Here is a 57671-nt window from a genome sequence, read left to right as displayed (position 1 = left end):
TTGGCGAGTTGCGCATTAGCGCATTGGTTGGTTGGCATATTGGCAGAGCATCTTGTTGGCAGGCAGGTGCTGTTCACCGCGGAGCCGCGGAGGACGGGGAGGGATCGCGGAGGGTTGAACGGATCGCGTTGCTGCGGAAAGCTATGGCCTGACGACTCAACGAAACAGGAAGGCTGTTCCAATCACGGAAATAATTCTATGATAATGACTTATATAGCAAGGATACCTTGCCGAAATGCATTAAATAAATATAAAATACTTATAAGTAGAAGATAATCAAAAGATTACAAGCCTTTCTTTTATATTCCTTCTCTATTGCTTCGTTATTCCTTCGTCCTCTCTATACCATTTTACTACCCTTTTTCCACCTGTTCTTCGCCCTTTCTTCGCTTTTTACGCTGATTTACTGGCCGCAGAGCGAAGAAAAGGCGAAGCGGAGGCGAAGAAAGTATGAATTGAGTAAAAGGAAAGAACAAACAAAAGGCGAGAAACTGGATGTTGGATGCTGGATACTGGATGCTGGATACTGGATGCTGGATGCTGGATACTGGATACTGGATACTGGATGCTGGATGCTGGATGCTGGATACTGGATGCTGGATACTGGATGCTGGATACTGGATACTGGATGCTGGATACTGGATGCTGGATACTGGATGCTCGCAGCTCAAGGCTCATAGCTCATAACTCAAAACACCCCTCTGATCAAAGAAATCTAAACAAACCCCCTACTGCACAAATTTTCTCACAAACCCGATCGCGGCAACCATGTCATCGTGGAGGAGACGGTCGGCTTCGTTGAAGGGGATTATCTGGCGGAAGGAGGACATGAGCTGTTCCAGTTTGAGTGAGGAACGTTGGGGGCGTCTGAATTCCAATGCTTGCGCGGCGCTTAATAATTCTATGGCCAATACCTTTTCTACGTTCTGCATGACCCGGTAACACTTGGTGGCGGCATTGGCGCCCATGCTCACATGGTCTTCCTGGTTATTGGAAGAGGAGATGCTGTCAACAGAAGCTGGCGTACAGAGTTGTTTGTTCTCGCTCACGATACCCGCCGCCGTGTATTGGGGGATCATGAATCCTGAGTTCAGTCCCGCATCTTTCACCAGGAACAGGGGCAGGCCACGCTGGCCGCTGATGAGCTGGTAGGTCCTTCTTTCGGAGATATTGGCGATCTCGCTCATGGCAATGGCCAGGTAATCCAGCGATAATGCCAGGGGCTGTCCATGAAAATTACCGCCGCTCACGATCAGGTCCTCCTCGGGGAACACATTGGGGTTATCGGTCACTGAATTGATCTCGCGCACAAAGACATCGAGGATATGGTCGAATGCATCCTTACTGGCACCGTGTACCTGGGGTATGCAACGGAAAGAATAAGGATCCTGTACCTGGGCCTTTGCCTGGCTGGTTATGGCACTGCCCTGCAGATGCTCCAGCAGCACCCTGGCCGTGGTCACCTGCCCTTTATGGGCCCGCAGGGCATGGATATGGGGGTTCAGCGGCTCTGTAATGCAGTCAAACGCATCGAACGACAGGGCACTGATCAGATCGGCCATCTGCAGCAGGTGTTCGGCCTGTTTCAGGCAGTACATTCCGTAGGCGCTCATGAACTGGGTTCCGTTGATCAGGGCCAGTCCCTCTTTGCTCTGCAGTTGAATGGGCTGCCAGCCGAATAACTGCATGGCTTCGGCTGCGGGCATTTTACGGCCCTGGTGGTATACTTCGCCCAGGCCCAGCAAGGGCAGGCTCAGGTGACTGAGCGGCGCCAGGTCGCCGGAAGCACCCAGCGAGCCCTGGGTATAGATCACGGGCAATACATCGTTGTTGTACATGTCCATCAGCCGGATCACCGTATCGATCTGCACACCGCTGTTACCATAACTGAGTGATTTGATCTTGAGCATCAGCATCAGTTTCACAATATCGCGGGGAACCTCCTCTCCCAGTCCGCAGGCATGCGAGACCACCAGGTTGTATTGCAGCTGTTCTATCTGGCTTCCGTCTATCTTCACATTCTGTAAAAAACCAAAGCCGGTGTTGATGCCATAATACAGGCGATCCTTATCTTCCATTTTGGCATCCAGATAGTTGCGGCAGGCCAGTATGCGTTCGTGGGCATCGAAAGTGATGGAGACCTTCTGGTCAAAATCCAGCAGGTGTTTGACCTGCGAAAAATGCAGCCATTTCCGGTCAAGCGGAAGATAGTTATAACTCATTCGGCAATCGTTTCAACAAAGTAAAGTGATTTCAGCTTACCGGCATTTCCGAGTAGGAAAATGCCCGCTAAGGCGCAAAGACGCGGTGCCTGGATGGAAAAAGCGGTTGAAAACCCCTACCCACGCTTCCCGCTTGGTTCTGAACCTTTTTTTCCCTTATTTTGCAGCCCTGTTCAAGGCACAATGGTGAGTATCATTTTGAATTTTGCATTTTGAATTTTGCATTTTGCCTTAAAACGGACCGGTAGCTCAGCTGGATAGAGCAGCTGCCTTCTAAGCAGCAGGTCATTGGTTCGAATCCAATCCGGTTCACCAGTAGTAAATGAGAAGCCTTGTAAGTCAAAAACTTATGAGGCTTTTTTCTTTAAGGGGTAAACATTTCTGCCTCCACAGAGTTCGCTTAAGCACTTCCATACCGACAGTCTCCGCAGACGTCTCTCGAAGAGGACGCTGCGGATTACGGAGTGCTTCATATCTATTTTAAGCAAACACTGTTTCAAACGATTTTGCAACTGCTTCTAATCCGCAGAGTCCCCCTCCGGGGAGACTTCTGCGGAGAACGATTACTAAAAAGAGACGCTTCAGAAAATGAGGTTCTTCAATACTTAGCATAATTTCGAAATATTATTATATTTAAAGAAATTATATCCCAACTATTCGAATCTGCCTATGAAATGCCACGAAGCCAATTCAATGAGCCTCACTCCGATCCCTGGATCTGCATCGATCCTTCACCCGATCGTAAGACCAACAGGCAACCAGGTTCGGCCAACAGGCAGAAGAGAACAGAAAACCAGCAAGTGGCCCATCTGATTTTCGCTTGTAGCAAACCGTCCCACCCCTACTCATCAAATCAAAGAACATGTTGAAAAAGATACTGGTATCCTGTATTTTCTGTTTTTCCGTACTGGCAACACAGGCGCAAAACAATGCCAATGAAGCGAAGGCTGCCTACCTGCTGGCAGAAGATAGTTATGGAAAAGGGGACTATAAAGCTGCACTGGAATTCCTGCAGCAGGCATGCGAGGCGCTTGGGGGCAGCAATTGTAAAGTGTTGTACCTGCAGATCATGGCCACACGTGAGCTGTACGCAAAGGATACCAGCAAAAACAACCAGCTACTGTCCCTGATCCTGGAATTTGAGAAAAGCCCCGACTATGCGAACTTCAACGAGGAGAAATCCCTGGAGATAAGCAAACTGAAGCTACTGGTCAAAGGAGAACAGAAAGCTGCCAGGGAAGAACAAAACAGGCTGGCAGAACTCAAGATCGCCAGGGAAAGAAGGATCGATTCAATAGCGAAGGCAAGAACACCGTCGCAAAAAACATTCTTCATCAATAAGATAACGGAGAATGGACTGTTCAAATTCAATATTACGCTGGATGAACTGGACAAAGCCGAACCGAAATGGAAAGTAAAAAAATGGACAGTAGAAAAACTATCGTCGACCGTAGATCTGTATCACCACCCGGAATTGTATTTCAATGCTGCTGATTTCCCATTCCCCAATGGCCCAAAAGCACCCTTCCATGACGGCCATATCGTTGGTGTATACGTAAAAGAGGGGAAAATCATTGGCTATTATGTGCTACATTATTTCAATAATGTTAGCGGTGCAACGAATTTGTACAAGTGGCTTGTGGGAAAGATCAATTCTGACATCAAATTATTTTCAGCTATGCATCAGCTCGATCCCATCACAACTTCTTTCAGCATCACAGGAGCAACCGCCAACCGCTATCTGTGGGCTGAAGGCAAGTACGGCTACCTGTACGAGGAAATACATTACCCGAAAGGTGGCGGCGGTGTTGTAAAAGTAGTAGAGACCTACTTTTACAACACAACGGAAAAAGAAACCAGTTCCTACCATCCGGCGGAGAAATGATCTTGTGCAAGTAGTCTCCGCAAGGGTCTCTCGAAGAGGACCCTGCGGCTTACGGAGGAACACTTACTCATTTTTAACAAATACTGCTTCAAACGATTTATAACTGCTTCTGATCCGCAGTCCCCCCTCCGGGGAGACTTCTGCGGAGAACGATCATGAAAAGGGCACTCAGAAATTGAGGGCTTTTGTTTATTGGTTAAGTGTGGTAATCCAATCTTAACCAATATGGGTGGTTCTTTGGAACCACCCTTTTCCCTCATCTCCTGATACTTTAGTCGGACATTAGTGATAATCTATTTTGTTTTTTCAAGATGGATTTGAAAACCTATGGCTGTCTGAAATCCAGAAGTGGCATTCCTGCCATCTGACGGTTTATCATGGAAGTAACCAAGCGTAAATTCAAGCCCCACACTTGAGTTAAAATAAATGACTGGGCCAGCTAAAATTGAAAATCGGTTAAAATGAAAAGTATTAGCTGAAATATCAGGTCTTGCACTTCCGAAAGAATAACTGGTCTCAACTAACAGGTTTACTATCTCCTGTGTTTTTTTGAGAAAATAATATCTAGCAAAGGGGCCAACACTCCAATAATTTGAGCTGCCTTCACCTCTCGCTCCTGAAGCATCTTTATAGTGTTGTTTATTAGATTGAAGAGTTGTTCTGACACCTATTGGAAATTTCGGAAGAATAAAATACCCAGCAGTTGCCGAAAATTGGAAATCGGACGTTTTGATTTCCGCGGTTTGGTTTTGATAATATTTACTGGAATTGTATCCTAAACTTCCACCTACCATCCAATCACTCTTCCCAAGCTGGCATAAAGCAGTACTTGTAATTAAGAGACCGATAAATAAAATAAATACCGACTTTTTCATAGTTGATTATTGAATTTTAAATGGATTTTATTCGAATCATGAAGTGAGTAAAGAATCTATTTAAAAGACGAGAGCTAATAAATAAAACAAATTCAGAACAATTCATGCTATATGACTGTATGAATAAATGTACTCCATCTAAAAAGATGATTACACTACTGTTTTTCATATAACCGAAATTCGATCGCATTTAGTTCTACACGACAGGATAAATTGGCTGATTAAACCAATAAAATTCTGAAATATATTTTCTTGAAGTCCTGTATTGCTCAGGGTCTGGCAAGTTAAGATCCAAAACAAAATACTGTATAAAAGGGGGCTGTGTTATTAATAATGAAGGTAGGCAGTTTTGAATTTAAAATTTCAGAAACAGAACTTTTTACTGGAACCCTTCCGAATCAGACAGTCCCCGCAGGGTCTCTCGAAGAGGACCCTGCGGCTTACGGAGAGCTACTTACTCACTTTTAACAAACACCGTTTCAAACGATTTTATAACTGCTCCTAATCCGCAGAGTCCCCCCTCCGGGGAGACTTCTGCGGAGAACGATCATGAAAAGAAAGAAACTGGCAGTAGCTTCTTAAGTTCGTCTACCCTCACTCCCCCATCGATCATTGATAAACCGCCCATCATCAATAATACAGTCGAATCGAGAACTCCGTTTGTTTACTCGGCTCACTACGTAAACGCAGTTTGCCGCCATGGAGGTCGATGAATTTCTTAATGATCACCAGTCCAAGGCCCGTTCCGGGAATATGTTCTGCATTGGCGCCCCTGAAAAAAGAAATGAACATTTTCTCCTGGTCACCCGCCTCAATACCCATTCCATAATCCCTGACAAGGATCTCAAAATGGTGTTTCTCAAACAGCACTTCAATTTCCGGGGCCGGTGCATTGGGCGAATATTTGATGGCGTTGGAAATCATATTATCCATGACATGCGTCATCAGGAATTCATCGATCATCACATGCCGCTCCGTTCCTTTACTGGTTAAACGGATCACCCGATCGTCCTGTTTTGTGAGATGGTGTCTGTCGATACAATGTTGTATCAGCGACAGGATCGACACTTCCTGTTTATTCACGCGGATACTGCCGCTGTTCACTTTGCCAATGGTAATGAGGTCTGCGATTACATTGATGAGCCGGTCGATCTCCTTATCCATGATCTCCAGGCGCTGCCCCAGTTTTTCGGGCAGGGTGATATCCAGTTGCTGCAGATACAGCTGAAACAGCTCGATGCTGGTGCGGAAGATGGTGAGCGGTGTACGGAACTCATGCGATACCATGTTCACGAACTCGTTCTGTATCTTGTTCAGGTTACGCTCTTCTTTCAGCGCCTCACTGTCCGATATGTCGATGGCTGATACGGAGATATGGGTGGGTACACCGTTCTCGTTCCGGTGCATCAGCAAGACCAGCCAGATGGTGATCTCCTTTCCGTCATGGGTCTTGATGCGGTTGGACCCCGCCCAGGAGCCTTCCGCCAGTAAGATCTTCAGTCGCTCTTCCAGTGAGAAGCGTGCATCCAGCACCGGGATATCTGCGATACTGATGGTATTCACATCTGTTATATCGCTCACACCCAGGGCTTTCCGCATGGCCCTGTTCATGAAAGTGAACTTAAAATTGAGATCAAATGTGGCGAAAAACGCCTCTGTGTTATCCAGTATGTCGATCAGCGCTTCCTGTTTCTGCACCAGAGACCTTCTTTCATTGGTAATATCCGTGAACGTGCAGATCACATGGTCGAATTCACCATTCAGGTCAAACTGCGGTTCTGCATTCACCAACAGCCAGGAGCGATCCTTTGTTCTGGGGCGATACACGCCCATGACCACATCGCGCACCGGTCTCTGTGTGGCAATGGCCACCGGTACCGGGTGCTCTGAACCCGGGAAATCCGTGCCATCGCTATGGATCACATTCCAGTCGGGATCGAATGAGGTTTTGCCCAGCAACTGGTCTTCGGTGAGCCCGAGCATTTCCAATGCCGCATCATTCGATACCGTGATGCGTGAGTCCTTCTCCTGCTTCAGTACCCCGATCTTGAGGTTCTTGATCAGCGACTGGTAATGTTTTTCGCTGTTCAGCAGCTGTTCTTCCTGTTTTTTATGGTCGGTAATATCTCTTCCTATTGCATAGATCTCACTGGCCAGTTCATCCCATATAAAATCCCAGACCATATAGATCTGTGCCCCATCCTTGCGCAGGATCCGGTTCTCAAAACCATTCTTTCTTTTAGAAGTGGGAACAGCAAAAAATACCTCCTGCGTAGCTTCCCTGTCAGCCTCGTGTACGATATCAAAGATGGAGCCGCCTATCAGTTCCTGCTGCGTATACCCCAGGATCGCAGCAGCAGCTTTGTTCACCGATCTCCGTTCACCTTCTATGGTCACAATGGCAATAATATCGGATGACAGGTCTAATATCCTGTTCAGTTCGATCTGCTGCCTGTTATCCTCCGGCCCCTGTTTCTGTTGCTCCATTCACTGATGTTTTACCCTTAACGGTTAAGCGGGTCCGCAAAGGTAATCTTCATCCTGAAGAATACCGCCCCCTTCTATAAGTCACCTGCCTGCCACTTACCTGTTTCGCTCGAAGCGGATCTCATATTCCGACAGGTATACCGCTGTATCCGAAGCATTATCCTTGTAGAACAAACGGGCTGTCTGCCCCAGTTTCAGGCAGGTATTCCGGTTACCCGGTTCATTTCCGCTGCCGATCGGCTGCAGGGATGGGTACCAGATGGTATGTCCCGCTTTGCTGGCCAGCAGTTGCGGTTTGCTCCAGTCCTGGCCGGCAGCTCCTGCAAGTGAGGGATGGGTATTGAAGGAAATGTATACGCTAGACCCTTTCCAGGAAGGACCTTCGGAGCGGGCCATGAGCATGACCCAGGCTTTGAGCCAGGTATTCCAGCTAACGGAGGGCCCCCAGTAATATTGGCTGTTGGGAGCAGAAGTGGGACCACCACCTTCCGACACCGGTATCTGCAATGACCGGATCGGTTGTCCTACCCCATCATACGCAATGGTAAAACCCTTTCCATCCCAGCGCCGGGCTTTACCTGTGGGTGCATCCAGATCGGCCAGCGCTATCCTGGCCATGCTGATACACTGGCCGGAATATTCCCTGATGGGATCATACGCGGCGGAACGGTAATTTCCAGGATATCCGTATTCGCCATAAAAAATATAGAGAAAACCATCGTTCGCAATTGCCGATGGATCGCCCACACCACCGGCAAACGTAACGGAAGTATTGTGTGGCTTCAGGATCATACGCGGCTGGTCATCTTCCAGTACGATACCCTTGTTCTCCCAACTGTGTCCGCCATTGGTCGATTTCATGATGCCGATGCGGCAGACCGCTGCCGGTGTTTTTTCACCGGTCAATCCCTGTGGCCAGTCCTTGTCAATATATCCTTTCCCTGTTTTTGTCCGGTAAGGATAGGTGTTGGGATAGTTCTCATTATGGTAAAGTGCAAATAAAGTCTTCCCGCTGGCATCATTGGGGTCCTGGTATACGGTCTCAAACCATACGGCGCCATGCAGACCTTCCTGGTCGGGCGCCGCATTGAGTGGCAGTACCGGTTCTGTGAACGCTTCGAATCGGCGGTTAAAAGCTTCTTCGGCATTTTTTCCGTCGGCATATTTCAGGTCGCGTGCATTGCCCCATAAGGGATCTTCACCATATTTACCGGGGAAAATACGGAAGGTATCACCCACCCAGGCTTCGGCCATATTGCAGTCAACAAAGGATTTGAAATATACGGGCTCCGCCGGTGTTATGGTAAACAAAGGGCGGGCGGTTTTGGGAGGATAGACAAATGCCATCAATGTACAAGCCAATATACCTGATGCGAGGATACATTTTCTCATGAGCCTGGGATTGAATTCCTAAGATAATCAAAACCGGCTACAGGTTTATCGTTACTGCTTTTTGGAATGTCTGCTTTTTTTCTTTGGTGAAAGATCCGTTCTCGGTGTAACAGTCCCCAGACCTTCTAATTGCTTTTTTAATTCCGGTAATTTAATCGCTATGGTATCATAAATGATATCAAAATCCAGATCTTCATAACTATGAACAATCCGGTTACGCAATGCTATTATCTTTCGCCATTCAACTTCCGGATGACTGGCCTTAAAATGGGCTGAAATTTTATTTGCTTTTTCACCGATCAGTCCCAGCGTCATTGACACAGCTCTTTCGAGAGTCAGATCTCCGGCTAGTTCCTTTTTGGTTTTGCTTTCATGATCTTAGCCATGTTATCAATTTCAACAAGAATGGCTTGAACAGATTCCTGGTCAGATTGTGGCATGTATAATGGTATTGAGGATTACAGAACGATCTCTTTTGCTGTGGAGAGTATGTGTTTTCCGGTAGCTGATTTCAACGATTCGCGGGTAAGTAATTCTACCTTTCTGCCAAGTAATTTTTCCAGGAAATCACCCAAATCCACCAGGTTATCAAAACTCTTCTTTCCTGGCGCAAAATCAAGAATAAGGTCAATATCACTATTAGGTTTTATGTGTTCGTTCCGGGCAAAGGATCCAAACACACTAATGCGATCAATGCCGAACGAACGAATTTCCGCTGCATGTGCTCCCATCTTTTTCATGAGCTCGATCCTGTTGGCAACCTTATATTCCATATATGTAAAATTACATAATTTCTGATGCGGAAACATGATAACAGCGCACACCGTGAATTATTCTTATCAGCCTTAGCTAGTTCAGTAGCAGATCCTTTTACCTGGCCTGCTACATCATCATATTTGACACTGCATAAATGTAAAAAGAAAACAGGAATGGAACTGGTTTAAGTAAACGTCCCTGTTTGGTTAGACTTTTTTCGCAGCCCCAAAAGAGTTGATCCTGTTTATACAGTACCTTCACACTTCACAAATCCTGCAAACTGTACATGGGTTTCTTAGACGTTTCCGGCATTTCCAGGCAACTGCAGCAGAACACCGTGGTGAATGATATCAGCTTTTCGCAACCCCGTTTTCGTAAACTGGCCATTGCCGGCGAGACCGGTTCAGGCAAAAGCACTTTACTGAAAATGATTGCCGGGCTGGAGCAACCGGATGCGGGTCAGATCCTCTTCAAAGAACAGAAAGTACCTGGGCCCCTGTTCCAGTTGATTCCTGGTCACCCGGGCATCGCTTACCTATCCCAGCATTATGAACTCAGGAACAATTACCGGGTGGAAGAATGGCTGGACATGGCCAATCGCCTACCACAGACCGATGCGGATGCCTTGTTCAGGATCTGCCGGATTGACCACCTGCTCAACCGTAAGACCGACCAGTTATCAGGCGGCGAAAAACAACGGATCGCCTTGTGCAGATTACTGATCGGCGCGCCGGAATTATTGTTACTGGATGAACCATTTTCCAATCTCGACCCCATGCACAAACAGATCCTGAAGCAGGTACTGGATGATATTGGCAACCGACTCCGGATTTCCTGTATCCTGACCTCGCACGACCCTCAGGATACACTCTCCTGGGCAGATGAGCTCCTGGTAATGCGGGGCGGACAACTGGTACAAAAAGGCTCTCCCCAACAACTGTACTACCACCCGCTGAACGAATACGTGGCAGGATTACTGGGTTCTTATGTATTACTCCCCGAAACAGTAGTATCCCTTTTTACCAAAAACAGGTCATGGCCCTTGATGAATCACCATTACCTGGTACGCCCAGAACAGTTCAGGATCGTTCCTAAACAGGCAGGTGCGGTAAAAGCTGTGATTGAGCAGGTGCGTTTCTGGGGCGCTTTCTCCGAAATACAGGCAGCGGTGGCTGGTAACAGCATTACCATCAAAACCATGAACCAGAACCGACACGCCGTGGGTGATATTGTTTACCTGCAGTTAGCTGATACCACTTACCGGTGATACGGTTACCCTCCCTCTGCATAACAGATGCGGGCAGTTTTCACTAAATTTATGATCCGTTCCCGGCACAGAAGCTGATATTTGCCAAACGATCAACCCAATCAATTTATGAGATCATTCCTACTTCCGGCCATTTGCTGTTTTTTAACCCTGACCGGTTTCGCTCAAACCAAAACCAATAAGTCTGTTACCAGGAATCAGGCAACGGTTACGCCCAGTGGTTTTGAAACCTCACTGGTTCAGGGAACGCTGACCCTGAACAAATCATTCAAACAGATTGATGGCGGCAAAGATTATGTGCCCGTATACAGCCTGCAGAAGAACGATGCCGGCTTTAATAACCGAAAGCCGGTTCAGGTGTCCCTCTCCCGCCAGTCCTTCGATTCCGTGTTTACCAAAACCACTTCTGACCTGGCTTCGCGTTGGGCCTTACTGAATACATACATCGAAGAGAACCGGCTCACGCTCACTACGGAAAATGACTGGATCACCATTATCACCTGGTTCAATGGGCTGAGATAGTGCTTTTACCTGTTTATCCGCCGGTCATATGCAGGGCTAATGCATCTAAATTTTTCAACCAGTTTTTATTACCCGTTTACCAATAGATTATTGGTTGAAATACATCGTGCTTTACACATCATACAAGCATTTTTGGCAGATTGCCACTGGATATGCATTTTAGGAAATTGAAAAGAGGTAGCTGGGTATGTACCGGGGTTAGGGATATTGTAGTTTTATGAATGTTAGGGGTTAGGGTTCCAGGCTGGAAGCCCGGGGATAGGCGTCACTCGGCGGAGCCAAGCGACTGCTTTTAGATGCATTTACCCTACCGGTCATACATCCTGTGAAATTTCTTACAGGGTTATTTTGTATCTTGTTATCCCGTTCGAATTTTACCCGGCTCCGTATGGATCAACATTTTTTTAGGGTTATACAACTACTGTTGATTCAGGCCTGTCTGCTACTGTCCATAAAGGTTCACGCACAATGTCCCGCCAATATTGGTTTTGAATCCGGCGATTTTACCAACTGGGAATGCAGCAGTGGCTCCATCGGCCAGATGGATGGCAAGATCTCTTTACAATCCTCCGCTCCTTCCTACGGCAGGCATACCATTATCAAAAGCGGTGACCCCACACTGCTGGACACTTATGGCGGTTTCCCGATGAGTTGTCCCAACGGCAGCGGTTATTCCATCAGGCTGGGCAATGCAGGAACAGGGCGGCAGGCAGAGCAGGTCAGTTATACCTTTACCATTCCTGCCAACCAGAATAACTATAGCATCATTTACAATTATGCCGTGGTGTTCCAGAATCCAGGCCATGCAGACTGGGAGCAACCTAAATTCACCGCCAATGTATTTGATGTGACCAAAGGCGATTATATCGGTTGCAGTTCCTTTTCCTATGCTGCTGCTTCCGGGCTGCCGGGCTTTAAACAGTCACCTTATAAAGACAGTGTCTTCTATAAAACCTGGACCCCGGTAACCATCAAATTATCCGGATATGCCGGCCGCACCATCCGCATTGAGTTCACCACCAACGATTGTACGCGCGGCGGACATTTCGGGTATGCTTATGTGGATGTGAATGAGAACTGCTCTTCTCCCATATCGGGTAATGTGCAATGCATTTCGGATAGTGCGCAGGTATTGACCGCACCTTTTGGTTTTGCGGGTTACCGTTGGTTCACCAGCGATTTCTCTACCTTACTGGGCACATCGGGTACACTCAGTTTCAGTCCGCCACCTGCGCCCAATACAAAATTTGCAGTGGAAGTAACGCCTTATCCGGATCAGGGCTGTGTAGACACGGTATATACCACCATCGAAAAATCTTTAGAAATCATCCGGCTGAATACGCCCTCTGTACCCATTGCCGGTTGTGTTAACAATGGCGTAGACCTGACAGCCCCCCTGATCACGGCCGGCAGTACTCCGGGATTGAACTTTGAATATTTTACAGACCCCACGCATACACAATACGTGGTAATTCCCAAAAAAGTCACAGAAAGCGGTACCTATTATATCCGGGCTATCAACAGTGCTGGCTGCAGCAGTACCAAACCCGTGGTGCTGAATATGTTCAAGACACCGGCTGTTACCATTACCAATCCGAATCCCACTATAAGACCTCTACTGGTAGATCTGTACAATGCCATCAGTGGCAATACCAGCGGGGTACAGTTCAGTTTCTGGAAAGATGCACAGACGACCATCCCGGTAACCGACCCAAAAAATATCAACCGATCGGGTATCTATTATATCAAAGGCGTGAACGAAGGTGGTTGCGCTATCCTGGCTGCTGTGGAGGTTCAGGTGAATGATCCCCCCTTAGTGCCACCCAATGCATTTTCGCCCAATGGCGACGGGGTCCATGATTACTGGGAGATTCCCTTGCTGACCGATATGTATCCCGATTGTGTGGTGAGTATCTACAACCGGCTGGGACAATTGCTGTTCAGATCTGTGGGGTATACCAAACCCTGGGATGGCAAATACAAGGGTATTGACCAACCCGTAGCTACTTACTATTATGTGATCAAACCTTCGGCAGAACTACCCGCAGTTGGGGGCAGCGTGACCATTCTGCGATAGCGGAAAATGCTGGCAGACCGGTTTCGGTATCCAGATACGCGATACCTGTATTCGCGGTTACCGGTCTGTTTGGCTGTAATACCGTCTGATCCGTTAAAGTGCAGATCACCCAGCTTCACGAACCAGCAGGGCCCCTTTTGGTAAGCCTGCTTTCAGTATCTTCGGCACGAAAATTTGTACCCAACCCGAACAGATGGATGTAAAAATTGAAGCCAGTTGGAAAGAAGTGCTGAAACAGGAATTCAGCAAACCTTATTTTCTGCAGGTGGTCACCCATCTGAAAACAGAGAAAGCCACCGGCGCCGTGGTATATCCTCCCGGTACCCTGATCTTTCATGCCTTCAACTGTACCCCTTTCAATCAAGTGAAAGTGGTGATCCTGGGACAGGACCCGTACCACAATCCGGGGCAGGCACACGGGCTGAGTTTCTCGGTACCCGACGGGGTGCCCCCACCGCCTTCGCTGGTCAATATTTACAAGGAGCTGCATTCCGATATCGGCATGCCCATTCCCAAAACAGGCAACCTTACCCGGTGGACCCAACAGGGCGTGTTTCTGCTGAATGCCATCCTTACCGTAAGGGCCAATGAACCGGCCAGTCATTCCAAGATCGGCTGGATGGATTTTACCGATGCAGTGATCCGGAAACTATCTACCGAAAAAACAGGACTGGTATTTTTATTATGGGGAAAATTTGCTCAGGAGAAACAGGTGCTGATCGACGAAACCAAACATACTGTTTTAAAAGCAGCACACCCCTCTCCCTTCAGTGCCGACAAAGGTTTTTTTGGCTGCCGCCATTTCAGCAGGGCCAATGAGGCTTTGATGAAACAGGGACTGGAAGCCATTGACTGGAACCCGGTTGGATAAACACATACCCTCAGACGCAGAAAAAAAATACATGCAGCAACCCACAACAACACCTACCAAAGAAAATAGTCTAATCAACCTGTTTGCCCGGCTCTGGGCAGGCTGGGCCCTGGTCTTATTCATTGTTTCGCTGGTCATCGCGATCTTTTTTTACCTGCCCTGTTTTTTATTAAAAGAACCCTACAAAGCCCGCTGGCACAGGCATGTATCCAGGGTCTGGATGTTCATTTACCTGAACCTGATCGGTTGCCCGCTGCGCATCAGGGGCAAAGAACATTTTAAAAAAGGACAGAACTACGTGATCGTCTGCAACCACAACAGCCTCATGGATGTTCCGGTCAGCACTCCGTTCATGCCAAGGGCCAATAAGACCATTGCCAAAAAAAGTTTTGCCAAAATACCTGTGTTCGGATGGATCTATCAATTCGGGAGTGTGCTGGTTGACCGGAAAAGTGACGCCAGCCGGCGGAAAAGTATCGAGGATATGAAAAACATTCTCGCCATTGGTCTCGATATGCTGATTTATCCCGAAGGCACCCGCAACCGGACAGGCGATCCGTTGAAAAGTTTTTATGACGGCGCCTTCCGGCTGTCCACAGATACGGGTAAACCCATACTGCCCGCCATTCTATTTCACACCAAAAAAGTATTGCCACCGAACAAATTCTTTTACCTGCTGCCCCACAGACTGGAAATGCATTTTCTGCCCGCAGTTCCTTCCACTGGTTTATCCAGCGATGAACTGAAAGAAAAGATATTCCGTATGATGTGGGATTACTACCTCGCCAATGATCATCAGTAGTTGGAGAATGTTCTGCTTCGGTTGATCTTCAGATCACGCAGGATACCTGATTTGGGACTGAACATGATATTGAAGGAACGGTACAGACCTATCGGTGTAACATTGATCGATAATTGCCAGCAATGCATTTCGCGGGTAATAAAAGTACTCAGCTGCTGCAATGAGCGGTTGGATACATCGTAATAACCGGTAGCCCCTACTTTCCATTTGGGTGTCAGGCTGAAGTCCCCGTTAAAATTCAAACTGGAACTGGTCAATGTCTGGTAACCACTGTAATCCGGCTTCATCACCCGCGAAAAATTGAGCGAGTAGGAAAAACTGAGGGTCCAGGGAATATTGAAATCTGTGAATTCTGCCGGGTTGGCGCGGGCAAACTGCAATTGTCGCTGCTGTTCGTCGGGTGTCATAAAAGGATCTACTGGCAGTTCCTTGTTCTTATCCTTGCCATCTTTGGATTTACTGGAAAAGGATGTAGACATGGCAATATTACCTGCGGTGATCATTCCGAACTTAAACCGACGCGGATCGAATGCGATCTTATTGACCCGGAAACCTTTGCTGTCCCTTTCATAAGGGTCCAGATTGGCAGATGCTGTGATGTTCAGTTTTTCGAACAGGGTACTTCTGGCATAAATAGAAAAATTACCCAGTGCAAAACTATCGGCCATCAGGTTATAAGAAGAGTTGAAACCAAAGCCTTCGATCAGTTTGACTTTTTTACCAACGGTTCTGCCCTTCAGCGAGGTATCACTTTTATCCTTCACCCGCATTTCCAGCAGGTTGTCGATACCAAAGCCGATACCTCCGAATGCACCTTCGGAAAAAGAGCCGATGATGCCACCGTCATACTGCGAAAAACGCTGTGTACGCCCGCTGGTATCCACTTTTGTGGTGTAATGGTATTTGGCTGCAAAATCAGGATGGTAACTGACAGAAATAGTAGGCCTGATCTCATGCCGGATGGCGATGATATTGCTTTTGGGAGAGAATTTATACATACCGAATATCCGGGTGTTGATACCCATACCAAACGACATCTGGCGCGCAGTATACAGGCCTTTTTCAACCGTGGTATCCACTTTGGACGTAAGCGGATTCCATTTCTTGAAATTACGCTGGCCATACCAACGTTCTTCATAAGAAATGCTGGGCGACAAAGTGATCGGTCCCAGTGATGGCAGACTTAATGTGATGGGTATATTATGCGTGGCACCCCACTGCACCGTATCGATCAGGCGTTTGAAACTGAAAGCACTGTCATAGAAAGATGCCTGGTTCTGCAGACTACCGTTATAACCGATACCGATCTTCTCGTACCATTTGCCCGTACCAATGGACTCTTTTTTCTGGAAAGGGTAAAAAGTAACTACGTTAAATGTGGCCGTGGGCAGGTTCAGGTTAACGAGTCGCGATAAACTATTCTGGTTATGATTCAGGTTCAGCGATAAGTTGTATTTACCCCGCCAGTCTTTGGAATAATTGATGGATGAACTGATCTGGTTCTGGAAATTCTGGTAGGGATTATTCAGCAGCGATCGGTTAAAACGCGTGCTACCGAAATTCACATTGGCGGAAAAGTTGGTACCGGGCCTGGCCCTGCTATCGCGGCTATGGCTCCAGTTGATCATATACGATTTTGAATTGGTGAACTCTTCCTGCGAAAAACCGCCTCGGTTCAGCGTTTTGGTATTCTGAAAAGTAACATTGAGGCTTCCGGTATACTTGTACCGCATCAGGTATTTGGAACTCACGTTCAGGTTCCAGCCGCCATAGGAATAGAGATTGGCACGGGTGGTCACATCCACATGTTCACCGAAGGTCTTGTAATAACCCAATCCTTCCAGTCCCAACCCAAAATCTTCACTGGAAGTGAAGGATGGGAACAATACCCCCGAATGCCGGGCCCGGTTCAGCGGGAACAGGCCAAAAGGCAGAAACACCATGGGTATGGGCACCGATTCTATCTCGGGATATACCCTGCCGGTAACGCCCAGTTTGTTATTGATGATCTTCATTTTCCGTGACCGGAAAGCAAAATGCGGGGTATCCAGGTTACAGGTGGTGAAACGGGCGTCGCGGGCAAAAACTTCGTCCGCACTGATCTTTTTCAGGAACCGCGCATTCACAAACACTTCTCCTTCCTGAAAAAAAGTATTCTTGGTATAGGCTTTCTGTGTACCCAGGTTATAAAAGATGGAATCACTGATGGTCTTCAGCTCGCCCTGGGTAAACTGGGGTTTACTCGCAATATCCCCGGTTGTATCGGTAGCGCCATAGGCTTTTACCGTTTGCGTTTTCTGCTCGTACTGTATGGTGGCTGCTTCCAGTTTCAGGTCTTTGTAATCGGTTTTGGCCTTACCGTACAGGAACAGGTCCTTGGTAGCAATGATCAATACACCTGAATCATCCGCATGGTACTTGATAATGGCATCTACCGAGTCTTTCGACATCCGGATACTGTCTACCCGCACCACCGAATCCGGTACCTGTTTCCCTCCCACCGTATCTGTGGTTATGGAAGAAGGCCTGGAAACCGGCATACTGTCCTTACTTTTTTTCACCGGAACGGTATCAATAGTCCCGAATAACCCATAACCACGCCCTGGTACCTGGTGAACTGCCGCCCGCACATAAAATGTTAATATGAGCAAACAGCCGGCAACTGCCATAGCGGGGGCTGATTTTGTAGTAAATTTGCGAAGCTGGCTCATGTTTACAAGGGCAAAAATAGGGTCTTGCCGGTGTAAAAGCTATTCCTGGCAAAATCCTTTAACGAAATGATATGATGAGAAGACAATCCGCTGCATTGATTTTGTTAAGTCTGGTTTTTATTAGCTTTTCTTCCTTTACTCCGAAACCCAGTCCGGGCAAGCCTTTCCAGAAACAGCCCCTGCGTAAGATCATCATCGATCCGGGGCATGGCGGAAGTGATTTTGGCGCTTCCGGTGAATTTTCGCACGAAAAAGATATTGCGCTGGCCATTTCACTGAAACTGGACCAAATGATCCGGACCGAGATCCCCGATGTGGAGACCTATCTCACCCGGACCACAGATGTTTTTGACCCCGTAACCCGCAAAGCCCAGATCGCCAACCGCGAAAAAGGTGATCTATTTGTCTGCATACATGTGAACGAAGGCGGCGGCCCCATACGGCACCGCGAATTCATCGGCTACAAGGAAGAGACCCGCTACCGGGGCAAAGGCAAAAAAAGAAAAGCCTACACCGCAAAAGTCAAGGAGTATCGCACCTGGACCACTCCCAACCCGGCCAAGGGCACGGAGACCTTTATTTATGGGGTGGATAAAAGCAACGATGCCAAAGCGGCTTTGCGAGCCAATGAAGACATGTATATGGACAGCATTTCTGCCAGGGAACTGAAAGATTTTAATCCAACAGATCCGGCTAAAATGATGATCATCAACATGAAAACGCAGACCTATTTTTCCCGCAGTGCCAACCTGGCCCTCACCATTGAAGAAGAGTTCCAGAAAGTGGGACGCATCAGTCGCGAAGCCAAACAAAGACAAAAAGGCATCTGGGTATTACAGGCCGTTGCCATGCCGGCGGTACTGGTAGAGACCGGCTTCATCTCCAATCCCGAAGAAGAAGCCTACCTGAACAGCGAAGAAGGACAGCGCCAGATCTGTGAAGTGTTGGTACGGGCATTGAAACGTTACAAATATTCACTGGAAAAACAGTTGATGAATACCGGCAGCAGGTAAGCGACCACTCTTCATTTAAACAGCCTTCCATTATTACGTCAGGCCAAGAAACCGTAGATTTGTATTATGAAAATTTCGAACGAAACAAAGGTGGGGGCACTGACCGCCATTGCCATTACCATGATGATACTGGGCTTTAACTTCCTGAAAGGGAAAACCCTCTTCAAAACGGGAAACTACCTGCATGCCAAATACGAGAACACCAAGGGCATTATGGTCTCTAACCCGGTTTACATCAACGGTTACCAGGTGGGTGCGGTGGACGATATCGAGAATCTTGATGAAAGCCTGAGCAGTATCGTGGTCACTATCAAATTAAAGAGCAGCTATAACATCCCTGTGAATTCCGTTGCCACCATTAAGGAGAACCCACTGGGTCCGGCCAGCATCACCATTGCCCTGGGAGATTCGAAACAATACCTGCATGTGGGCGACACCCTGGTTACCGGTAATGCCGATGGACTGATGGGCAACCTGATGAAACAACTGGGACCTGTGGGCGACCAGCTCAAGACAACAGTGCAATCGCTTGACAGTGTACTGAAGAACATCAATACCATTTTTGACCCTACTACCAAAAACAACCTGCAACAGGTAATTGCCAATATCAATAAAACTACGGCCAGCCTGGCGGTATCGTCTGTTTCTTTGCAGGCCATGCTGAACCAGCAAACCGGAACCATTGCCCAGTCGATGAACCATGTGGCCAGCTTTACCAAAAACCTGGCTGATAATAACGATAAAGTGACCAAAATGCTGGGTAATGTGGAGAAGACCACCGATAACCTGGCCAAAGCGGATCTTGCGGGAACCATCGACAAACTCAGGACCACGGTTGCCAGCCTGAATACGGTACTGCAGAAAATGAATTCCACCGAGGGATCGATGGGCAAACTGATGAACGACAAAGCGCTTTACGATAACCTCACCAATACCGTACGCAGCGCCAACATACTGCTGGATGACCTGCGGGTGCATCCCAAACGGTATATCAATGTTTCTGTGTTTGGCAGAAAAGACAAAAGCATTCCGTTAACGGCGCCGCTGAACGATACCCTGCAGAAGAAATAGCCTGATGTTGATAAAGAGATCTATATACACCTGGCTGCTCCTGTTATTGGCACAAATGGGCATGGCGCAACGCCCTGCCCAGGATACCGGTAAAACCGAAGGAAAATTATTACAGATCATCTCTGCCGAACGGCTGAATATGCTAGTGGTGGATTCCCTGCATAAATATGTTTCCCTTGTAGGCAAAGCACATGTGAAACAGGAGAAGACAGATTTCTATGCCGACAGCGCCGTTCTGAACGAGATCGACAATTCACTGGAGGCTTTTGGCAATATCCATATCAACGATGCCGATAGTGTGCATACCTATGCACAGTACCTGAAATACCTGGGCAAAGAAAAAAAAGCGTTCCTGAGTAAAAAAGTAAGGCTCACCGATGGTAAAGGCGTACTGACCACAGATACATTGGTGTATGATGTGACCCTGAAGATCGGCACTTACCTGAAAGGCGGTAAACTGGTGAACAAGAAAACAACCCTGACCAGTACAGAAGGCTATTACTACGGGGATACCAAGGATGTGATTTTCAAGAAAAAAGTAGTGCTGGTGGATCCTGAATACAAGGTAGTTACTGATACGCTGCAATACAATACCGGTACCGAGATTGCTACTTTCACTTCTCCCACCACCATTTACAGCGACAGTGGCCGCAGGGTGATCAAGACGCGGCAGGGATATTTTGACATGAAGAACAAACGGGGCATCCTGAACAAACGTTCCGTGGTGGAAGACAGTACGTATACTTTCACGGCAGACGATATGGCGGTGGATGACTCAACCAAACTCAGCGAGTTCAGGGGTAATGCGGTGTACCGGGGAAAAGATACGGCACAGGGTTTTGACATGATTGCCAACAACATCAAGACCGACCGGAAAAAAGACATCCTGCTGGCTACAGAAAAGCCGATATTGCTGATCAAACAGGGAAGGGATTCGATCTATATATCCGCCGACACTTTGTATACGGCAAGACTGTCGGACCTGATGAAAACCCGGAATGTACCTGTGATCAGGGATTCTCTGTCCGTGAAGCCCGTATTGGATTCAACCAACAAATCAGACAGCAGCAACAACAAATATTTTGAAGCCTATTTCAATGTGCGCATCTTCTCTGATTCGCTGCAGGCTGTGGGCGACAGCCTGTTTTACTCGCTGCAGGATTCTGTTTTCCGTTTGTTCCGCAACCCGGTGATCTGGGCCAAGGAGAACCAGATCACGGGAGATACTATCTATCTATACATTAAGAACAAGAAACCCGAACGGATGTATGTGTTCGAGAATGCCATGGCCATCAGCCGGGTAGACAGTACCCAATATTTCAACCAGCTGAAAAGCACCACCATCAATGCCCTTTTTGAAGACGGCAATATCTACTATATGCGGGCCAAGGGCAATGCTGAGAACGTGTATTACGGGCAGGATGAACAGAACCGTTTTATTGGTGTGAGCCGTTCCACATCGGATGTGATCGATATGCTGTTCGAAGACAAGAAACCCAAACGCGTCTCCTTTATCCGGAGTTTTGACGGAACCTCCTACCCCATGCGTGAGGTGAATCATGATGAGCTGAAAATTCGCGGTTTCAGGTGGCTGGATGCGATCAGACCGAAGAGCAAATTTGATATTCTTGCCAATTAATCGCTGGGAAAATATTGCATGGGGAGTATAGTGGACTTCAATGCAACCGTTTCACAAAGCAACTTTATGGACGAACGCCTTACTAAAAACATAATTTGTACTCCTACCACCAGCATCTTCTTTTACAAGGATACCTTTTTCCATTAAATCCTGAATATCACGCAATGCTGTATCTGTAGAACATTTTGCAATCTTCGCCCATTTAGATGTGTTCAGTTTTCCATCAAACCCGTCAAGCAGTTTATTTAACAGCAATCGCTGTCGATTATTGATTTCAGCGTCCCCAACAGCATCCCAGAAATCTGTTTTACGATTAACATGCTGCAAGGCACTCTCAACATTATCAAATGATCGACCCAGGCAACTTAGAAACCATTCCAGCCATTCAGTAATATCAAGGGAACTTTTTTGGATTTTCTCAAGCATATTATAATAGTCGTTGCGCTCAATCCGGATTTGCGCAGACATACTATAAAATCTTTGTGGTGTTTTATCTGCACGGGTTAGCTGCATATCAGCGATCGCTCTGGCGATACGTCCATTGCCGTCTTCAAAAGGATGAATGGTCACAAACCATAAGTGTGCTATAGCGGATTTGAGAACGGGATCAAGATTACTTTCCGTATTGAACCAGTCGAGAAAGTCTGCCATTTCCTTGGATAACTTTGATGCTTCCGGTGCTTCAAAATGCACTTTTTCTCTTCCCATAGCCCCGGACACTACTTGCATAGGCCCATTTTTCCCCGTTCGCCATGCACCTACAGTAATTTTGTGAAGGCCGCTACGACCGGTCGGAAACAAGGCCGCCTGCCAGCCATATAAACGTTTCTCAGTAAGCGGTTGACCATAGGTCTGGGTAGCATCTAACATCATTTCAACTACACCATCCACGTTTCGGTCTGAAGGTACCAGGCCACTGATCTCCATACCTAATCTACGGGCAATAGAAGAGCGTACCTGATCAACATCAAGGGTCTCTCCTTCAATCTCACTCGACTTAACGACTTCCAGTGTCAAGTTATCCAAAGCAGCTTCAGCACGAATTGAAAAGCCTAATGCTTCCATCATTCCGAGCATTTTACCCTGTCTATGCCGGACTTCCGCCAATAAACCCGCCAGTTTCTCACTGTTCCAGGTGAATTTTGGCCAGTCCTTATGTTCATGAATATACATTATTCACCGCTTTTATGCGGTAAATATAGCACTTATTCACCGCATTGTCAAGTATATTCACCGCACAATTACGGCAATTATAACATTTATTCACCGCAGAACATGAGAACAGGGCGTTTACGCAGTGGGTTTGATACAACACGTTTAGTAGTATCGCCAGACAAATATCCTTACCGTTTACTGAACTTGCCTTTCATTTTATGCAGTCGCGGATGCACTACCTGCGATTTTCGCTGGAATCCATTGCTTACCACGCTGATATTACCATCCACTTCCAGCATGGCAATATCCACATCCGAAATACCGGCGGCGCCATGTTCACGGACCGCTGCGGTCAGTTCTTCCAGTGTGATCTCTGCTTCGCGGCAATGTGCATGGTTCACTTTTCCTTTATAGATCAGTAATATAGCATCCCCCTGCATCAGGCTGCTGAGGAAACGGTTGCGGTACAGCAGTTTCTTTAACGTGAAGTTGGCAGCAAATAAGGCAGCAGCTGCCACCAGTCCTCCTTCCAGCGAGGTATCCGGTCCAACCATGGCATTCTGAACGGCATTACTGATCAGCAGGATGAAAACCAGGTCGATCACGGACAATTGTGCCAGTTCTTTTTTACCGAATATCCGGATGGCCACAATGATAAAAAGGTACACCGCCAATGACCGGATGGCAACGCCCACATACGGAAGATGCAGGAAAGACCCGCTGAGCTGAAGCAGATACATAAGCGTGGATTAAATCTCTGTTCTAATATACACCAAAAAAGAGGCACTCTTAAGTGAGTGCCTCTTTGTAACCGGTATCTGTAAAAACTGCTTAGTTGGTTCCCAAACCAAGATCCCTTCCTTTTAAAACGGCGGGAACGCCTTCTGAGATCCATTTGGCAGGTTTCTCTCCTTTTAAGAGATAGTCGAAGAACTGCTGCTCACGTACCTGGATATCTTTCCGGTTTTTACGTTCAACCAGGTTATGCGCTTCCCCGTTATAATTCAGCATCCATACTTTTTTACCCAGCCTGCGCATGCCCGCATACATTTCAATTCCCTGGTACCAGGGTACGGCATCATCCGCATCGTTGTGCATGATCACCAGCGGTGTGGTTACTTTAGGCAGTGAGAACAACGCCGAGTTCTGAAGATACAGGTTGGTTTTGTCCCATAAGGTTCCACCGATACGGCTCTGTGTTTTTTCATACTGGAACTGGCGCAGCAGACCGGTACCCCAACGGATTCCGCCATAAGCACTGGTCATATTGGCAACAGGCGCACCCGCCCATGCTGCGGCATACAGGTTGGTCTTGGTGATCAGGTACACGATCTGGTAGCCGCCCCAGCTCTGCCCCTGCAGACCGATCCTGGTGCTGTCCACATAACCCTGTTTCACGACAGCCCTGGTTCCGCTAACGATATAATCGTATGCACCCTGGCCCGGGTAACCTGTCTTATACCAGATATCCGGAACCAATACCACATATCCCCTGCTCACAAAGAACGGGATATTCAAACGCGATGGCGTTGGCGCGGGCGCCAGGTAATTATGCAGCGTATTGTTGTTACGCTCATAGAAATACACGATCATCGGGTATTTCTTTTTGGGATCAAAACCTTCGGGTTTATACAGAATACCTTCCGCTTCCTTACCGGTATAAGCTTTCCATTTGAACAGTTCTGCTGTTCCCCAGTTATAGTCTGCCTGCTGTGGATTGGTATTAGATAACTGTACCGCAGCGCTTCCCACGGGGTGCACATACATATTGGTTGACCTGGTGAATGTTTCCTTGCTGTAGAGCAATACATCCGCATTCTTGGCTTTCTGTATAGCGAATCCCATGTTTACTGGCTCTTTAAACAGCACTGAGAGCGCATGATTCCTGCCCAGATCCAGGAAAGCCAGACCGGCCGACTTGTCCTTTTCATCAAACAAACGCAGCAGCAGTTTCTGATCTGCCTTGAGGAATTTCTCATCCGGATCGGAACTTACGTAGCGATAGGATATTTTATCTTTTCTGCCGCTGGTGAGACATACAGAGGGTTCCACACCGGCTATATCCACCTGCCAGATATCGTAACGGTCGTAGATCAGCACATGTTTCTCATCTTCCATCCACCTGGCTACGCCGTAAGCATTCGGATCATCGGGCACATCATTTTCTTCATCACTCAGAGATGTTTTGATGTCTTTGGCGATAGGATGTGTTTTGCGGGTATCGGAGTTGTATACGAAATAGCCTGCTTTACGTTCATCATAGTACAACAGGTATTTGCCGGAATAAGATGCCTGCAAGAGGTTGCCCTTGAAATTCTTTTCTATCAGCTCAGAAGCGCCTGTCTCAGGATTTATTCTATAGATATCATTGTACACAAAACCCTGCCATTGACTGGCTACTTTTTTACCATCGTCCGAAGAGGCATAGAACACATCTCCATCTCCTTCCTTTGTCTGTAACAGTCCACGGAATTTGTCGTTGATCAGCTGCACCAGTTCTTTGCTTTCCATATCGATGCGGGCTGGATAATTTTTACGCAAATCATTTTCCAGGTTCTTCAACTGCACCGGCTGCACATAATCATCATTGTAATGCCATACATCTACACTCACCCGATCAAAATCGGGCAGGCTGGTATCTTTCACAGGCAGGATGGCCGCAGTACCGGCAAACAGGCGTTTTCCGCTTTTACTGAAGCTGATAGCGCCATTTTCGCTAACGGTCCAGTTAGCTGCCAGGCCTTTGCTGTTCCTGTCGGCCAGCAGTACGGCGCTGTCCATCCCTTGTTTGTAATAATACAGTTTGTAAAATTTCTGCAATGATTTACTGCTGCTGTCGCGTTCAGCCACAAATGCCAGTTGTGCGCCATCCTCATCCAAACGGTATGCTTTGGCATCATTGAATTTTTTGAATACAGTTTTGCTGTTACCGCTGGCCAGGTCTACCCGGCTAACTGCCGCCTGTGATCGGGCATCGCCTGTCTTGCGGGTGGTTTCTATCACCAGCACTGTTCCTTTTTTATTGAAAAAATATTCGCTCACCAATGGATAGGTCTTCTGCTCACCGGTTACCAGGTTTCTTAGTACCAGCACTGTACCTTCCTCGAAAGGTTCTTCGGGTGCTCTTGGCGCCGATGCACTGCCTCTGGGTCCGCGCAAAACAGATAATCCATTCTGTTTGGCCTCGTTGGCTTTATTCCGGATACTATCGGCCACGCGGGCCAGGCTATCGGCTATATTCAGCATGGCGGTTAACCGGGCAAGTGAATCCTGCTCGGCTTTTTTTGCAGGTTCCGCCAGTGGTTTTTCCAGCAGGTACGCCAGCCAGTTACCAGCATCATCGGGCAGTTTGAAACTCTTGATCCGGGGGACTTTGGTGAGGTTCTCCTTACCCAGTTCCACAATGGCCAGACTGTCTTTGGGCATCTCCTCTGCTTTCCTCTTTTTGATCCTGGCATCACGCGTATCCCTGAAAGCGGGTTTGATCCGGCATACCAGGAAACGGCTGTCATCTGTTATGACCGCCGCATATCCCCGGGCAATCTGTTTCTTATAAAGACCATCGGTGGATTGAACGTACAGGATCGCATCCCCCTCCTGCGGGGTTACCGAATAAGCCAGGTATTTACCATCGGCACTGATCAGTCGTTCACCAATACTTTGCCAGGCGTCGTAAACAGAATGATCCAGGGGTTTCTTCTGCGCAAAAGCAACCACAGAAAGAAAGGAAAAGAAAAATAAGAGACTCTTTTTCATAACAGTGTTTTGTATAGTTCCGAAGATAACCAAACAATGGAAACGAACGGGGAGATTTGGATGAACAGGGATGGGAACCGGTGAAACCGGGAGGCGTGAGTAGTGAGTGGGGAGGCAATGGTGAATTGGCAATTGTGAATAGAGAAGAAACGTTGCTGCTGGGTGTAGTTATTGTATGAGCAAGCTACCGGTTGCCCCCCATTGACCATTCACCATTGCCCACTCACTACTCACTACTCACGACTCACGACTGACGCCTCATTTCCTCACCACCCGCAGCATCTGCAGCACCACCGACAGGGCAATCAGTGCCACGCCGGGATAAAAAGAGGGTGAGAGGGAGGCATTCTCGTGGAATAAAAAGAAAGCCATCAGGATCCCGTAAACAGGTTCCAGGTTCAGGCTGAGGTTCTGGGTGAAGGCGGATACTTTTTTGAGGGATTGCAGCATCAGGTCCATCGCCAGCACGGTACAAAGCCAGCTAAGGATCAGAAGCCAGAGCCAGTCGCCAGTTGTAGGCAATATATATACAGGCGGAAAATAATGGAGGTACAGTGGCATGCCCAGGGTAAGTAGCAGTAACCCGCCACTCAATTCGTACAGCATCATGGTTTTGGAATCGGTAACGGTCACATAACGTTTATTCAGCACCGAGAATAAGGCGGCAAGGATGGCCGATACCAGTCCTACCAATATGCCCGTGCGGTAACGCATATCAAAATGAAAGATCAGGTAGATACCCAGCAAGCTCAATAAACCCAATCCTATCTCAGCCCGGCTGATCTTTTTGGTGGTCAATAGGGGCTCCAACAGGGCGGTGAAAAAACCGACAGACGCAAAACAGACCAGCCCGATGGATACATTGGCCATTTTGATGCTGCCATAAAAAAACACCCAGTGTAATGCGATCAGGCTTCCTACCCCCATCAAACGCCAAACGGCTCCGGGAGAAACTGTACCCAATTGTTTCCTGTACCGAAGCCATGCATACAAAGTAATCACGGTGATGGCGATCCTGTACCAGACCAGCAGACCCTCATTCAAACCTATCAGTTTACCAAGTATACCGGTAAAACCTGCCAGGAATACAGCCAGGTGTAATTTGATCAGCGCCTGCTTCATAGGTCAAAGAAAACAAATATTCGCGGACAGAAACACAACCCCTAAGGATCACTGTTCATAAATTATCGGGGAACAGGAGTGAGAACAGGAAATACAACTATGCGTTCTTCAGTTGCTTGCGGTAATTACTGCTGAAGAGACTTTTCAACTGGATGCGGAGTACACCCAATACCCCTTCTTTGATGATGCCTTTGCTCATTTTGCTGACGCCGATCTTACGGTCAACAAAAGTGATGGGCACTTCCTTGATCTTGAAGCCCAGTTTCCAGGCAGCGAATTTCATCTCAATCTGGAAAGCATATCCTACAAACTGGATCATATCAAAATTGATCGCTTCCAATACTTTTCTCGAGTAACACACAAAACCGGCCGTAGGATCATTTACCGGCATCCAGGTCAGGATCTTGGTGTACAAAGCACCGCCGCGTGAATACAGTTGCCTGTCCCAGGGCCAGTTCTCTGTTTTACCACCAGGCACATAGCGACTGCCAACAGCAAGATCGGCTCCCTCCTGTTTGCAGGCATGGTAAAGCCTTTCCAGGTCGGCGGGATTATGTGAGAAATCGGCATCCATCTCAAAAATATAGGCATAGCCTTTGGCGAGGCTCCACTTAAATCCATGAATATAAGCAGTACCCAAACCCAGTTTGCCTTTTCTTTCTTCCAGGAACAACTGATCGGGATAGCGGCTCATCAGATCACGTACTATGTTGGCCGTACCATCAGGAGAACCGTCGTCGATCACCAAAACATGGTACCCCTGACCGAGGTTGAAAACGGCCGTTATGATAGCAGAAATATTCTCCTTCTCATTGTACGTGGGTATGATTACAATTTTTTCCAGGTATGGGGGGTATGGGTGAAAGGCTAAATTACAATTAAGATCGTTTTCAGGTAAGAAAAATATTATAAGAAATTGCTATTTTCTATCAGGGTTTCTTGAGCAGGGTACGGTTCAGTATTTCGGTGAGTTTCTGCTTGGTGTTCATGGCAAAGTCACCCTTCATCATCCAGTCGTAATACTGGGGCTCTTCCTTCAGCACCTGAACAACGGGTTTACCCTTGTGTTTTCCGAAATTGAATATTTCCACGCCCTTGTCCTTGATGAACCTGCGGGCAAAATCAACAATATCATCTTCACCGGTGAACTTCACGATACTTTCCACGGTATTACCTATCTGCGGGTAACGCTCCACCTGTGCTTCCAGCACTTCCCAGGTGGCTATGGCATCCACTTCGGCACTGTGGGCACCGTCGAGACTTTTCTGGCAATAAAATTTATAAGCAGCACTTAATGTACGCTGCTCCATCATGTGAAACACTTTCTGTACATCCACCAGCTTACGACCATCAATATTGAAATCCATCCCGATACGCAGGAACTCCTCGATCAGCATGGGAATGTCGAAACGGTTGCTGTTGTAACCTCCCAGGTCGCAGTTCTCGATGAACTGTTTCAGCTCATTGGCGGCCTGTTTGAACGTGGGCGCGTCTTTCACCATTTCATCCGTAATACCGTGTATATCGCTTGATGCCTGTGGTATCGGCATTTCAGGATTGATCAGTTTACGCTTTACCTGGCGGCTGCCATCGGGCGATATCTTAACAATCGCGATCTCTACAATACGGTCGGTACTGATGTTGATGCCGGTGGTTTCCAGATCAACAAAAGCGATCGGGCGGGTTAATTGCAATTTCATTAGCAGGGTACAGTTCTTTTCTTATTGGGTGATCTGTCGGGCAAAAGTAAGCATATCTATGCCATCATAATTACCACTACTCATTAAAACCAGGTTACTGTTCTCAAATGACTGTTTCTGAAGCCAATCCTGCAGTTCTTCCCTGCGGTTCATCACCAGCAGTCCTGTTTTACCAAAACCGGCAATCACTTTTTCGGCGGGCAGGTTGGGCATACGTTTCAGTTCCAGTGCATGCTGTGAATAGAATACCACAGCTGCATCGGCCTTATCCATGGCTCCCTGATACTCCTGCATGAACTGTTCGTTCAGGCTGCTGTAGGTATGCAGTTCCAGCACAGCGACCAGTTTGCGGTCGGGGTACTGCTGTTTAACGGCTTCGATGGTGGCTTTTACCTTACTAGGTGCATGCGCAAAATCGCGGTACACATTTGTATTCGGGCCGGATGCCAGTAATTCCAGTCGTTTGGCGGCACCGGTAAAACCAGAGATCGCCTGTACAAAAGCACCAGCTGTTACGCCCAGTTCCCGGCAGGCGTAATAAGCTGCGGCCAGGTTCATGAGGTTATGGTTGCCAAATACTTTCAGGGTGCCGGTGACTCCTTCGATGGTAACGGATGTCTGTCCGTTGGTGATGGTATGTTCCGGAACCGCATAAGGTTGGTACCGGATATCTTCCCTGCGGTTCTCTTCCACCAGTTTCCGCAATACGGGATCGGATTCATTGTAGATGAGCAGACCGCCTTCCTCGATCTTCCGGATAAAGATCACAAACTGCTCCAGGTAAAATTCAAATGTGGGAAATACGTTGATATGGTCCCAGGCGATACCTGTGAGGATAGCCACATGCGGATACAGAAAATGGAACTTGGGTTTTTTTTCCAGGGTGCTGGCGGGATATTCGTCTCCCTCGCAAACAATGACCGGTGCATCGGTAATGCATACCGACTGATCGAAGCCTTCCAGCCTGGCCCCTACCAGGTAGTCAAAATGCTGTCCCAGCTGCTTCAGCACGTGCATGATCATGCTGGTGGTGGTGGTTTTTCCATGGCTTCCACCCACTACCACGCGCTTTTTCTGGCGGCTTTCGTGGTAAATATATTCGGGGAAGGAATAAATCTTCAATCCGAGTTCCTGTGCCCGGGCCAGTTCCGGATTGTCACTTTTGGCATGCATACCCAGGATAACCGCATCTATATCCTTGGTAATCAATGCAGGTTGCCAACCAACCTGGGCGGGCAACAAACCCTCTGCGGCCAGATTACCCTTTGCAGGCTCGAAGATCTCATCGTCGGTACCTGTTACCTGGTAGCCTTTTCTGTGTAAGGCAATGGCCAATTGGTGCATGACGCTACCCCCTATTGAAATAAAATGAACCTGCATACGTTATTATTTAGTTCCGGACGGTAAATTAACAAAATGTGAACGCCAGATAAGCAACGTTTACATCTGAAAGTTTATCTTTGACCCGATTGCAAAATACAGCCTAAACTCTTATTTAAACACCAAGCATGAAAAAGATTGCACTTGTCTGTCTCACCTTTTTAGTGGCTGCGGTCATCTTCAGCTCCTGCGCACCCAGCCGCAAAGGTTGTCCAACAACCAATCCCAAGTATTTCAGGCAATGGTAGGCTGAACTTTTGATACCCCTTGTTGTTATATCCGAAAGCAATTACATGAACTGGATTCCGCTTACATCAGAAGATCAGTTACAGCTGATCAAAGAAAAATCATTTACCACCCCACAGGTCATTTTTAAACACAGTACCCGTTGCAGCACCAGTAGCATGGTGTTGAACCGGTTGGAACGGTCTGAAGCACCTGCTCATACAGATTTCTATTATCTGGACCTGTTGGCTTACCGGTCATTGTCCAATCAGATCGCTGAACTGTTTCAGGTACATCACGAATCGCCACAGGCATTGGTGATCCGGAATGGAGAATGTGTATACGATGAAAGCCATATGGCCATTACCATGGATGAACTGGCAGAACAGGTGACTGCTTAAACACCCAATAAATTTTCTTTTCACCACCGTAGCTGGATGAATATTCAGCATCTTTGCTGCCTAATAACAAGTACATGGAAATTGCAGGCTACCTGGCCGCTTTGCTGATAGGCGTGTCTCTTGGATTGATTGGCGGTGGTGGTTCTATTCTTACGATTCCCGTACTTGTTTACCTGTTCCAGATCCCGCCTACTCTTGCTACCGGATATTCCCTCTTCATTGTAGGCTGCAGCAGTCTTGCCGGCGCCTATAAGAATTATCGCAGGGGCAATATCAATACCCGGGCCGCTTTGTATTTTGGCATCACCTCCATCCTGACAGTGGTATTGATCCGGAAATTCCTGATACCGGTGATTCCCGAACACCTGCTGGATATGGGTTTCATCACCCTCACCAAATCACTGGCCACCATGTTACTGTTCGCGGTGATCATGATCATTGCCGCTTTGAACATGATCCGGAAACAGCCGGTGCTGTCTGATGAAGAAAGGAACCGCCCCATCCATCTGCCCAAAGCCCTGATCAAAGGTGTGCAGGTGGGTATCCTCACGGGGTTACTGGGTGCTGGCGGTGGTTTTATCATCATACCGGTTCTGATCTTCTCTTTTCACCTGTCTATGAAAGAAGCCATCGGCACTTCCCTGCTGATCATCGCCATGAATTCCCTATTCGGTTTTGCCGGTGACCTGTTTCACCAGATATTCGACTGGCAATTACTCTTACCCATTACCGCTATTGCCATCACCGGCACTTTTATCGGTCGCAGGCTGGGACAGGATCTTCCGGGTGAAAAACTGAAAAGATGGTTTGGCTGGTTCGTATTGATCATGGGAATCTATATCATTCTGCACGAACTTGTGCTGAAATAACAGGCTTCTTCGCACAGGGGGCAGTCAGGGCAAACACATCTGAACTTCCGGATATTCTTTTTGCTGTTTATCAATAGATGATTGGTTGAAATAAATTGTGCTTTACACACAATAAAAAGCATTTTTTGCAGATTTTCACTGGATCTGCGTTTCAGAAAATAGAAAAATCAGATGTGTTTGTCCTGGGATAGATGTCTTGTGATTCAAGAGTTTTGAATTTTTAATTTTGAATTTTAATTTTCACGGCTGGAAGCCTGGGGATAAGCGTCACTCGGCGGAGCCGAGCGACTGCCCCTTATCCTGCATAGGCCCATCCTCAAATAACTGCGGTTGTTACGGCCTTTCATAGAGGCAACAATGCTACACGGAGTTTTTTTTATAATTTACAGTCTCGCAACAACCTCTGTACCCAAATACTTTTTTATGCCTGAATGGTTACAAAAGCCCTGGCCCTGGTATGTGGCAGGCCCCCTGATCGGACTGATGGTACCTTTCCTGTTACTGATCGGTAATAAAACACTGGGGATATCCTCTTCGCTCAGACATTTCTGTGCTGCCTGTTTACCGGCAAAAATTCCTTTCTTCCGTTACGACTGGAAAAAAGAGAGCTGGAACCTGTTCTTTGTGACAGGCGTGCTGGGGGGCGGTATCCTGGCCGCTACTTTTTTGGGTAATCCTGAGCCAGTCGTGGTGCATGAAAAACTGCTGACCGAATTACAGGGATACGGCATCACCGACCACAGCAGCATGATGCCAGTGGAACTCTTTAACTGGCCCGCACTGGCAACCCTCAAAGGTTTCATCCTGATGGTCGTGGGTGGTTTTTTGGTGGGTTTTGGAACCAGGTATGCGGGTGGATGTACATCCGGTCATTCCATTATGGGACTGAGCAACCTGCAATTGGGATCCCTGGTAGCAACGATCTGTTTCATGGCCGGAGGTTTTATCATGGCCAATCTTATTTTACCCTTTATCCTCCAATTATGAGTAACCCGATACAAGAAACAAATACCGATTTTGAAACCCGTTCACTCGATGCGGTCTGTGTGAACAGCAGTGAACTGGTTCATCCCTGGTGGTTTAACCTCAAATACCTGGCTACCGGATTGCTGTTCGGCATCATCCTCACCAAAGCCGAAGTGATCTCCTGGTTTCGGATACAGGAAATGTTCCGCCTGCAAAGTTTTCATATGTTCGGTGTGATCGGTTCTGCGGTGGCCGTTGGCGCATTCTCTGTTTTTATCATCAAGAAATTTGATATCAGAACCATTTACGGTGAAAAGATTGACCTGCATGATCGCCCCTTCAACAAAGGCCAGATCATCGGCGGACTGATGTTCGGTTTTGGCTGGGCGATGACGGGTGCCTGCCCGGGCCCACTGTTCGCACAGATCGGAACAGGTGCTACAGTGGTGGTGGCCACACTTTTCAGCGCCATCGCCGGAACCTGGGTGTATGGATTGGTGAGAGAAAAATTGCCCCATTAAGATGTTGCAGCGTTACAAATGGTTATTGCTTCTTACAGTCATGGTCACAGCTGTGATGATGATTGTATGGTGGAAGACGCCCCAACCTGATCCAGCCACAAGGATGACCAGAGAAGCAGATTGCTGGACAGGTGCCAGTGCCAACCAGTTACCGGTAGATGCGGAAGATTCTCTCATCCGCTATGGAAGGGAACTGATCGTACATACAGCACAGTACCTGGGTCCTGAAGGCAGCGTAACACAGATCAGTAATGGTATGAACTGCCAGAACTGCCATCTGGATGCAGGCACCAAACCCTGGGGCAATAATTATGGCGCCGTAGCTGCCAACTATCCCAAATACCGCGACAGGTCGGGACAGATAGAAAGTATTGAAAAAAGAGTGAACGATTGTTTAGAAAGAAGCCTGAACGGACGATCGCTCGACAGCAGCAGCCGTGAAATGCAGGCTTTTGTTGCTTACCTGCAATGGCTGGGCAAGGATGTGCCCAAGGGAACCCATCCAAAAGGATCTGGCATTATGCAACTCCCGTTCCTGTCAAGGGCTGCTGATCCCGCAAAAGGTTCTGTAGTGTATATTACCACCTGTCAACGCTGCCATGGCAGCAATGGCGAAGGACAGTTGAACAACAAACAGGCAGGTTATGAATATCCGCCATTATGGGGGCCGCACAGTTATAATACGGGAGCAGGTTTATTCCGGCTGTCGAGGTTTGCAGGATTCGTAAAGAATAATATGCCATATCCCTGTAATTATCACCAGCCGCAGTTAACCGATGAACAGGCATGGGATGTTGCGGCTTTTGTGAACTCGCAACCCAGGCCTGTAAAAGATACCCGTAACGACTGGCCCAATATCAGAACCAAACCCTTCGATCATCCCTTTGGTCCTTATGCGGATAGTATCAGTGAACAACAGCACAAATTCGGTCCCTGGAAAGTCACGCCCACCGGCTTATAAGTTCACCGGCCGCTGCATCAGCCAATCACGTTGCACATCATCGCCCAGGATAAAATCGTGTTCCCCGAATTTCCGGTAGCCGAAAGAAGTGTAGAATCGTATGGCAGGCTGGTTGTGCTCCCATACGCCGAGCCAGACCGTATTTTTCTGTAACTGTCCGGCATGACCGATCGCATGCTGCATCAGCAGTTTTCCCACCCCTTTTCCTATGAACGGTTTCCGCACATATAAACGGGATATTTCTATTGCTGCGGAAGAAACGAGCAAATGATGTGAACGGTCCTTGATAAAAAGATAACCGGCAGGGGCCTCATCTGCATAAGCCATGAAAAATAGATTTCCCGGTTCCGAAACTTCTTTCATCAGCTGTTCCTTGCTGAACTGTTCCGCCAGGAATTTATCCATATCTGCCCGGGTATTGTGAACGGCAAACGTGTCGTAAAAAGTCTCCCGGCTGATGTCTGCGATCAGTTCTGCATCTGCCGGCTCAATTGATTTGATCTGGATCATACAAAAAATTACTGCGGAAAACAGGGCCACCCATAGCGATCCCATCCACCGCAGCAAACAATACATTCATTAACAATTAAGAAATTAATAATTAGTAATTACTAATTGTTAATTACTTCCACCACCATCGCACTCGCACCTCCTCCGCCATTACAGATACCGGCAGCACCAATCTTCCCACCATGTTGTTTCAGCACATTGATAAGGGTAATGATGATACGCGCGCCGCTGCAACCCAACGGATGGCCCAATGATACTGCCCCGCCGTGTACGTTCACTTTAGCGGGATCTAACTGCATTTTTTGGGTATTCACGATGCCCACAACGGAAAAAGCTTCGTTCAGTTCGGTAAAATCAATATCACTCATTTGGAGACCGGCTTTGGCAACCGCTTTAGGCACAGCAAGAGAAGGTGTTGTGGTGAACCATTCGGGTGCCTGTTCCGCATCGGCATAACTGCGGATAATGGCCAGGGGTTTGATACCCATGGCATCAGCTTTTGCTTTACTCATCAGCACTACTGCTGCCGCACCATCATTCATGGTAGAAGCATTGGCCGCGGTTACCGTACCCTCTTTGGTAAATGCAGGTTTGAGTTCGGGGATCTTATCAAATTTTACATTAAAAGCTTCTTCATCTTTGGCGAACAGGATGGGGTCTCCCTTACGCTGCGGGATAGGAACAGGCACAATCTCTGCATCAAATGCTCCTTTGGCCCAGGCTGCCTGACTGCGCTGGTAACTTTCTATGGCAAAAGCATCCTGCGCTTCGCGCGATACGCCGCATTCTTTGGCGCAGAGTTCGGCTGCGTTACCCATGGCATAGTTGTGGTACACATCGGTAAGACCATCTTTTGCCAGTCCGTCGATCATAGACACATTACCATATTTGTTTCCCCAACGGAGATTGGGACTGTAGTACGGAACATTACTCATACTCTCCATACCTCCTGCCACCACAATATCAGCATCACCCAGCAAAATACTTTGTGCCCCCTGCGCAATTGCTTTCATACCGCTTGCGCAAACTTTGTTTACTGTAGTGCAAATGACCTGATCAGGTAAGCCGGCAAATTTTGCCGCCTGCCGGGCAGGTGCCTGACCAGTATTGGCCTGGATCACACAACCCATCAACACTTCCTGCACATCAGCTGGCTGGATTCCGGCACGCTCAACGGCCGCTTTAATGGCGATGGCACCCAGTTGCGGTGCGCTGAAATCTTTTAAACTGCCACCGAAACTACCGATGGGTGTACGTACGGCTGAAACGATATAGACCATTACTGTCAACTTTATTTTGGGCTAAGGTACGAAATAACGCTAACAATTGTTAGCATGTAATCCAACTGGCACTATTCGTCATCACTTACCAGTTGGATTCCTGTTTGTGTGAATGCGATCTTGTGCTGTTTATACAGGTTACCGGTGGTCATTTTAAACGTTTTCTTGCTCATCCCGAAGAAATCGTAGATTTCCTGCGGATCGGATTTATCATGATACGGCAGGTAACCGTTATGCTCCTGCAGCAAACGCAGGATCTTTCCTGCCTCATCTTCCACTTTCTGAAATCCGGGTTTACCCAATACCACATCCATCTTATGATCAGGACGTATGGTTTTCACAAACCCCTTCATTTTATCGCCGATATGCAGTGTGGTAAACACTTCATTACTGTGCAGGATAGCTATGTGCCGGTTATTCACGATCATTACATAACCCAGTTCTGACTGGCGGTATACCAACAGGTCTACCAGATCCATCTCCTTCACGGTGAGTTCATCATTACTGAGCAAAGCCTCTATTTTTTCTGTGGCAGCCACCCTGCCGGTCTGCTCATCAATATACAGTTTCACGAGGTACTCGGCGCCTTCGCGCATACCGCCCAGTTGTTTGGTTTTGGGTACGAACAGGTCTTTCATCAGTCCCCAATCGAGAAAAGCGCCCTGTCCGGTGACCGATACGCATTTCATCCTGGCAATCTCACCCACCACGGCTTTGGCTTTTTGGGTAGTAGCAATCAGGCGGTTGTCCGAATCATGGTACACAAATACCTCCAGCTCATCGCCCACCCGAAGAGTGCGGGGCGCAAAACGTTTGGGCAGCAGTATGCCCTCTCCTCCGTCTTCGAGGTAAAATCCAAAATCAACTTTCCGACTTACTTTAAGGGTATTGTATTGACCAACTTGTATGGGTTGCATAGATAAACAGGTTATTCCGTGCTGCAAAGGTACGCTTATTTGCACCAACCCCTTTTTCAAGGGAATTTCACCTGCTTTTTCCAGATGTTAGCAACTTTCAAACCGACACAAAGCTGTCATTCGATATTTTGCGCCTAATATGGTAGCGAAATTCAGGATTTTACTGTTACTGGGCTGTATATCAGTTATCAGTCCCTTGTTTGCACAGCAGGTAAATGGTCATTGGTTTGGTATCGGCAAAATGCAGAACACGCGGGAGTACCACAACTATCTCTCAGAACTCATCCTCCGGCAAAAGGGAAAACAGGTATGGGGTGAACTGGATTATTATTTCAAAGACAGCCTGGTAAAGGTTCCAGTGAAAGGTAGTTTTGATGCCGGCAGCCGCAAACTCAGCCTGCAACCTTTTTCCATGATCTATTACCTCTCGCAGAGCGCCAGGAATAGTATTGATGTGAACATGTCGGGAAATTTTAACCTCCTGGTATCGAAAACAGGATCAGTATTGACCGGCAGCTTATTGCCCGATAACGACCACAGGTATACTGTTCCGGAGATCAACTACCGGTTCACACTTTCGAACGATACCACCGACCTGGTAATAACCGAAGAAATACCAGCAAAGGTCGATACGGTAGTTGTCGTGCCGATCACTCCGGACATACAGGTAACACCCGCGGACGAATTTGCCAAAAGGAGCAAAGTATACACCAAGGAACTGGAACTGGAAAACAATGCGGTACGGATAGAGATCTATGATAATGGTGAGATCGATGGCGATATGGTATCGCTGTACCTGAACAACAAGCTGGTATTACCCAAAGTATCGCTGACACACAGGGCTGTCAGGCTTACGATCAACCTGGATCCTTCCCTGCCCTTCAACGAGCTGAGCATGTTTGCCGAGAACCTGGGTACCAAACCACCCAATACCGCCGCATTGATTCTGTACGATGGCACTACCCGTTATGAGACCCTGCTGAGCAGCGACCTCAGTAAAAGCGCCACACTAAAACTGAAGAAGAAACCATAAAATCCTGTATCATCAGGTTTCTTATTGGTAACTCACCAGTTCTGCCTGCAGTTTCCGGGCCAGCCCTTTGGCACCCCAGCGCATGACCACATTGTGGTTGTAACTGAACGCAGGCCTTAACAGGAAATCCCAATGGTTCATCCATGATTTATTGGTGAATACGATCCAATGATAATGGATATGGGTGATGCCGTCCTGTTCTTCGAACAGCCACTCGCCCTCTCCTTCCAGTTCTCCGGTAGCGATGCCTTTTAGGCGTCTGTATTTTTCCAGCTCGGTCAGCTGCATGTGAAAATCCAGGCGGTAAGGTAATACACTGCGCCAGGTATAACAGCGAATGCCACCCAGCCCTTGTGCATTACCTTTCTCCAGTTCTTTTACAGCAACAACACCCTTCCACCAGTTGGGCCAGTTGAGTGAATCCTCAATGGCGTTCCATACCTGGTGTAAGGGCGCTTTGATCTGCCAGCGGGTTGTGAAAACATATTGTTTAGCCATACATCAGTTATACGGCAAACAACGGGCCGGGGTTTACCCAAAGAGTTCAGGTTGCGCGTTGTCTTCCCGGTGCTTCTGTTCCCATTGCATTTCAATGGTCTTGTTATAATCGGTTAGTTTGGCACCTACCGCTTTCCAGCCCATCACTTCCACCATTTTGGCTACTTTGAATTTGGCCTTGCGTATGGTTTGACCACGGCCGCTCTGTACTTCCAGTATTGGTTCCGGATCGGTGGTTACTGCTTCCAGGCGGTTACCCTCTCCTTCCTTGATGAAAGTGAACTGGGTCTTCATCGTAGTAGTCTCTATCTTGAAGCGTTTGATATTGTATTGCTGTTTGTCCGTATCCAGGTAAACCGCAGTGATCACTTTTTCGGGATCGAATTTTTCGATCAAGGCGATCTTGTCCGGCTCAAAACGCTGGGTCAGTTCCGTATCCGTGAGTTCATAGGAACCGTCGTGATAGAATACAATCACTTTCTCATCTTCAAAACTTCCCAGGTACTGTCCCTTCTCCTCTGTATTCAATCGACCAAACTTATCATCAAACCACAGTTTTCTCCCAGCAAGGGTGCTTCTTCCTGCTTCCTTGAACTTGACGGTCTTGACAGGATACTTGGTTACCTGGTTACCCATGCTGCCGCGTCCTTTTATCTCCAGTTCTTCAAAGAAGAAATCGAATTCTTTGATACGTGCGGTACAATTCGGGCTCAGGATCACTTTCACCACTTCCGCCTCACCGTTCAGATTGGCCGTGAAATAATGTACTTTACTTTTTTCCGACCCCTTGGTCAAATCATATTCCTTATCACGGGTGACGCCGGTTACGTTAAACCGTTTGGCATAACTAACGCCCGATTTACCATCGAGGTAGATCATGTTATAGGTTGTACGCTCATCGTTTTTCTGGAACACGGCGGCATAGATGATATCCTTTCCGATAAATACTTTATCGGAAACCTTCACCACTTTCATAATACCAGACCGGGTAAACGCAATGATATCATCATAATCAGAACATTCGCAGAGGAACTCATCTTTTTTCAAACCGGTTCCGATAAAACCTTCAGAACGGTTCAGGTACAATTTGGTATTGGCGATAGCCACCTGTTTTACCTGGATGGTATCGAATTCCCTGATCTCTGTTTTACGTTCACGACCTTTGCCGTATTTCTTCAGCAACATCTCAAAATAAGCCACGGCAAAATCGGTGAGGTTATCCAGGTCGAATTTTACCTGTTTGATTTCCGCTTCGATGGCTTTGATCTGTTCGTTCAGTTCATTGATATCAAGCCGGTAGATCCTTCTCACCGGTTTCTCGGTCAGCTTCAGGATATCTTCACGCTCAATAGGCCGTTTCAGTTTTTTCTTGAATGGTGTGAAAGCCTTATCGATAGCATCGATCACTGCATCCCAGGTAGCATGTTTCTGCTCCAGCTCTTTGTAGATCTTTTCCTCAAAGAATATCTTTTCCAGTGAGGTATAGTGCCATTTATCTTCCAGCTCGGCCAGTTTGATCTCCAGCTCTTTCTTCAGTAATGCTTTGGTGTTCTCAGTAGATACCTGCAGCAATTCATGTGCCGTAAGGAAATGAGGTTTGTTGTTCACGATCACACAGGCATTGGGCGATATGCTGATCTCACAATCGGTGAATGCGTATAATGCGTCAATCGTAATATCTGGTGAAATACCCGGCGCCAGGTCTATTTGTATTTCCACATCTGCCGCCGTTACATCTGTTACTTTTTTGATCTTAATCTTACCATGATCATTGGCTTTGGTAATACTTTCCATCAATTGCGTGGTAGTAACACCATAAGGTACATCGCGGATCACCAGCGTCTTCTTATCCAGTTCCTCCACATGGGCGCGTACCCGTACTTTACCGCCCCGTTTACCATCGTTGTAATTAGACACGTCGATCATACCCGCGGTCTGAAAATCGGGATAGAGTTCGAATTTCTTCCCGCGCAGGCATTTGATCGAAGCCTCGATCAGTTCACAGAAATTATGAGGTAATATCTTGGTAGACAAACCCACCGCAATACCATCAGCGCCTTGTGCCAGCAGTAAAGGGAATTTCATGGGCAGCGTTACCGGTTCATTCTTTCGCCCATCATAACTCAGCTGCCACTCGGTGGTCTTGTGGTTAAACGCCACTTCCAGTGCGAACTTGGACAAACGTGCTTCAATATATCGCGATGCCGCCGCTTCATCTCCGGTTCTTACATCACCCCAGTTACCCTGTGTCTCGATCAGCAGGTCTTTTTGCCCCAGGTTCACCAATGCATCACCGATGCTGGCGTCACCATGCGGGTGGTACTGCATACTCTGTCCAATGATATTGGCCACTTTGTTGAAACGGCCATCATCCATATCCTTCATGGCATGAAGGATACGGCGTTGCACCGGTTTCAATCCATCTTCAATGGCAGGTACGGCACGTTCCAGTATCACATATGATGCATAATCCAGGAACCAGTTCTTGTACTGGCCCTGCACACCGGTTTCATTCTCAAATATCCTGTTCTCTTTTTTTTCTTTCGCCATAGTAAACTATTTCTGCCCTTGGGCCACTGTTTCTTCCAGCCAGTAAGTGTCTGTCTTACCGTCTTCCAATGTATTCTGTTCTAAAAAAATCATATCCGTATCCGCGATCACTTCATGCCAGGCATACGGGTATACGGTTACCAGTGCCGGAGCTTTTACTTTTTCCGTACCCCGGATCTCAGGGTTACGAACATCAAACCAGTTGATGGTGAGTTCACCCTGGAACAATACCAGTACTTCGGGATTCTTGCCTACCGACAAACCCTTATGGTAATGTTTGGCACTAACTGAACCAGCTTTTCTGAATCCGCATACAAACTGTCCTGTTCTGTCCGTATCAAAATAATGGGTAGGCCCGCGTTCATCTTCTGCCACTTTGGGTAAGGGTCTGATCTCGATCATAGTTCAAAAATTATAACTCATACAATTCCAACGGTTGCCCGTTAGGATCATAAAAAAATAAAAAACGTTTCCCGGTATGTTCATCCACCCGGATCGCTTCCACTTTTACCGCATTTTTTGTCAGCCAGGCATATCCTTCTTCTATATCCTTCACCGCAAATGCAAGGTGTCGCAAGCCTTTTGCTTCCGGAAAAGAAGCCCGCTCCCGGTAATCGGGGAAAGAGAACAGTTCTACCTGGTATTTCCCGTTCAGGGCAAGGTCCAGTTTGTACGAGTTCCTCTCTTTCCTGAACTGTTCTGCCAGCACCGTAAAACCCAATACTTCCGTATAAAACCGTTTAGAGTCCTCATACAATTCCGTACTGGTAAGCATGGCTACATGGTGTATGGCGTGAAGCTGCATCATCAGGCTTCTGTTTCGGCTGTTTCTGCAGTGGTCGTTCCTCCAGGTAACAGGACAGTGATCTCTTTCCATCCCTTATTCCAATCTCCGGGTAGTTCCAGTTTTCCTGCCGCAGCCATTTCACGCATGCGCCATACCAGGAACACGTCTCCGGTCTTCACTTTCATCTTGTTCAGGGTATTGCTCAGTACTTTGTTCAGTTTCTGCGATTCCCTGGTTACGTTAGTTAGGATATCCTTATCGTAAAAATCCACCTCCTTTCCCACCAGTTTTTTACCGCCTTCCAGAAAACGCACCAGGCTATTCTCCTGGCAGGTCTTCTTCCACTCATCCGGGTCCACTTCAAATTCGCTCAATGTAATGGGTCTGGCCAATTTCTTTGCTTTCAGGAACTCTTTGGGTTGTATCTCCCACAAGTTGGTCGGGTAGAAGATATTTCCTTTCTCATTGATAAAAGGAAGGTTATTCAGGTACAACACCTGTACCCGTCCCTGGTACTCTTTCAGCTGGCTCATCAGCCAGTAATACCCGCATACATCATGCGCATTTTGCCCCATCCAGATCCATACCTGTTCTTCGGTTTCTTCGTCCAGTTTTTTCAGCAGGTTATGTACGGTCAGTTTATCGTCTACAATATTCAACTGTTCGGTATAAGGCGAATATTCGAGCAGGGTTTTCCACCAGTCGCGCCTCTCCTGGTATCCTTCCGCACCGTAGATATCTCCCAAAGGTCCTACGGCAAAATCATCCTTGATCTCAACGACCTCTCCCTGCAAACTCTCGTCCAGTTCCATCGCTTTCTGCAGGGCATCTACGTTGGCTTGTTCAAATACGATATGAAGCATTGTGTTAATTAGTAGTTAGTAATTAGAAATTAATAATTTTCAAGCAAGACTAATGAGCGATCAATCACCTCATCAAGTTTTCACTTTTAACTTTTGACTTTTAACTTTTCAATTCTCCACCAGGTCCAATTCGAACTTCAGGTTATTGATGATAAATTCCTGGCGTTCCATGGTATTCTTGCCCATGTAATATTCGAGCAGTTGCTGTATGTGATCGCCCTGCTCCAGTATCACGGGTTGTAAGCGGATGTCCTGGCCAATAAAGCGGCCGAATTCTTCCGGCGAGATCTCTCCCAGGCCTTTGAACCGGGTGATCTCCGGCTTGCCGCCCAGCTTCTTCACCGCTGCCTGTTTTTCATTCTCATCGTAACAGTAAATGGTTTCCTGTTTGTTCCGCACACGGAACAAAGGAGTTTCCAGTATGTATACATGGCCACGTTTCACGAGGTCTGGGAAAAACTGGAGAAAAAAAGTCATCATCAGCAAACGGATGTGCATACCGTCCACATCGGCATCGGTAGCGATCACGATATTGTTATACCGCAAACCTTCCAGGCCATCCTCTATATTCAATGCGTGCTGCAACAGGTTGAACTCTTCGTTCTCGTATACCACTTTTTTGGTGAGTCCATACGAATTCAGCGGTTTACCCCGCAGGCTGAACACTGCCTGTGAATCCACGCTGCGCGATTTGGTGATACTTCCGCTCGCACTATCACCCTCGGTGATAAATATTGTCGAGTTGTTCTGTAAAGCAATGAATTCCTCTTTGTTCTTCGCCGGAACATCATCATTCAGGTGCACGCGGCAGTCGCGCAGCTTTTTATTGTGCAGGTTGGCTTTTTTGGCGCGTTCGTTGGCCAGCTTTTTAATGCCAGCCAATTCCTTGCGTTCCCTTTCATTCTGCTCGATCCTTTTTTTCAGGGCATCGGCCACTGTGGGGTTCCTATGCAGGAAATTATCCAGCTCACGCGCCAGGAAATCAAGCACGAAATTCTTCATGCTCGGTCCACCCTCATACACATTCTGTGATCCCAGTTTGGTCTTGGTCTGGCTCTCAAACACCGGCTCCTGCACCCGCACCGAAATGGCGGCAACAATACTGGTACGGATATCGGATGCCTCATAGTCTTTTTTGAAGAAATCGCGCACCACTTTCACATAGGCTTCCCGGAATGCCTGCTGGTGGGTACCGCCCTGTGTAGTGTACTGACCATTGACAAAGGAAAAAATGTCCTCGCCATAATCGTTGTTATGCGACAGGGCCACTTCTATATCTTCTCCCTTCAGGTGAATGATGGGATAACGCAGCTCCTCCGAATTGGTCTTGCGCTGTAACAGATCGAGCAACCCGTTTTTACTCACGTATTTCTTACCGTTGAAATACAGGGCCAGTCCCGCATTCAGGTAGCAATAGTTCCACAACTGGTTATCCAGGTACTCATGTATGTAATGGAAATTACGGAACACGGTATCATCGGGTGTGAATTCCACCCGGGTGCCGTTGGGTTCGTTGGTCTTGGCCTCTTTGTGTTCCTTCACCAACACCCCTTTTTCGAACTCTGCGGTCTTTTCTTTCCCATCCCGGTAAGCCGTCACCTTGAAATACTGGCTCAGGGCATTCACTGCTTTGGTACCCACACCATTCAAACCCACACTTTTCTGGAAAGCTTTGCTGTCGTATTTGGCGCCGGTATTGATCTTACTGACCACATCCACCACTTTACCCAAAGGGATACCGCGTCCATAGTCACGCACGGTGACCGTTTTGCCTTCAATGATCAGCTCTACCTGTTTACCATAACCCATCGTGTATTCATCGATACAGTTATCGATCACTTCCTTGATCAATACATAGATCCCATCATCCGGTGCAGAGCCATCGCCCAGTTTACCGATATACATACCCGGGCGCAGGCGTATATGCTCCTTCCAGTCGAGCGACCGGATCGATTCCTCATTGTATTCAAAAACATTCTTCTCTTCGGCCATGTCTCAGTCTTTGTTTATTATCAGCTTAGTTTTTATGTATCGGCGGAGAGTACGTTCAATTGACGGCTTATAGACCGGCAATCCGTAACAATACGCACAACATCCAGTCTCTCCGTGCTTGCATTAGCAAATTTGCCCATTCATTAATTTGCTAATTAGTCTCCAACCCGCAAATCTAACCACCTCCCACCGCGGCACAATTTTACTTTTCTACAAATGGGCTCAGAATGTGGATAAATCGCCCAAAAATCTGAATTAATCCCTTTTCTGCCATTGATACCACTTAGTTTTGCGGCATCGAAACAACAAGTCCCCATATTGAGACCGACCTGGAAAAAATTGCGGCTTTTTCTGCTGCCCATGCAGCTGAGAATGACCGGTTCAGGGATTTTGTGAAAGAGCGGAACGACGAGCAGATAGACCTGATGGTCTCCCGCCTGGACCAGCGGATCAGTCCCCGCATCAACTGCACCGATTGCGGCAACTGCTGCAAGAGCCTGATGGTGCTGATCAACGATACGGAAGCCGATAACCTGTCACAGCACCTGGGTCAGAGCCGGGAGGATTTTGACCAGGCTTACCTGGAAAAAGGCAGTAACGGGCTCATGATCATGAACCGCATGCCCTGTCCCTTCCTGATCGATCGGAAATGCAGTGTGTACGAACACCGTTTTGAGGGTTGCAAGGAGTTCCCGGCACTGCACCTGCCGCATTTCAAACAAAGGCTGTTCACCACATTCATGCATTATGAACGATGCCCCATCATCTTTAATGTAGTAGAGCAACTGAAAGATGAAATGTCGTTCGAGCGGGATATCGTTAACACCCGTCCGTCCTGACACACTCCATAAAACAGGCATGCTAACCCCTATCTTTACGGCATGATCCATTTTGGAATAGATGTTCTCCTGTCCGATCCACCTTCCTGGAAGAACCAACGCATTGGGCTGGTCACCAATCATGCTGCTACCACCCAGAGCCTGGCCCCTTCACGTGAAGTGTTATTGCAACAGCAATTCAACATCAGAACGCTTTTTTCTCCCGAACACGGGCTGGATGTAAGTGGTGCAGACGGGCATCGGGTCCAGGACGGAACAGACGGCCTGACAGGTCTGCCCGTGATCAGTTTATACAGCCACAAACTGGCACCCGACGCAGAAGACCTGGCAAAACTGGATATACTATTATTTGATATACCGGATATCGGCAGCCGGTTTTATACGTATTTATGGACGCTGACCCACCTGATGGAAGCCTGTGCCCGGCACGGGAAAAAATTAGTGGTGCTCGACAGGCCCAACCCCATTTCCGGCAACCTGGAACTGGCCGAAGGGCCGATACTGGATGAAGCACAGGCATCTTTTATCGGACGCTGGGCCATACCCATCCGTCATAGCTGTACATTGGGAGAACTGGCTATATATTTCAATGCCACCAGGAACCTGCATTGTGAACTGGAAGTAATCCGTTGTCAGGACTGGCAACGCAACCAGTTTCAACCCGAATGGGGCATCCCCTTTGTACCCACATCTCCAGCTATTCAATGTTTCGAAAGCATGTTGTTATACCCGGGCCTCTGTCTGCTGGAAGCTACCAATATCAGCGAAGGGCGGGGAACCGAATACAGTTTCCGCGCTGCGGGAGCACCCTGGCTGCAGGGAAAAGCCATTGCCGGTATTCTGAATGAAATGGGACTCGACGATGTGGAGGTAACTGCTGTTACTTTCAGTTCATCTGACCAAAACACAAAATACTTCAGAGAAAAATGCAGCGGTGTGCAGCTGGAAGTGCGTGAACCGAATTATTTCCAGTCCGTTTCCTTTGGAATGATCCTGATCCGCCTGATCAAAGAGTTATATCCGCAGCAATTTACCTGGAAACCCTATGTTACCCTGGTAAATCCTACCGGTCAGCAACATCTTGATAAACTACTCGGTGTTGCCAACAGTGAAACGTTGTTTGAACTTCCCCTTCCCAGATTTATCGCAGAAACCACCAGGCTCACGCAATGCAGAGGATGGAAAGAACAGGTGGGGCAATTTTTGCTATATTGAATAAGAGAAGGGAACAGATGAACAGAAGAACAAGGAATGATGAATGTTGAATGTAAGTTTCCGATGATGTGAGACTTATTTGACAATCTACAATTCGGCAATCCGTTATCTGTTCAAAGCTTTGATGCCTCCGAGATCCCGGATCACTACACTGGCTAACATGCAGCCGAAAATAGCCGGCATATAACTGATAGTGCCGATTATGGATTTTTTGGGATAAGCTTTTTCGGTGACCAGTATACGCTCCTGTTCAACAGGTTCAGGACTGAACACTACCTGTAACCCTTTGCGAATTCCGAGATAGCGTAATTTTTTGCGTACATACGTGGCCAGGTTGCATTGGTAAGTTTTGGAAATATCCGTGATCATCACCTGCGAAGGGTCTACTTTGCCACCTGCACCCAGGGAACTCACTATCGGTATATCCCTTTCCTTGCAGGCTTTGATGAAATGCACTTTGGGAGAAAGTGTGTCGATACAATCCACAGCGTAATCAAAACTGCCCTGGTCCAGTATCTCCCGGGTCAGCTCTTCCTTGATGTATACGGATAAAACGGTCAGTTCCAGGTCTGGATTGATGTCTTTCAAACGTTCCGCCATTACTTCGGCCTTGCCTTTACCCGCGGTAGAATGCAGTGCAGGGATCTGGCGGTTGGCATTGCTCAGGTCTACCGTATCCGCATCCACGATTGTCATTTTGCCCACACCGGCCCGGGCGATCATTTCTGCGCAAATGCCGCCTACTCCCCCCAATCCTACTACCAGTACGTGTTTAGACAGCAGCTTCTCCATTTTTTCATCACCCAGCAGCAGCTGGGTACGGCTCATCCAGTAAGGGATCATGACGGGTACGGTTTACAAAGTTCTCAGTACGAAATACAGTATATTAGTTTGCAAAAATGTAGTTCCTATGCGGTTTTTAAAAATATTTTCACTGGCGGTACTGATAAATCTTTCTTTTACTGCTGCAGCACAACTACCTGGCATACAAGTACTGGAATCGGGTAAAAAGATCAGTATCCGCGGGCTGAGTGTAGTAAATGATGACGTGATCTGGGCCAGCGGCAGCAAAGGTTCGGTAGCCCGCTCGACAGACGGGGGTAAAACCTTTACCTGGACCACTGTTCCCGGTTACGAAAAAAATGATTTCAGGGATATTGAAGCTTTTGATAAAAATACCGCACTGATCATGGCTATTACTGAGCCCGCAGCCATACTGAAAACAACTGACGGCGGATTAACTTGGAGAAAAGTTTTTGAGGATACAACAAAGGGAGCTTTTTTTGATGCGATGGATTTTCCCAATAAAAAAACCGGCAGACTGGTAGGTGACCCCATTCAGGGAAAGATCTTTCTGGCGCTAACTAGAGATGGCGGCGATACCTGGGAAATGAGTTCACCCCGGCCCGATGGCAGGGGTATTACAGCCAATGAAGGAGAAGCTTTTTTTGCATCAAGCGGTTCCAATCTTGCCATGCATACTTTCGGATTCAACCATTTTGTGCTGGCTTCCGGAGGCAAAGTTTCCCGGCTCTTGCATAATATGGGTGCAGACAGTTTGCCTATCCTGCAGGGACAAAGCTCAACAGGGGCCAATTCACTGGCGCTTTACAAAGACAGATACGGTTTTGTGGTGGGCGGCGATTTTACAAAAGACACCATCAGCAAGGGGAATAGTGTGTTCTTTACCCTGGATCCGGCCAATGGATATAGACCCAGTAAGTATCAGGTTCCACAGACCCCACCGCATGGCTACCGCTCCTGTGTAATCTATCTGGATAAGAACCACCTGCTTACCTGCGGCACATCCGGCGTTGACCTATCGAAAGACGGGGGTAATAATTGGGAGCTTATCTCCAAAGAAAGTTATCATGTATGCCAGAAAGCCAAAAAAGGTAAAGCTGTTTTTCTGGCGGGTAGCAATGGCAGGATCGCGAAATTGGTCTGGTGATCTTTTTCACCGCAGAGCCACTGAGAGCGCATGCGTTTACGCGGAGAGTTACTCTTCTGTGAGTCCTTCTGTGCACTGCAGAGCCACCGGGGTGCCAACAGATTCCCTGCGCACCTCCCCGCCCCTCTGCGGCTCTGCGGTGAAAATGCACTTCTGTCCCACCCGGATTAAACTTTTTACGCCAACTCCCGTCTCATTAAAAAAGGATATGAAGAAACTGATCGTTCTCACGTTACTGGCAGGTGCCGGCTTTTTGCAGGTGTCTGCACAAAAAGGCGGTCACAAAGGCATGAAGGACAGCCTCCGCATAGAACAGCGGAAAGAGATGAGAGAAAAGATGCGTGCCAGGTTCGACAGCCTATCACCGGAACAGAAAGCAGCCTTCAAAGAGAAAATGAAGCACCGGACAGACAGCATGATGAGTAAAAGAAAAGACATGAGGGACAAGATGCGTGCCAGGTTCGACAGCCTTTCTCCTGAACAAAAAGCAGCTTTCAAGGAAAAAATGAAACAACGGGCAGACAGTATGGCGGTGAAGAAGCAAGCAATGAGGGATAAACTGCAAAAAATGTCTCCGGAAGAAAAAGCGGCGCTGAAAGAGAAAATGAAGCACCGGACAGACAGCCTGTCTCCCGAGCAGAAACTACGTTTACGAAAGAAAATAAAAGACCGGAAACAAGCCTCCAACGGCTAACCTTTTTCTTATGCAGCAGGGTAAAACGGGGGCAGACCGGCAACGGGATGCCCCTTGTTATTTTATTTCCGGAAGGCGAAATAAACAGCTCCTACCAGGAAGAGAAAACTGATCAGGTATTTGGTCTGAAAAGGTTCTTTCAGATACCAGACCGCAAAAACCGAAAACACCAACAGGGTGATGATTTCCTGGGTGATCTTTAACTGGAAACCTTTCATGCCGTTTGCAAATCCCAACCGGTTGGCAGGTACCATCAGGCAATATTCAAAAAAAGCGATACCCCAGCTGACCAGAATGGCTTTCCAAAGCGGTAATCCTTTGTCTTTCAGATGCCCATACCAGGCAAACGTCATAAAGATATTGGATAATAAAAGCAGTCCGACTGTTCTCAGCATATACCTGTACATTTAGCGTGGTGCTAAAATACTGCTATAAATGCAGTTTATCGGCCTATCGGTTGCCAGTTTGCCATCTGATAACACCGTTGCACGGATCTTGCAGCGGTAAAAACAGTAAAATGAAGCAGCATGAAGAAATTCCAGGCAATAATCAAGTTTACGATGGATGATCAGTTCATGTCGTTTGTTCCACCGCACCGTACCTACATCAATTACCTCATCAATAAAGGCATTATTGACAGTTATGCCGTAAGTATGGAAAGCCAGACCTGCTGGATCACTGTAAACACGGAAACCAAAGCAGAAGCAGACGGCTACCTGGCTAAATCGCCGCTATACAAATACTGGAACTATCATATAGAGGAATTGTTTGTGTATGACAGCCAGCATTACCGGCTTCCGGCAGTGCAACTAAATTAATTTCAAAAAAATTGAAACTTTTTTTTGGAGGATACGGTTCAGACCCTATTTTTGCACTCCCAACAAAAAAGGGAGCATAGCTCAGCTGGTTTAGAGCATCTGCCTTACAAGCAGAGGGTCCGCGGTTCGAACCCGTGTGCTCCCACATAATAAAAGCGTTTACACGACCAACATCTGTAAACGCTTTTTTATTTCTGCCATCTGGCTTACATCACCCAAGCCAGGCATTTGCCATCAAGATGTTTGTGACACTCCTGCTTTCCTTAAACATTAATTAAAGTCAAGGGCTATCATAACACCCAAAACGATCATTAATAGGATTTATAGTACTTTCGCCCGCCGGATGCAAAAAAAGTTTACACATAGCCCCCTAAGTCAACAAGGCTTATCGCTCGCAGGAATGATCATGAAACAACTTTTTCTGGTTGTTTTCGCATTCACTTTTTTTCTTCAGCAGTTTCACCCCTTTTCTTTCTCCGGTAACATATTCGGTAGCCAGAAAGTAGCGTCCAGGCTGCTTACCGCCAAACAGGCACAAGGAGAATCCTCCCTGCTTACCCAGGAACCTTCGCACGGCGCAACAGAAATGGAAGCAGATGAAGAAGAGGATGAGGACAGACAAAACAATGAACCGGAACTTTACAGCGCCCCTGCCCTGCAATCTCCCACAGACCAACTTGGCCACGATTACATGCAGAAGATCCGCTATTTACAATTAAATTCTTCTGTTCAGCAACAGCCGCTGATCCCTTTTTTTATTCTCCACCATTCCTGGAAGAATCACATCGCTTAATACGGTTTCCTTTTGAGACCTCTTGTACTATGGGGTCTCCTACTTCATAGACATACACATGCCGCAGCATAGGATATTCCTATCAACGCAACTATTATTCATTTCAATACAATCACTACTTTAATGAAGCGGATTTTCATTCTCGCCTTTGTGGCCACTTCCCTTTTGTATTCATCCTGTGCAGAGAAAAAAGAAGCAGCAGAAACCGAAAGCAAATTTCTGGTTACCTCTCCGGCAGAAACCGATACGGTTATTTACAATGAGTATGTTGGCCAGATTCGTTCTGCCAGCCATATCGAATTACGTTCCCAGGAAAAGGGCTACCTCGAAAAGATCTTTGTGGACGAGGGTCAGTACGTTACAAAAGGACAACTCATGTTCAAGATTATGCCCGTGATCTACCAGGCCGAAGTGGAGAAAGCAAAGGCGGAAATGGACTTTGCAGAGATCGAATACAATAATTCCAGGGCTCTGGCCGACAATAACGTGGTTTCCCAGAACGAGCTATCCCTGAATAAGGCCAAACTCAACAAAGCAAAGGCGGAACTGGCATTGGCAAAAGCGCATCTTGGTTTTACAGAAATCCGTGCACCTTTTAATGGTTTCATGGATCGCTTTTACAAGCGGCTGGGCAGCCTGATCGATGAAGGCGAACTGCTTACTACCCTTTCTGATAACAGCAAAATGTGGGTGTACTTCAATGTACCGGAAGCGGAATACCTGAATTATATACAGAAGGCGAAACCCAAAAGCCAGCAACAGGTGCAACTGCAAATGGCCAATGGTGAGCGGTTCCATTTACCCGGTGTGGTAGAAACGATCGAAGCAGACTTCAACAACGAAACAGGCAATATTGCCTTCAGAGCGGCATTTCCCAACCCGAAAGGTATCCTGCGCCACGGCGAAACAGGTAATATACGGATGCCCGTTCCCCTGAAGAAAGCCATCCTCATACCTCAAAAAGCAACATTCGATGTACTTGATAAGAAGTTTGTTTATGTAGTCAATGAAAACAATGTGCTGGAAGCCAGGCAGATCACAATATCGCAGGAATTACCGCATTTGTATATCGTTGCCTCAGGTCTCGGTTCCAAAGACAAGATTCTTGCAGAAGGATTGGGCAAAGTGCGGGACAAACAGAAAATAACCTATGAATTGGTTCCTTTTGAAAAAGAACTGATGGAATTAAAAAAATTACATGCCGAATAAGGCAAGAGCTAAAAAACTGAATAATGTTTAATAAGTTTATTAAAAGGCCTGTTCTTGCCATCGCCTTATCTGTACTGATCATTTTCACAGGGTTATTGGCAATCAAATCATCCCCTGTGGCACAGTTCCCGGAGATTGCCCCACCCAGGGTAACCATCTTCATCGAATTTCCCGGATCCAATGCGGATGTACTGGTAAAATCAACCCTCACTATCCTGGAACGTGCCATCAACGGTGTGCAGGGCATGCAATACATGTTGTCTGATGCCACCAGTGCCAGTGAAGCCAGTATCGATATCGTGTTTGAACCCGGAACCGATCCTACGCTGGCTGCTGTAAGGGTTAAATCAAGGGTTGACCAGGTAATGACCAATCTTCCGCCACTGGTGCAACGTGAGGGAGTAATCATTTCTCCGTTACAACCCAGCATGCTGATGTATTTAAACCTTTACAGCAAGAGCAACAGTGTTGATGAAAAGTTTTTATTCAACTACGCCAATACATTTGTGTTACCTGAGCTGCAGCGTATCAAAGGTATGGGCTTTGCTCAGGCAATCGGTAGCCGAGCATTCGCCATCCGTGTATGGCTGAATCCTGAACGGATGAGGGCCTATAACCTGTCTGCCGACGAGGTATTGAAAGCGATTGACGAACAAAGCGTACTTGCCAGGCCCGGAAGAGTGGGTCTGAGCTCAGGAAAAAAGGCGCAATCGCAGGAATATGTTTTTACCTACAAGGGCTGGTATAATAAACCGGAACAGTATGAGAATATCATTATCAAAGCCAATCCTGATGGGGAAGCGTTAAAGCTGAAAGACATAGCGGAAGTGGAGATTGGAAGCGAATTTGTGGATATCTACTCAAATAAAGACGGTCACCCTTCAGCCTCATTGGTGCTGAAACAGAACCCGGGCAGCAATGCCAGCATGGTGATTGATGAAGTGAAGGCGAAACTGGAGGAGCTGAAAAAGGACTTCCCGCCCGGAATTGATTATGAGATCAATTATGATGTATCGAAATTCGTAGATGCGTCCATTGAAAAAGTGTTACACACTTTACTGGAAGCCTTCGTACTGGTAGCCATCGTCGTATTTATTTTTCTGGGCGATCTCCGCTCCACGATCATTCCTATCCTGGCTGTTCCCGTGTCGCTGATCGGGGCTTTTACCCTGATGAGTTTCTTCGGCATCAGCATCAACCTGATCTCGCTGTTCGCACTGGTATTGGCGATCGGTGTGGTGGTGGATGATGCGATTGTGGTGGTGGAAGCCGTGCACGTGAAGATGGCAGAAGAGAACCTATCGGCCTTTGCGGCAGTGAAAAAAGTAGTCGGGGAAATCAGTGGCGCCATCATCGCTATTACCCTGGTGATGACTTCCGTGTTTGTTCCGGTAGCTTTCATGCCCGGACCTGTGGGTGTGCTCTACCGCCAGTTCTCATTAACAATGGCCAGCGCCATTTTGATATCGGGTTTTGTGGCGCTTACCCTTACGCCGGTTTTATGCGCCATCCTGCTGAAGAATACGCATAAGAAACCGAAAAGGAAAACACCCGTCACCCTCTTCATTGATTGGTTCAACAACAAATTCGAAAGGGTCACAGGCAGGTACACCCGGTTCCTTTCCCTGATCGTAAACCGGAAGCTCATTACTTACGGGGTCCTGATCGCATTCGCATTAGGAATTCTGGGGATCAACAAAACACTCCCTGCCGGGTTCATTCCCAATGAGGACCAGGGACAGATCTATGCCATCATTCAAACCCCTCCGGGTACAACACTGGAACGTACCAATGAAATATCCAGGAAACTCCAGCTCTTGGCAAAGCAGGTAGCAGGCGTTTCATCCGTTACAGCACTTGCCGGTTACGAGATCCTCACAGAAGGAAGGGGCTCCAATGCCGGAACCTGTCTGATCAACCTGAAAGACTGGTCTGAACGGAAACAATCCGTGAAAGAGATCATCAGAGAGTTAGAGGAGAAATCAAATGATCTTCCTGCCCATATCGAGTATTTTGAGCCCCCTGCCGTACCGGGTTATGGCGCTTCTGACGGATTTGCGCTTCGGTTGCTGGATAAAAGCAGCGACCCGGATTACCAGGAGTTCGACAGGGTGAATCAGGCATTCCTTGCTGCCTTGCAGAAAAGGAAGGAGTTAAACGGTCTGTTTGCTTTTTACTCGGCCAAGTACCCGCAATATGAGATCCTGGTAGACAACAAGCTGGCCATGCAAAAAGGTGTTTCCATCGGCGATGCCATGGAAAACCTGAACATCATGATCGGAAGCACCTATGAACAGGGATTCATTCGTTTTAATAACTTCTATAAAGTTTATACGCAGGCCGGCCCTGAATTCAGGAAACAGCCATCAGACATTTTAAACATGTTCATCAAAAATGATCATGGTGAAATGGTGCCTTATTCCGCGTTCATGACCATTAAAAAGACGCAGGGGCCGAATGAAATATCGCGTTACAACCTATACATCTCATCATTGATCAACGGTATGCCTGCCAAAGGGTATTCTTCCGGTGATGCCATCAGGGCTATTAAAGAAGTGGCTGCACAATCCCTTCCCCGGGGCTATGATATTGCCTGGGAAGGGATTTCATACGATGAAGCCAAAAAGGGGAATGAAGCACTGTACCTGTTACTTGTGGTACTGTTTTTCGTATACCTGATACTGGCTGCACAATATGAAAGCTTTATCCTGCCCTTTGCGGTATTACTTTCTCTTCCTCCCGGCATATTCGGATCACTCTTGCTGCTAAAATCAATGGGATTAGCAAACGATGTTTATGCGCAGGTAGGTATCATCATGCTTGTTGGATTGCTTGGAAAGAACGCCGTATTGATCGTTGAATACGCTGTTCAGAAGAACAACCAGGGTGCTACCATTCTTCAATCTGCGATCGAAGGTGCCAAAGCCAGGTTTCGCCCTATCTTAATGACCTCTTTTGCATTCATCGCAGGTTTGATACCATTGGTCATTGCAACAGGACCAGGCGCAGTCGGCAACCACACCATTGGCGCTTCTGCGCTGGGTGGTATGTTATTCGGAACCATCTTCGGCGTGATCATCGTGCCGGGACTATACTTCATATTCGGAAAACTGCAGGAAGGCAAAAGCCTGATCTGGGATGAAGACAAAAATCCGCTGAGTGAGGATTTTGTAGAAAACCATTCCGACAGTGCGCTCAGCAAACAGATCCAAAAAATTATCAAACGAATCAGAAACAGAAAATGACAAACCAAAATATCCATAAATACAGTTGGCCCATACTTGGCATCGTTCTGATGATCGCCTGCAAAACACCTGCTATTACAGGCAAAACAGAGAACAGGATGACCCCTGCGGCTTATAACAATTCGCAGGACACTGTCAACGCAGCCAATATCAAATGGGCCCATTATTTCAAAGACCCTTACCTGATTGCACTGATAGATACCGCATTGAGGAATAACCAGGAGCTCAATATCACTTTACAGGAAATTGAAATGAGCAAAAATGAAGTGATGGCGAAAAAAGGAGAATACCTGCCATTCCTGAACATAGGCGGAACAGCAGCCAGGATAAAAGAAGGAAAGTATACCTGGAACGGCCTGTCAGAAGAGGACTTAAAAACCAACCCGGACAAAGGACCCAGGTACTTCGGCGACTTTATGGCAGGGACTTTTTTCTCATGGGAACTTGATGTGTGGCATAAATTACACAATGCCAAAAAAGCTGCCGCACTCAGGTACCTGTCCAGTGTTGAGGGAAGAAATTTTGCGGTCACCAATATCATCGCTGAGATCGCCAGCTCCTATTACGAGTTAATGGGGCTTGATAATCTATTGCTGATCATACAACAGAACGTTGAATTGCAAAAGAATGCCCTGCAGTTAGTGAAGCTGGAGAAAGAAGCGGCCAAAGTGACGCAATTGGCGGTGAACAGATTCGAAGCCCAATTGCTCAACACAAAGAACATGCAATACGAGATCCAGCAGAAAATCGTAGAAGCAGAGAACAGGATCAATTTTTTAACAGGCCGTTTCCCGCAACCCATCGCAAGGAATACCGCTGATTTCAACAACCTGGTTTACGATCCGATTTTTGCAGGAGTGCCTTCACAACTGCTGGCAAACCGTCCTGATATCCGTCAGGCAGAATTAGAACTGGTAGCGGCCAGATTGGATGTTACGGTTGCAAAAGCCAATTTCTATCCTTCTTTCAGCCTTAAGGCAGGACTGGGTTTCCAGGCCTATAACCCGTTATACCTGATCAGACCTGCATCGATCCTTTATAATGTAGGCGGCGAGCTGGTAGCACCGCTGGTTAACAAGAATGCCATCAAAGCCAGTTATTTCAATGCCAATGCCAGGCAGATCCAGTCGGCATATCATTTTGAAAGATCGATCCTGAATGCACATATGGAAGTAGTGAACCAACTTTCCCAAATGGAGAACTACACCAGGAGTTATGAAACAAAAGCCAGGGAAGTAGAGATTCTAACGCAATCAATCGATATCTCAAACAACCTTTTCCGTTCTGCCAGGGCCGACTATATTGAAGTGTTATTGACGCAGCGGGAGGCATTGGATTCCAAAATAGACTTGATCGAGATCAAACTGAAACAGTTGGAAGCTAAGGTGAATATCTATAAAGCCCTGGGCGGCGGCTGGAATTGAGTAACCGACCCAAATGCGTTTATATAGGCAGGCAGTCCCTCTCGATGGCTGCCTGCTTATTTTATACAATAACCAACAAGGAAGCCGAAAACTGAAACGCAGGCTGCTGAAAGAGTGAGACCATCTCCCATATACACTCCTCCATCCCTTATCAATTAACGCTTTACATAAATCCATGAACTTTTTTTCCGATAAACAGGATAGGAATTAACTTTGCGACATGATGTGGCAGAGTTACGAAGCAGCTACAAGACCCTTACAGGAAAGCGAGCAGGATACCCTGACCGAACTGGCAAATTCCTACCAGTTGGTGGTATGGAATGATGAGGTCAACACTTTTGAATGGGTCATCGAAACCCTGATCCGTGTCTGTGGTCATACGGAAGAACAGGCAGAGCAATGTGCCC

The 57671-nt window shown here is 47.3% G+C and carries 50 protein-coding genes, 2 tRNA genes and 1 pseudogene (1 of these 53 running past the window's edge); 28 read left to right on the top strand and 25 right to left on the bottom strand.

Going from position 1 to position 57671, the window contains the following annotated elements; genetic code table 11:
• Positions 1-728: 728 nt before the first annotated feature.
• On the bottom strand, positions 729-2222 hold the full coding sequence (gene hutH / locus ACH3Y6_RS09890; protein ID WP_490835441.1) for a histidine ammonia-lyase: 1494 nt from the start codon (positions 2220-2222) through the stop codon (positions 729-731).
• A gap of 238 nt (positions 2223-2460) precedes the next feature.
• On the opposite strand from hutH, the gene ACH3Y6_RS09885 reads away from it, so the two are divergent.
• The 3 genes from ACH3Y6_RS09885 (at position 2461) to ACH3Y6_RS09875 (ending at position 4107) form a co-directional block, all read left to right on the top strand.
• A tRNA-Arg gene (locus ACH3Y6_RS09885) sits at positions 2461-2537 on the top strand.
• A 354-nt stretch (positions 2538-2891) separates the two neighbouring features.
• On the top strand, positions 2892-3035 hold the full coding sequence (locus tag ACH3Y6_RS09880; RefSeq protein WP_490835440.1) for a hypothetical protein: 144 nt from the start codon (positions 2892-2894) through the stop codon (positions 3033-3035).
• 49 nt (positions 3036-3084) lie between these two features.
• Positions 3085-4107, top strand: a complete 1023-nt coding sequence (locus ACH3Y6_RS09875) for a hypothetical protein (RefSeq protein ID WP_490835439.1) — start codon at positions 3085-3087, stop codon at positions 4105-4107.
• A 293-nt stretch (positions 4108-4400) separates the two neighbouring features.
• On the opposite strand, the gene ACH3Y6_RS09870 is transcribed toward ACH3Y6_RS09875, so the two are convergent.
• The 5 genes and pseudogenes from ACH3Y6_RS09870 to ACH3Y6_RS09850 all read right to left on the bottom strand — a co-directional run bounded on the left by ACH3Y6_RS09870 (position 4401) and on the right by ACH3Y6_RS09850 (position 9634).
• A complete protein-coding gene (locus ACH3Y6_RS09870; RefSeq protein WP_490835438.1) occupies positions 4401-4982 on the bottom strand; it encodes a hypothetical protein in 582 nt (193 codons plus the stop codon).
• A 630-nt stretch (positions 4983-5612) separates the two neighbouring features.
• The gene (locus ACH3Y6_RS09865; RefSeq protein ID WP_490835437.1) at positions 5613-7469 is read right to left on the bottom strand and encodes a PAS domain S-box protein; all 1857 of its coding nucleotides are present in this window, start codon (positions 7467-7469) and stop codon (positions 5613-5615) included.
• 96 nt (positions 7470-7565) lie between these two features.
• Entirely contained in the window at positions 7566-8861 is a 1296-nt protein-coding gene (locus ACH3Y6_RS09860) for a hypothetical protein (protein ID WP_490835436.1), read from the bottom strand.
• 51 nt (positions 8862-8912) lie between these two features.
• Positions 8913-9218: pseudogene (locus tag ACH3Y6_RS09855) on the bottom strand (HepT-like ribonuclease domain-containing protein); the annotation flags it as partial.
• 101 nt (positions 9219-9319) lie between these two features.
• Complete coding sequence (locus ACH3Y6_RS09850; RefSeq protein ID WP_490835435.1) at positions 9320-9634, bottom strand: nucleotidyltransferase family protein; 315 nt, start codon at positions 9632-9634, stop codon at positions 9320-9322.
• A gap of 269 nt (positions 9635-9903) precedes the next feature.
• On the opposite strand from ACH3Y6_RS09850, the gene ACH3Y6_RS09845 reads away from it, so the two are divergent.
• The 5 genes from ACH3Y6_RS09845 (at position 9904) to ACH3Y6_RS09825 (ending at position 15156) form a co-directional block, all read left to right on the top strand.
• Complete coding sequence (locus ACH3Y6_RS09845) at positions 9904-10884, top strand: ABC transporter ATP-binding protein (protein ID WP_490835434.1); 981 nt, start codon at positions 9904-9906, stop codon at positions 10882-10884.
• A 108-nt stretch (positions 10885-10992) separates the two neighbouring features.
• Positions 10993-11406 carry a hypothetical protein gene (locus tag ACH3Y6_RS09840; RefSeq protein WP_490835433.1) on the top strand — a complete coding sequence of 138 codons (414 nt, stop codon included), beginning with the start codon at positions 10993-10995 and terminating at the stop codon, positions 11404-11406.
• A gap of 424 nt (positions 11407-11830) precedes the next feature.
• Positions 11831-13483, top strand: a complete 1653-nt coding sequence (locus ACH3Y6_RS09835; RefSeq protein WP_490835432.1) for a T9SS type B sorting domain-containing protein — start codon at positions 11831-11833, stop codon at positions 13481-13483.
• A gap of 193 nt (positions 13484-13676) precedes the next feature.
• Positions 13677-14354, top strand: a complete 678-nt coding sequence (gene ung / locus ACH3Y6_RS09830) for a uracil-DNA glycosylase (protein WP_490835431.1) — start codon at positions 13677-13679, stop codon at positions 14352-14354.
• A gap of 31 nt (positions 14355-14385) precedes the next feature.
• Positions 14386-15156, top strand: a complete 771-nt coding sequence (locus ACH3Y6_RS09825; RefSeq protein ID WP_490835430.1) for a 1-acyl-sn-glycerol-3-phosphate acyltransferase — start codon at positions 14386-14388, stop codon at positions 15154-15156.
• On the opposite strand, the gene ACH3Y6_RS09820 is transcribed toward ACH3Y6_RS09825, so the two are convergent.
• Positions 15150-17825: a putative LPS assembly protein LptD gene (locus ACH3Y6_RS09820; RefSeq protein ID WP_490835429.1), complete on the bottom strand. Its 2676-nt coding sequence runs from the start codon at positions 17823-17825 to the stop codon at positions 15150-15152. The two genes, ACH3Y6_RS09825 and ACH3Y6_RS09820, sit on opposite strands and share 7 nt — an antisense overlap.
• A gap of 113 nt (positions 17826-17938) precedes the next feature.
• Between ACH3Y6_RS09820 and ACH3Y6_RS09815 the strand changes: the two genes are divergently transcribed.
• The 3 genes from ACH3Y6_RS09815 (at position 17939) to ACH3Y6_RS09805 (ending at position 21590) form a co-directional block, all read left to right on the top strand.
• Positions 17939-18880 (top strand): N-acetylmuramoyl-L-alanine amidase family protein, encoded by a 942-nt coding sequence (locus tag ACH3Y6_RS09815; protein ID WP_490835428.1) that lies wholly within the window; start codon positions 17939-17941, stop codon positions 18878-18880.
• Positions 18881-18946: 66 nt separating this feature from the next.
• Positions 18947-19951 (top strand): MlaD family protein, encoded by a 1005-nt coding sequence (locus ACH3Y6_RS09810; RefSeq protein WP_490835427.1) that lies wholly within the window; start codon positions 18947-18949, stop codon positions 19949-19951.
• Positions 19952-19955: 4 nt separating this feature from the next.
• Positions 19956-21590, top strand: coding sequence for an OstA-like protein (locus ACH3Y6_RS09805; protein ID WP_490835426.1), 1635 nt, complete (start codon positions 19956-19958; stop codon positions 21588-21590).
• Positions 21591-21641: 51 nt separating this feature from the next.
• On the opposite strand, the gene ACH3Y6_RS09800 is transcribed toward ACH3Y6_RS09805, so the two are convergent.
• From ACH3Y6_RS09800 to ACH3Y6_RS09770, 7 genes are all read right to left on the bottom strand, one after another.
• The gene (locus tag ACH3Y6_RS09800; protein WP_490835425.1) at positions 21642-22763 is read right to left on the bottom strand and encodes a Fic family protein; all 1122 of its coding nucleotides are present in this window, start codon (positions 22761-22763) and stop codon (positions 21642-21644) included.
• A 170-nt stretch (positions 22764-22933) separates the two neighbouring features.
• A complete protein-coding gene (locus ACH3Y6_RS09795) occupies positions 22934-23485 on the bottom strand; it encodes a DUF421 domain-containing protein (RefSeq protein ID WP_490835424.1) in 552 nt (183 codons plus the stop codon).
• Positions 23486-23576: 91 nt separating this feature from the next.
• Positions 23577-26501, bottom strand: coding sequence for an alpha/beta hydrolase family protein (locus ACH3Y6_RS09790; RefSeq protein ID WP_490835423.1), 2925 nt, complete (start codon positions 26499-26501; stop codon positions 23577-23579).
• 258 nt (positions 26502-26759) lie between these two features.
• Complete coding sequence (locus tag ACH3Y6_RS09785; RefSeq protein ID WP_490835422.1) at positions 26760-27623, bottom strand: DMT family transporter; 864 nt, start codon at positions 27621-27623, stop codon at positions 26760-26762.
• 97 nt (positions 27624-27720) lie between these two features.
• A complete protein-coding gene (locus ACH3Y6_RS09780) occupies positions 27721-28449 on the bottom strand; it encodes a polyprenol monophosphomannose synthase (RefSeq protein ID WP_490835457.1) in 729 nt (242 codons plus the stop codon).
• Positions 28450-28552: 103 nt separating this feature from the next.
• Positions 28553-29323 (bottom strand): exonuclease domain-containing protein, encoded by a 771-nt coding sequence (locus ACH3Y6_RS09775; protein WP_490835421.1) that lies wholly within the window; start codon positions 29321-29323, stop codon positions 28553-28555.
• Between the two features lie 21 nt (positions 29324-29344).
• Entirely contained in the window at positions 29345-30703 is a 1359-nt protein-coding gene (locus ACH3Y6_RS09770; RefSeq protein WP_490835420.1) for a UDP-N-acetylmuramate--L-alanine ligase, read from the bottom strand.
• A gap of 293 nt (positions 30704-30996) precedes the next feature.
• Between ACH3Y6_RS09770 and ytxJ the strand changes: the two genes are divergently transcribed.
• The 5 genes from ytxJ to ACH3Y6_RS09745 all read left to right on the top strand — a co-directional run bounded on the left by ytxJ (position 30997) and on the right by ACH3Y6_RS09745 (position 34646).
• Positions 30997-31329: a bacillithiol system redox-active protein YtxJ gene (gene ytxJ, locus ACH3Y6_RS09765; RefSeq protein ID WP_490835419.1), complete on the top strand. Its 333-nt coding sequence runs from the start codon at positions 30997-30999 to the stop codon at positions 31327-31329.
• Between the two features lie 74 nt (positions 31330-31403).
• Positions 31404-32198, top strand: a complete 795-nt coding sequence (locus tag ACH3Y6_RS09760) for a sulfite exporter TauE/SafE family protein (protein ID WP_490835418.1) — start codon at positions 31404-31406, stop codon at positions 32196-32198.
• A 423-nt stretch (positions 32199-32621) separates the two neighbouring features.
• The gene (locus ACH3Y6_RS09755) at positions 32622-33185 is read left to right on the top strand and encodes a YeeE/YedE family protein (RefSeq protein WP_490835417.1); all 564 of its coding nucleotides are present in this window, start codon (positions 32622-32624) and stop codon (positions 33183-33185) included.
• A complete protein-coding gene (locus tag ACH3Y6_RS09750; RefSeq protein ID WP_490835416.1) occupies positions 33182-33685 on the top strand; it encodes a DUF6691 family protein in 504 nt (167 codons plus the stop codon). The genes ACH3Y6_RS09755 and ACH3Y6_RS09750 overlap by 4 nt, the downstream gene beginning before the upstream one ends.
• Before the next feature lies 1 nt (position 33686).
• The gene (locus ACH3Y6_RS09745; protein ID WP_490835415.1) at positions 33687-34646 is read left to right on the top strand and encodes a c-type cytochrome; all 960 of its coding nucleotides are present in this window, start codon (positions 33687-33689) and stop codon (positions 34644-34646) included.
• Here ACH3Y6_RS09745 and ACH3Y6_RS09740 read toward each other — a convergent pair.
• The 3 genes from ACH3Y6_RS09740 to ACH3Y6_RS09730 form a co-directional block, all read right to left on the bottom strand.
• Positions 34641-35156, bottom strand: coding sequence for a GNAT family N-acetyltransferase (locus ACH3Y6_RS09740; RefSeq protein WP_490835414.1), 516 nt, complete (start codon positions 35154-35156; stop codon positions 34641-34643). The two genes, ACH3Y6_RS09745 and ACH3Y6_RS09740, sit on opposite strands and share 6 nt — an antisense overlap.
• Before the next feature lie 101 nt (positions 35157-35257).
• Complete coding sequence (locus tag ACH3Y6_RS09735) at positions 35258-36436, bottom strand: acetyl-CoA C-acyltransferase (protein ID WP_490835413.1); 1179 nt, start codon at positions 36434-36436, stop codon at positions 35258-35260.
• Between the two features lie 71 nt (positions 36437-36507).
• A complete protein-coding gene (locus tag ACH3Y6_RS09730; protein WP_490835412.1) occupies positions 36508-37353 on the bottom strand; it encodes a CvfB family protein in 846 nt (281 codons plus the stop codon).
• 139 nt (positions 37354-37492) lie between these two features.
• Between ACH3Y6_RS09730 and ACH3Y6_RS09725 the strand changes: the two genes are divergently transcribed.
• A complete protein-coding gene (locus ACH3Y6_RS09725) occupies positions 37493-38386 on the top strand; it encodes a hypothetical protein (RefSeq protein WP_490835411.1) in 894 nt (297 codons plus the stop codon).
• A gap of 21 nt (positions 38387-38407) precedes the next feature.
• Here the strand turns inward: ACH3Y6_RS09725 and ACH3Y6_RS09720 are convergent, their stop codons facing one another.
• The 6 genes from ACH3Y6_RS09720 to ACH3Y6_RS09695 all read right to left on the bottom strand — a co-directional run bounded on the left by ACH3Y6_RS09720 (position 38408) and on the right by ACH3Y6_RS09695 (position 45076).
• Positions 38408-38884: an SRPBCC family protein gene (locus ACH3Y6_RS09720; RefSeq protein ID WP_490835410.1), complete on the bottom strand. Its 477-nt coding sequence runs from the start codon at positions 38882-38884 to the stop codon at positions 38408-38410.
• Between the two features lie 33 nt (positions 38885-38917).
• Positions 38918-41434, bottom strand: a complete 2517-nt coding sequence (locus ACH3Y6_RS09715) for a DNA gyrase/topoisomerase IV subunit A (RefSeq protein ID WP_490835409.1) — start codon at positions 41432-41434, stop codon at positions 38918-38920.
• A gap of 6 nt (positions 41435-41440) precedes the next feature.
• Positions 41441-41836 carry a hypothetical protein gene (locus ACH3Y6_RS09710; protein ID WP_490835408.1) on the bottom strand — a complete coding sequence of 132 codons (396 nt, stop codon included), beginning with the start codon at positions 41834-41836 and terminating at the stop codon, positions 41441-41443.
• Between the two features lie 10 nt (positions 41837-41846).
• Complete coding sequence (gene gloA2, locus ACH3Y6_RS09705; protein ID WP_490835407.1) at positions 41847-42242, bottom strand: SMU1112c/YaeR family gloxylase I-like metalloprotein; 396 nt, start codon at positions 42240-42242, stop codon at positions 41847-41849.
• Entirely contained in the window at positions 42242-43084 is an 843-nt protein-coding gene (locus ACH3Y6_RS09700; protein ID WP_490835406.1) for a DUF1835 domain-containing protein, read from the bottom strand. The genes gloA2 and ACH3Y6_RS09700 overlap by 1 nt, the downstream gene beginning before the upstream one ends.
• 108 nt (positions 43085-43192) lie before the next feature.
• On the bottom strand, positions 43193-45076 hold the full coding sequence (locus ACH3Y6_RS09695; protein ID WP_490835405.1) for a DNA topoisomerase IV subunit B: 1884 nt from the start codon (positions 45074-45076) through the stop codon (positions 43193-43195).
• Positions 45077-45468: 392 nt separating this feature from the next.
• Here ACH3Y6_RS09695 and ACH3Y6_RS09690 point away from each other — a divergent pair, with 392 nt between their 5' ends.
• Positions 45469-45915: a YkgJ family cysteine cluster protein gene (locus tag ACH3Y6_RS09690; RefSeq protein ID WP_490835404.1), complete on the top strand. Its 447-nt coding sequence runs from the start codon at positions 45469-45471 to the stop codon at positions 45913-45915.
• A gap of 42 nt (positions 45916-45957) precedes the next feature.
• Positions 45958-47130 (top strand): exo-beta-N-acetylmuramidase NamZ family protein, encoded by a 1173-nt coding sequence (locus ACH3Y6_RS09685; RefSeq protein ID WP_490835403.1) that lies wholly within the window; start codon positions 45958-45960, stop codon positions 47128-47130.
• Between the two features lie 105 nt (positions 47131-47235).
• On the opposite strand, the gene ACH3Y6_RS09680 is transcribed toward ACH3Y6_RS09685, so the two are convergent.
• Positions 47236-47973: a tRNA threonylcarbamoyladenosine dehydratase gene (locus ACH3Y6_RS09680; protein WP_490835402.1), complete on the bottom strand. Its 738-nt coding sequence runs from the start codon at positions 47971-47973 to the stop codon at positions 47236-47238.
• Between the two features lie 67 nt (positions 47974-48040).
• Between ACH3Y6_RS09680 and ACH3Y6_RS09675 the strand changes: the two genes are divergently transcribed.
• Both ACH3Y6_RS09675 and ACH3Y6_RS09670 read left to right on the top strand, forming a co-directional pair.
• Positions 48041-49081, top strand: a complete 1041-nt coding sequence (locus ACH3Y6_RS09675) for a WD40/YVTN/BNR-like repeat-containing protein (RefSeq protein ID WP_490835401.1) — start codon at positions 48041-48043, stop codon at positions 49079-49081.
• Positions 49082-49289: 208 nt separating this feature from the next.
• A complete protein-coding gene (locus ACH3Y6_RS09670) occupies positions 49290-49775 on the top strand; it encodes a hypothetical protein (protein WP_490835400.1) in 486 nt (161 codons plus the stop codon).
• 62 nt (positions 49776-49837) lie between these two features.
• On the opposite strand, the gene ACH3Y6_RS09665 is transcribed toward ACH3Y6_RS09670, so the two are convergent.
• The gene (locus ACH3Y6_RS09665) at positions 49838-50170 is read right to left on the bottom strand and encodes a DMT family protein (RefSeq protein WP_490835399.1); all 333 of its coding nucleotides are present in this window, start codon (positions 50168-50170) and stop codon (positions 49838-49840) included.
• 132 nt (positions 50171-50302) lie between these two features.
• Here ACH3Y6_RS09665 and ACH3Y6_RS09660 point away from each other — a divergent pair, with 132 nt between their 5' ends.
• The 7 genes from ACH3Y6_RS09660 to ACH3Y6_RS09630 all read left to right on the top strand — a co-directional run.
• Positions 50303-50593, top strand: coding sequence for a hypothetical protein (locus tag ACH3Y6_RS09660; protein ID WP_490835398.1), 291 nt, complete (start codon positions 50303-50305; stop codon positions 50591-50593).
• 70 nt (positions 50594-50663) lie between these two features.
• A tRNA-Val gene (locus tag ACH3Y6_RS09655) sits at positions 50664-50738 on the top strand.
• Positions 50739-50999: 261 nt separating this feature from the next.
• A complete protein-coding gene (locus ACH3Y6_RS09650; RefSeq protein ID WP_490835397.1) occupies positions 51000-51386 on the top strand; it encodes a hypothetical protein in 387 nt (128 codons plus the stop codon).
• 123 nt (positions 51387-51509) lie between these two features.
• On the top strand, positions 51510-52595 hold the full coding sequence (locus tag ACH3Y6_RS09645) for an efflux RND transporter periplasmic adaptor subunit (protein WP_490835396.1): 1086 nt from the start codon (positions 51510-51512) through the stop codon (positions 52593-52595).
• 23 nt (positions 52596-52618) lie between these two features.
• Positions 52619-55840, top strand: coding sequence for an efflux RND transporter permease subunit (locus ACH3Y6_RS09640; RefSeq protein ID WP_490835395.1), 3222 nt, complete (start codon positions 52619-52621; stop codon positions 55838-55840).
• Positions 55837-57264, top strand: coding sequence for a TolC family protein (locus tag ACH3Y6_RS09635; RefSeq protein WP_490835394.1), 1428 nt, complete (start codon positions 55837-55839; stop codon positions 57262-57264). Before ACH3Y6_RS09640 ends, ACH3Y6_RS09635 begins: the two co-directional genes overlap by 4 nt.
• A 220-nt stretch (positions 57265-57484) precedes the next feature.
• Positions 57485-57671: the 5' portion of an ATP-dependent Clp protease adaptor ClpS gene (locus tag ACH3Y6_RS09630; RefSeq protein WP_490835393.1), read on the top strand. The gene runs 128 nt beyond the window's last position; the window shows 187 of its 315 coding nt (coding positions 1-187); it begins with the start codon at positions 57485-57487; its stop codon lies beyond the right edge, outside the window.

The organism is Sediminibacterium sp. FW305-C-269 (assembly GCF_058231045.1).
This window is presented reverse-complemented; position numbering and strand designations above follow the sequence as displayed.

What these genes read in the sequence shown, in the direction of transcription:
- ACH3Y6_RS09640 (WP_490835395.1), top strand. Translation starts at nt 52,619, where the DNA reads ATGTTTAATAAGTTTATTAAAAGGCCTGTTCTTGCCATCGCCTTATCT.
- ACH3Y6_RS09795 (WP_490835424.1), bottom strand. Translation starts at nt 23,485, where the DNA reads ATGTATCTGCTTCAGCTCAGCGGGTCTTTCCTGCATCTTCCGTATGTG.
- hutH (WP_490835441.1), bottom strand. Translation starts at nt 2,222, where the DNA reads ATGAGTTATAACTATCTTCCGCTTGACCGGAAATGGCTGCATTTTTCG.
- ACH3Y6_RS09860 (WP_490835436.1), bottom strand. Translation starts at nt 8,861, where the DNA reads ATGAGAAAATGTATCCTCGCATCAGGTATATTGGCTTGTACATTGATG.
- ytxJ (WP_490835419.1), top strand. Translation starts at nt 30,997, where the DNA reads ATGAACTGGATTCCGCTTACATCAGAAGATCAGTTACAGCTGATCAAA.
- ACH3Y6_RS09710 (WP_490835408.1), bottom strand. Translation starts at nt 41,836, where the DNA reads ATGATCGAGATCAGACCCTTACCCAAAGTGGCAGAAGATGAACGCGGG.
- ACH3Y6_RS09825 (WP_490835430.1), top strand. Translation starts at nt 14,386, where the DNA reads ATGCAGCAACCCACAACAACACCTACCAAAGAAAATAGTCTAATCAAC.
- ACH3Y6_RS09670 (WP_490835400.1), top strand. Translation starts at nt 49,290, where the DNA reads ATGAAGAAACTGATCGTTCTCACGTTACTGGCAGGTGCCGGCTTTTTG.
- ACH3Y6_RS09660 (WP_490835398.1), top strand. Translation starts at nt 50,303, where the DNA reads ATGAAGAAATTCCAGGCAATAATCAAGTTTACGATGGATGATCAGTTC.
- ACH3Y6_RS09635 (WP_490835394.1), top strand. Translation starts at nt 55,837, where the DNA reads ATGACAAACCAAAATATCCATAAATACAGTTGGCCCATACTTGGCATC.
- ACH3Y6_RS09815 (WP_490835428.1), top strand. Translation starts at nt 17,939, where the DNA reads ATGATGAGAAGACAATCCGCTGCATTGATTTTGTTAAGTCTGGTTTTT.
- ACH3Y6_RS09810 (WP_490835427.1), top strand. Translation starts at nt 18,947, where the DNA reads ATGAAAATTTCGAACGAAACAAAGGTGGGGGCACTGACCGCCATTGCC.
- ACH3Y6_RS09695 (WP_490835405.1), bottom strand. Translation starts at nt 45,076, where the DNA reads ATGGCCGAAGAGAAGAATGTTTTTGAATACAATGAGGAATCGATCCGG.
- ACH3Y6_RS09790 (WP_490835423.1), bottom strand. Translation starts at nt 26,501, where the DNA reads ATGAAAAAGAGTCTCTTATTTTTCTTTTCCTTTCTTTCTGTGGTTGCT.
- ACH3Y6_RS09845 (WP_490835434.1), top strand. Translation starts at nt 9,904, where the DNA reads ATGGGTTTCTTAGACGTTTCCGGCATTTCCAGGCAACTGCAGCAGAAC.
- ACH3Y6_RS09880 (WP_490835440.1), top strand. Translation starts at nt 2,892, where the DNA reads ATGAAATGCCACGAAGCCAATTCAATGAGCCTCACTCCGATCCCTGGA.
- ACH3Y6_RS09735 (WP_490835413.1), bottom strand. Translation starts at nt 36,436, where the DNA reads ATGGTCTATATCGTTTCAGCCGTACGTACACCCATCGGTAGTTTCGGT.
- ACH3Y6_RS09740 (WP_490835414.1), bottom strand. Translation starts at nt 35,156, where the DNA reads ATGATCCAGATCAAATCAATTGAGCCGGCAGATGCAGAACTGATCGCA.
- ACH3Y6_RS09725 (WP_490835411.1), top strand. Translation starts at nt 37,493, where the DNA reads ATGGTAGCGAAATTCAGGATTTTACTGTTACTGGGCTGTATATCAGTT.
- ACH3Y6_RS09775 (WP_490835421.1), bottom strand. Translation starts at nt 29,323, where the DNA reads ATGAAATTGCAATTAACCCGCCCGATCGCTTTTGTTGATCTGGAAACC.
- ACH3Y6_RS09805 (WP_490835426.1), top strand. Translation starts at nt 19,956, where the DNA reads ATGTTGATAAAGAGATCTATATACACCTGGCTGCTCCTGTTATTGGCA.
- ACH3Y6_RS09645 (WP_490835396.1), top strand. Translation starts at nt 51,510, where the DNA reads ATGAAGCGGATTTTCATTCTCGCCTTTGTGGCCACTTCCCTTTTGTAT.
- ACH3Y6_RS09685 (WP_490835403.1), top strand. Translation starts at nt 45,958, where the DNA reads ATGATCCATTTTGGAATAGATGTTCTCCTGTCCGATCCACCTTCCTGG.
- ACH3Y6_RS09865 (WP_490835437.1), bottom strand. Translation starts at nt 7,469, where the DNA reads ATGGAGCAACAGAAACAGGGGCCGGAGGATAACAGGCAGCAGATCGAA.
- ACH3Y6_RS09745 (WP_490835415.1), top strand. Translation starts at nt 33,687, where the DNA reads ATGTTGCAGCGTTACAAATGGTTATTGCTTCTTACAGTCATGGTCACA.
- ACH3Y6_RS09840 (WP_490835433.1), top strand. Translation starts at nt 10,993, where the DNA reads ATGAGATCATTCCTACTTCCGGCCATTTGCTGTTTTTTAACCCTGACC.
- ACH3Y6_RS09770 (WP_490835420.1), bottom strand. Translation starts at nt 30,703, where the DNA reads ATGCAGGTTCATTTTATTTCAATAGGGGGTAGCGTCATGCACCAATTG.
- ACH3Y6_RS09715 (WP_490835409.1), bottom strand. Translation starts at nt 41,434, where the DNA reads ATGGCGAAAGAAAAAAAAGAGAACAGGATATTTGAGAATGAAACCGGT.
- ACH3Y6_RS09675 (WP_490835401.1), top strand. Translation starts at nt 48,041, where the DNA reads ATGCGGTTTTTAAAAATATTTTCACTGGCGGTACTGATAAATCTTTCT.
- ACH3Y6_RS09680 (WP_490835402.1), bottom strand. Translation starts at nt 47,973, where the DNA reads ATGATCCCTTACTGGATGAGCCGTACCCAGCTGCTGCTGGGTGATGAA.
- ACH3Y6_RS09870 (WP_490835438.1), bottom strand. Translation starts at nt 4,982, where the DNA reads ATGAAAAAGTCGGTATTTATTTTATTTATCGGTCTCTTAATTACAAGT.
- ung (WP_490835431.1), top strand. Translation starts at nt 13,677, where the DNA reads ATGGATGTAAAAATTGAAGCCAGTTGGAAAGAAGTGCTGAAACAGGAA.
- ACH3Y6_RS09875 (WP_490835439.1), top strand. Translation starts at nt 3,085, where the DNA reads ATGTTGAAAAAGATACTGGTATCCTGTATTTTCTGTTTTTCCGTACTG.
- ACH3Y6_RS09720 (WP_490835410.1), bottom strand. Translation starts at nt 38,884, where the DNA reads ATGGCTAAACAATATGTTTTCACAACCCGCTGGCAGATCAAAGCGCCC.
- ACH3Y6_RS09820 (WP_490835429.1), bottom strand. Translation starts at nt 17,825, where the DNA reads ATGGCAGTTGCCGGCTGTTTGCTCATATTAACATTTTATGTGCGGGCG.
- ACH3Y6_RS09850 (WP_490835435.1), bottom strand. Translation starts at nt 9,634, where the DNA reads ATGGAATATAAGGTTGCCAACAGGATCGAGCTCATGAAAAAGATGGGA.
- ACH3Y6_RS09750 (WP_490835416.1), top strand. Translation starts at nt 33,182, where the DNA reads ATGAGTAACCCGATACAAGAAACAAATACCGATTTTGAAACCCGTTCA.
- ACH3Y6_RS09700 (WP_490835406.1), bottom strand. Translation starts at nt 43,084, where the DNA reads ATGCTTCATATCGTATTTGAACAAGCCAACGTAGATGCCCTGCAGAAA.
- ACH3Y6_RS09665 (WP_490835399.1), bottom strand. Translation starts at nt 50,170, where the DNA reads ATGCTGAGAACAGTCGGACTGCTTTTATTATCCAATATCTTTATGACG.
- ACH3Y6_RS09650 (WP_490835397.1), top strand. Translation starts at nt 51,000, where the DNA reads ATGAAACAACTTTTTCTGGTTGTTTTCGCATTCACTTTTTTTCTTCAG.
- ACH3Y6_RS09760 (WP_490835418.1), top strand. Translation starts at nt 31,404, where the DNA reads ATGGAAATTGCAGGCTACCTGGCCGCTTTGCTGATAGGCGTGTCTCTT.
- ACH3Y6_RS09800 (WP_490835425.1), bottom strand. Translation starts at nt 22,763, where the DNA reads ATGTATATTCATGAACATAAGGACTGGCCAAAATTCACCTGGAACAGT.
- ACH3Y6_RS09785 (WP_490835422.1), bottom strand. Translation starts at nt 27,623, where the DNA reads ATGAAGCAGGCGCTGATCAAATTACACCTGGCTGTATTCCTGGCAGGT.
- ACH3Y6_RS09730 (WP_490835412.1), bottom strand. Translation starts at nt 37,353, where the DNA reads ATGCAACCCATACAAGTTGGTCAATACAATACCCTTAAAGTAAGTCGG.
- gloA2 (WP_490835407.1), bottom strand. Translation starts at nt 42,242, where the DNA reads ATGATGCAGCTTCACGCCATACACCATGTAGCCATGCTTACCAGTACG.
- ACH3Y6_RS09755 (WP_490835417.1), top strand. Translation starts at nt 32,622, where the DNA reads ATGCCTGAATGGTTACAAAAGCCCTGGCCCTGGTATGTGGCAGGCCCC.